This is a genomic window from Paenacidovorax caeni (genome assembly GCF_001298675.1).
GTDB classification, from domain to species: Bacteria; Pseudomonadota; Gammaproteobacteria; order Burkholderiales; family Burkholderiaceae_C; genus Paenacidovorax; species Paenacidovorax caeni.
In genome coordinates, this window is record NZ_CYIG01000018.1 from 1 (window position 1) to 53,470 (window position 53,470).

The 53,470-nt window shown below is 66.2% G+C and carries 58 protein-coding genes and 3 pseudogenes (1 of these 61 cut by a window edge); 12 read left to right on the forward strand and 49 right to left on the reverse strand.

All coding sequences use genetic code 11. The features are described 5' to 3' along the window. Positions 1–35 precede the first annotated feature (35 nt). From BN2503_RS09350 to BN2503_RS09355, 3 genes and pseudogenes are all read right to left on the reverse strand, one after another. Positions 36–578, reverse strand: a pseudogene (locus BN2503_RS09350) (IS256 family transposase); the annotation flags it as partial. A gap of 97 nt (positions 579–675) precedes the next feature. Beyond that, positions 676–1,209: pseudogene (locus BN2503_RS21435) on the reverse strand (tyrosine-type recombinase/integrase); the annotation flags it as partial. A gap of 470 nt (positions 1,210–1,679) precedes the next feature. Next, positions 1,680–2,903, reverse strand: coding sequence for a CaiB/BaiF CoA transferase family protein (locus tag BN2503_RS09355; protein ID WP_244893493.1), 1,224 nt, complete (start codon positions 2,901–2,903; stop codon positions 1,680–1,682). Positions 2,904–3,146: 243 nt separating this feature from the next. On the opposite strand from BN2503_RS09355, the gene BN2503_RS09360 reads away from it, so the two are divergent. Continuing rightward, a complete protein-coding gene (locus tag BN2503_RS09360) occupies positions 3,147–3,452 on the forward strand; it encodes a winged helix-turn-helix transcriptional regulator (protein WP_054256393.1) in 306 nt (101 codons plus the stop codon). Between the two features lie 125 nt (positions 3,453–3,577). Continuing rightward, positions 3,578–3,931: an FKBP-type peptidyl-prolyl cis-trans isomerase gene (locus BN2503_RS09365; RefSeq protein ID WP_054256394.1), complete on the forward strand. Its 354-nt coding sequence runs from the start codon at positions 3,578–3,580 to the stop codon at positions 3,929–3,931. A gap of 18 nt (positions 3,932–3,949) precedes the next feature. Here the strand turns inward: BN2503_RS09365 and BN2503_RS09370 are convergent, their stop codons facing one another. From BN2503_RS09370 to ppsA, 4 genes are all read right to left on the reverse strand, one after another. Continuing rightward, the gene (locus BN2503_RS09370; RefSeq protein ID WP_054256395.1) at positions 3,950–4,402 is read right to left on the reverse strand and encodes a hypothetical protein; all 453 of its coding nucleotides are present in this window, start codon (positions 4,400–4,402) and stop codon (positions 3,950–3,952) included. 94 nt (positions 4,403–4,496) lie between these two features. Beyond that, positions 4,497–6,587, reverse strand: coding sequence for a VC_2705 family sodium/solute symporter (locus tag BN2503_RS09375; protein ID WP_054256396.1), 2,091 nt, complete (start codon positions 6,585–6,587; stop codon positions 4,497–4,499). 24 nt (positions 6,588–6,611) lie between these two features. Continuing rightward, positions 6,612–6,938, reverse strand: a complete 327-nt coding sequence (locus BN2503_RS09380; protein WP_082366546.1) for a DUF4212 domain-containing protein — start codon at positions 6,936–6,938, stop codon at positions 6,612–6,614. Between the two features lie 5 nt (positions 6,939–6,943). Beyond that, a complete protein-coding gene (ppsA, locus tag BN2503_RS09385) occupies positions 6,944–9,337 on the reverse strand; it encodes a phosphoenolpyruvate synthase (protein WP_054256398.1) in 2,394 nt (797 codons plus the stop codon). 205 nt (positions 9,338–9,542) lie between these two features. On the opposite strand from ppsA, the gene ppsR reads away from it, so the two are divergent. Next, a complete protein-coding gene (gene ppsR / locus BN2503_RS09390; protein ID WP_054256399.1) occupies positions 9,543–10,358 on the forward strand; it encodes a posphoenolpyruvate synthetase regulatory kinase/phosphorylase PpsR in 816 nt (271 codons plus the stop codon). A 245-nt stretch (positions 10,359–10,603) separates the two neighbouring features. Here ppsR and BN2503_RS09395 read toward each other — a convergent pair whose 3' ends face one another. The 7 genes from BN2503_RS09395 to BN2503_RS09425 form a co-directional block, all read right to left on the reverse strand. After that, on the reverse strand, positions 10,604–10,999 hold the full coding sequence (locus BN2503_RS09395; protein ID WP_054256400.1) for a hypothetical protein: 396 nt from the start codon (positions 10,997–10,999) through the stop codon (positions 10,604–10,606). Positions 11,000–11,034: 35 nt separating this feature from the next. Next, on the reverse strand, positions 11,035–14,154 hold the full coding sequence (locus BN2503_RS09400; RefSeq protein WP_054256401.1) for an efflux RND transporter permease subunit: 3,120 nt from the start codon (positions 14,152–14,154) through the stop codon (positions 11,035–11,037). A 10-nt stretch (positions 14,155–14,164) separates the two neighbouring features. Next, complete coding sequence (locus BN2503_RS09405) at positions 14,165–15,277, reverse strand: efflux RND transporter periplasmic adaptor subunit (RefSeq protein ID WP_054256402.1); 1,113 nt, start codon at positions 15,275–15,277, stop codon at positions 14,165–14,167. Continuing rightward, positions 15,274–15,864, reverse strand: coding sequence for a hypothetical protein (locus tag BN2503_RS09410; RefSeq protein WP_233495038.1), 591 nt, complete (start codon positions 15,862–15,864; stop codon positions 15,274–15,276). The genes BN2503_RS09405 and BN2503_RS09410 overlap by 4 nt, the downstream gene beginning before the upstream one ends. 103 nt (positions 15,865–15,967) lie before the next feature. Beyond that, positions 15,968–17,173: a TolC family protein gene (locus BN2503_RS09415; protein ID WP_233495039.1), complete on the reverse strand. Its 1,206-nt coding sequence runs from the start codon at positions 17,171–17,173 to the stop codon at positions 15,968–15,970. A 219-nt stretch (positions 17,174–17,392) separates the two neighbouring features. Further along, complete coding sequence (locus tag BN2503_RS09420) at positions 17,393–17,764, reverse strand: hypothetical protein (protein WP_233495040.1); 372 nt, start codon at positions 17,762–17,764, stop codon at positions 17,393–17,395. A gap of 189 nt (positions 17,765–17,953) precedes the next feature. Further along, positions 17,954–18,829, reverse strand: coding sequence for a PPK2 family polyphosphate kinase (locus BN2503_RS09425; RefSeq protein WP_054256405.1), 876 nt, complete (start codon positions 18,827–18,829; stop codon positions 17,954–17,956). 777 nt (positions 18,830–19,606) lie between these two features. Between BN2503_RS09425 and BN2503_RS09435 the strand changes: the two genes are divergently transcribed. From BN2503_RS09435 to BN2503_RS09450, 4 genes are all read left to right on the forward strand, one after another. Beyond that, positions 19,607–19,987: a MerR family transcriptional regulator gene (locus BN2503_RS09435; protein WP_054256407.1), complete on the forward strand. Its 381-nt coding sequence runs from the start codon at positions 19,607–19,609 to the stop codon at positions 19,985–19,987. A 74-nt stretch (positions 19,988–20,061) separates the two neighbouring features. Then, a complete protein-coding gene (locus tag BN2503_RS09440; RefSeq protein WP_054256408.1) occupies positions 20,062–20,649 on the forward strand; it encodes an NAD(P)H-dependent oxidoreductase in 588 nt (195 codons plus the stop codon). Between the two features lie 142 nt (positions 20,650–20,791). Further along, entirely contained in the window at positions 20,792–21,685 is an 894-nt protein-coding gene (locus BN2503_RS09445) for a LysR family transcriptional regulator (RefSeq protein WP_054256409.1), read from the forward strand. Between the two features lie 94 nt (positions 21,686–21,779). Beyond that, positions 21,780–22,190, forward strand: a complete 411-nt coding sequence (locus BN2503_RS09450; protein WP_054256462.1) for a RidA family protein — start codon at positions 21,780–21,782, stop codon at positions 22,188–22,190. A 96-nt stretch (positions 22,191–22,286) separates the two neighbouring features. On the opposite strand, the gene BN2503_RS09455 is transcribed toward BN2503_RS09450, so the two are convergent. Continuing rightward, on the reverse strand, positions 22,287–23,621 hold the full coding sequence (locus BN2503_RS09455) for a ferredoxin reductase family protein (protein ID WP_054256410.1): 1,335 nt from the start codon (positions 23,619–23,621) through the stop codon (positions 22,287–22,289). 280 nt (positions 23,622–23,901) lie between these two features. After that, positions 23,902–24,720, reverse strand: a pseudogene (locus BN2503_RS09460) (LysR family transcriptional regulator); the annotation flags it as partial. 72 nt (positions 24,721–24,792) lie between these two features. Here BN2503_RS09460 and BN2503_RS09465 point away from each other — a divergent pair. After that, positions 24,793–25,278, forward strand: a complete 486-nt coding sequence (locus BN2503_RS09465; protein WP_233495041.1) for a PACE efflux transporter — start codon at positions 24,793–24,795, stop codon at positions 25,276–25,278. A gap of 120 nt (positions 25,279–25,398) precedes the next feature. On the opposite strand, the gene ahpF is transcribed toward BN2503_RS09465, so the two are convergent. Together ahpF and ahpC are read right to left on the reverse strand one after the other, a co-directional pair. Continuing rightward, positions 25,399–26,955 (reverse strand): alkyl hydroperoxide reductase subunit F, encoded by a 1,557-nt coding sequence (gene ahpF, locus BN2503_RS09470; RefSeq protein ID WP_054256411.1) that lies wholly within the window; start codon positions 26,953–26,955, stop codon positions 25,399–25,401. 117 nt (positions 26,956–27,072) lie between these two features. Further along, the gene (gene ahpC / locus BN2503_RS09475) at positions 27,073–27,648 is read right to left on the reverse strand and encodes an alkyl hydroperoxide reductase subunit C (protein WP_054256412.1); all 576 of its coding nucleotides are present in this window, start codon (positions 27,646–27,648) and stop codon (positions 27,073–27,075) included. Positions 27,649–27,903: 255 nt separating this feature from the next. Here ahpC and bfr point away from each other — a divergent pair, with 255 nt between their 5' ends. Beyond that, positions 27,904–28,383: a bacterioferritin gene (gene bfr / locus BN2503_RS09480; protein WP_054256464.1), complete on the forward strand. Its 480-nt coding sequence runs from the start codon at positions 27,904–27,906 to the stop codon at positions 28,381–28,383. Between the two features lie 149 nt (positions 28,384–28,532). Here bfr and BN2503_RS09485 read toward each other — a convergent pair whose 3' ends face one another. The 5 genes from BN2503_RS09485 to aroQ form a co-directional block, all read right to left on the reverse strand. Beyond that, positions 28,533–29,195 carry an alpha/beta hydrolase gene (locus tag BN2503_RS09485; RefSeq protein WP_054256413.1) on the reverse strand — a complete coding sequence of 221 codons (663 nt, stop codon included), beginning with the start codon at positions 29,193–29,195 and terminating at the stop codon, positions 28,533–28,535. 47 nt (positions 29,196–29,242) lie between these two features. Continuing rightward, positions 29,243–30,097 (reverse strand): DODA-type extradiol aromatic ring-opening family dioxygenase, encoded by an 855-nt coding sequence (locus BN2503_RS09490; protein ID WP_054256414.1) that lies wholly within the window; start codon positions 30,095–30,097, stop codon positions 29,243–29,245. 103 nt (positions 30,098–30,200) lie between these two features. Then, positions 30,201–30,614, reverse strand: a complete 414-nt coding sequence (arfB, locus tag BN2503_RS09495; protein WP_054256415.1) for an alternative ribosome rescue aminoacyl-tRNA hydrolase ArfB — start codon at positions 30,612–30,614, stop codon at positions 30,201–30,203. A 28-nt stretch (positions 30,615–30,642) separates the two neighbouring features. Next, positions 30,643–31,428: an alpha/beta fold hydrolase gene (locus BN2503_RS09500; protein WP_082366551.1), complete on the reverse strand. Its 786-nt coding sequence runs from the start codon at positions 31,426–31,428 to the stop codon at positions 30,643–30,645. Between the two features lie 56 nt (positions 31,429–31,484). Then, positions 31,485–31,985, reverse strand: a complete 501-nt coding sequence (gene aroQ / locus BN2503_RS09505) for a type II 3-dehydroquinate dehydratase (RefSeq protein WP_175537952.1) — start codon at positions 31,983–31,985, stop codon at positions 31,485–31,487. Positions 31,986–32,162: 177 nt separating this feature from the next. On the opposite strand from aroQ, the gene BN2503_RS09510 reads away from it, so the two are divergent. The 3 genes from BN2503_RS09510 to murI all read left to right on the forward strand — a co-directional run bounded on the left by BN2503_RS09510 (position 32,163) and on the right by murI (position 34,810). Continuing rightward, a complete protein-coding gene (locus tag BN2503_RS09510) occupies positions 32,163–33,053 on the forward strand; it encodes a hypothetical protein (RefSeq protein WP_054256418.1) in 891 nt (296 codons plus the stop codon). A 74-nt stretch (positions 33,054–33,127) separates the two neighbouring features. After that, on the forward strand, positions 33,128–33,796 hold the full coding sequence (locus BN2503_RS09515; RefSeq protein ID WP_054256419.1) for a DUF5610 domain-containing protein: 669 nt from the start codon (positions 33,128–33,130) through the stop codon (positions 33,794–33,796). A gap of 144 nt (positions 33,797–33,940) precedes the next feature. Continuing rightward, positions 33,941–34,810: a glutamate racemase gene (murI, locus tag BN2503_RS09520; RefSeq protein ID WP_054256420.1), complete on the forward strand. Its 870-nt coding sequence runs from the start codon at positions 33,941–33,943 to the stop codon at positions 34,808–34,810. Here the strand turns inward: murI and BN2503_RS09525 are convergent. The 26 genes from BN2503_RS09525 to BN2503_RS20690 all read right to left on the reverse strand — a co-directional run. Next, positions 34,807–35,364, reverse strand: coding sequence for a M48 metallopeptidase family protein (locus tag BN2503_RS09525; RefSeq protein WP_054256421.1), 558 nt, complete (start codon positions 35,362–35,364; stop codon positions 34,807–34,809). The two genes, murI and BN2503_RS09525, sit on opposite strands and share 4 nt — an antisense overlap. 11 nt (positions 35,365–35,375) lie before the next feature. Further along, entirely contained in the window at positions 35,376–36,008 is a 633-nt protein-coding gene (locus BN2503_RS09530) for a DUF6806 family protein (protein WP_054256422.1), read from the reverse strand. A gap of 207 nt (positions 36,009–36,215) precedes the next feature. Next, the gene (locus BN2503_RS09535; protein ID WP_054256423.1) at positions 36,216–36,503 is read right to left on the reverse strand and encodes a hypothetical protein; all 288 of its coding nucleotides are present in this window, start codon (positions 36,501–36,503) and stop codon (positions 36,216–36,218) included. Continuing rightward, entirely contained in the window at positions 36,500–36,847 is a 348-nt protein-coding gene (locus tag BN2503_RS09540; protein WP_054256424.1) for a hypothetical protein, read from the reverse strand. Before BN2503_RS09540 ends, BN2503_RS09535 begins: the two co-directional genes overlap by 4 nt. Continuing rightward, on the reverse strand, positions 36,847–37,305 hold the full coding sequence (locus BN2503_RS09545) for a D-Ala-D-Ala carboxypeptidase family metallohydrolase (protein WP_054256425.1): 459 nt from the start codon (positions 37,303–37,305) through the stop codon (positions 36,847–36,849). Before BN2503_RS09545 ends, BN2503_RS09540 begins: the two co-directional genes overlap by 1 nt. A 2-nt stretch (positions 37,306–37,307) precedes the next feature. Then, positions 37,308–37,637, reverse strand: coding sequence for a hypothetical protein (locus BN2503_RS09550; protein WP_054256426.1), 330 nt, complete (start codon positions 37,635–37,637; stop codon positions 37,308–37,310). After that, positions 37,634–38,038 carry a hypothetical protein gene (locus BN2503_RS09555; protein ID WP_054256427.1) on the reverse strand — a complete coding sequence of 135 codons (405 nt, stop codon included), beginning with the start codon at positions 38,036–38,038 and terminating at the stop codon, positions 37,634–37,636. Before BN2503_RS09555 ends, BN2503_RS09550 begins: the two co-directional genes overlap by 4 nt. Positions 38,039–38,110: 72 nt before the next feature. Then, positions 38,111–38,401 (reverse strand): hypothetical protein, encoded by a 291-nt coding sequence (locus BN2503_RS09560; protein ID WP_054256428.1) that lies wholly within the window; start codon positions 38,399–38,401, stop codon positions 38,111–38,113. Continuing rightward, entirely contained in the window at positions 38,398–38,859 is a 462-nt protein-coding gene (locus BN2503_RS09565) for a hypothetical protein (RefSeq protein ID WP_139235424.1), read from the reverse strand. Before BN2503_RS09565 ends, BN2503_RS09560 begins: the two co-directional genes overlap by 4 nt. Positions 38,860–39,173: 314 nt before the next feature. Beyond that, on the reverse strand, positions 39,174–39,869 hold the full coding sequence (locus BN2503_RS09570; protein ID WP_054256430.1) for a hypothetical protein: 696 nt from the start codon (positions 39,867–39,869) through the stop codon (positions 39,174–39,176). Then, positions 39,866–40,771 carry a hypothetical protein gene (locus tag BN2503_RS09575; protein ID WP_054256431.1) on the reverse strand — a complete coding sequence of 302 codons (906 nt, stop codon included), beginning with the start codon at positions 40,769–40,771 and terminating at the stop codon, positions 39,866–39,868. The genes BN2503_RS09570 and BN2503_RS09575 overlap by 4 nt, the downstream gene beginning before the upstream one ends. Before the next feature lie 16 nt (positions 40,772–40,787). Next, complete coding sequence (locus BN2503_RS09580) at positions 40,788–41,582, reverse strand: collagen-like domain-containing protein (RefSeq protein WP_082366548.1); 795 nt, start codon at positions 41,580–41,582, stop codon at positions 40,788–40,790. Next, complete coding sequence (locus BN2503_RS09585) at positions 41,579–45,940, reverse strand: hypothetical protein (protein WP_054256433.1); 4,362 nt, start codon at positions 45,938–45,940, stop codon at positions 41,579–41,581. The genes BN2503_RS09580 and BN2503_RS09585 overlap by 4 nt, the downstream gene beginning before the upstream one ends. 3 nt (positions 45,941–45,943) lie before the next feature. Beyond that, on the reverse strand, positions 45,944–46,270 hold the full coding sequence (locus BN2503_RS09590; RefSeq protein ID WP_054256434.1) for a DUF1799 domain-containing protein: 327 nt from the start codon (positions 46,268–46,270) through the stop codon (positions 45,944–45,946). 80 nt (positions 46,271–46,350) lie between these two features. Beyond that, positions 46,351–46,671, reverse strand: coding sequence for a hypothetical protein (locus BN2503_RS09595; protein ID WP_054256435.1), 321 nt, complete (start codon positions 46,669–46,671; stop codon positions 46,351–46,353). An 83-nt stretch (positions 46,672–46,754) separates the two neighbouring features. After that, entirely contained in the window at positions 46,755–47,684 is a 930-nt protein-coding gene (locus BN2503_RS09600) for a phage tail tube protein (RefSeq protein WP_054256436.1), read from the reverse strand. Beyond that, the gene (locus tag BN2503_RS09605; RefSeq protein ID WP_054256437.1) at positions 47,681–47,890 is read right to left on the reverse strand and encodes a hypothetical protein; all 210 of its coding nucleotides are present in this window, start codon (positions 47,888–47,890) and stop codon (positions 47,681–47,683) included. Before BN2503_RS09605 ends, BN2503_RS09600 begins: the two co-directional genes overlap by 4 nt. A 24-nt stretch (positions 47,891–47,914) precedes the next feature. Further along, positions 47,915–48,283 carry a hypothetical protein gene (locus BN2503_RS09610; RefSeq protein ID WP_054256438.1) on the reverse strand — a complete coding sequence of 123 codons (369 nt, stop codon included), beginning with the start codon at positions 48,281–48,283 and terminating at the stop codon, positions 47,915–47,917. Further along, positions 48,280–48,906, reverse strand: coding sequence for a hypothetical protein (locus BN2503_RS09615; RefSeq protein WP_054256439.1), 627 nt, complete (start codon positions 48,904–48,906; stop codon positions 48,280–48,282). The genes BN2503_RS09610 and BN2503_RS09615 overlap by 4 nt, the downstream gene beginning before the upstream one ends. Further along, entirely contained in the window at positions 48,899–49,240 is a 342-nt protein-coding gene (locus tag BN2503_RS09620) for a phage head closure protein (RefSeq protein WP_054256440.1), read from the reverse strand. The genes BN2503_RS09615 and BN2503_RS09620 overlap by 8 nt, the downstream gene beginning before the upstream one ends. Position 49,241: 1 nt before the next feature. After that, positions 49,242–49,589 (reverse strand): head-tail connector protein, encoded by a 348-nt coding sequence (locus BN2503_RS09625; RefSeq protein ID WP_054256441.1) that lies wholly within the window; start codon positions 49,587–49,589, stop codon positions 49,242–49,244. Next, on the reverse strand, positions 49,570–49,911 hold the full coding sequence (locus tag BN2503_RS09630; protein WP_054256442.1) for a hypothetical protein: 342 nt from the start codon (positions 49,909–49,911) through the stop codon (positions 49,570–49,572). The genes BN2503_RS09625 and BN2503_RS09630 overlap by 20 nt, the downstream gene beginning before the upstream one ends. 93 nt (positions 49,912–50,004) lie before the next feature. Further along, complete coding sequence (locus BN2503_RS09635; RefSeq protein WP_074930254.1) at positions 50,005–51,339, reverse strand: phage major capsid protein; 1,335 nt, start codon at positions 51,337–51,339, stop codon at positions 50,005–50,007. Positions 51,340–51,365: 26 nt separating this feature from the next. Then, complete coding sequence (locus tag BN2503_RS09640) at positions 51,366–52,040, reverse strand: HK97 family phage prohead protease (protein ID WP_054256443.1); 675 nt, start codon at positions 52,038–52,040, stop codon at positions 51,366–51,368. Continuing rightward, positions 52,037–53,365, reverse strand: coding sequence for a phage portal protein (locus BN2503_RS09645; protein WP_233495042.1), 1,329 nt, complete (start codon positions 53,363–53,365; stop codon positions 52,037–52,039). Before BN2503_RS09645 ends, BN2503_RS09640 begins: the two co-directional genes overlap by 4 nt. Next, positions 53,343–53,470 carry the 3' portion of a hypothetical protein gene (locus tag BN2503_RS20690; RefSeq protein WP_175537953.1) on the reverse strand. 49 nt of this gene lie beyond the right edge of the window, so the window shows 128 of its 177 coding nt (coding positions 50–177); its start codon lies beyond the right edge, outside the window — the gene reads right to left on this strand; the stop codon is at positions 53,343–53,345. Before BN2503_RS20690 ends, BN2503_RS09645 begins: the two co-directional genes overlap by 23 nt.

The following is a 53,470-nucleotide window of genomic DNA, read 5'->3' on the forward strand; positions in this document are numbered from 1 at the left end:
GGCGTGTCCGAATTTTTGTGTAAACGGGTCGGACTTCAATTGACGGAGATGCGGTCTCCGAACTGAATGGTAAAGCGGGTCAGCGCGGCCTTCCAATCGTGGATGGGCATGGTCCACTTCTGGCTGATGTTGCGCAGCGCCAGGTAGAACAGCTTGGTCAGCGCCTCGTCGCTGGGGAACAAGCCCCGGTTCTTGGTCAGCTTTCTCAAGCTCATGTTGACCGACTCGATGGCATTGGTGGTGTAGATGACCTTGCGGATTTCCGGCGGGTAGTCAAAGAACGGGATGAGCCGGCTCCAGTTCCTGCGCCAGGACTGGCCGATGGGCAGGTACTCGGCATCCCATCGGGCCTCGAACTCTGCGAGCATCAGTTCGGCCTCCTCGGCGGTGGTGGCCGTGTAGATGCGGCGCAGGTCGGCTGCCACTTCCTTGCGGCGCTTGCATGAGACGTAGTTCAGGCTGTGGCGCACCATGTGAACGATGCACAGTTGCACCACCGCCTTGGGGAACACCGCCTCGATGGCGTCCGGAAAGCCCTTGAGCCCATCGACACAGGCAATGAAGATGTCCTGCACGCCCTCCAGCGGCTCGCTTGGGGAAGATTTCGCTGAGGTAACCTGACCAGCGTGCCGCGTTGTCGCCAGTTCGATAGCCATGTGCGGTGGCCCACGCCAGAACCTTCTCGATGCGAGACCGAACCCGCTCGGCGGTTTCATTCTTGGTGCGCCAGATCGGTTCGATGACCTTCTTCACGTGTGCCACCTTGATGTTCTGTACCGCCAAGTCTCCGATAGTGGGGTAGGCGTAAGTTTCCAGCGTTGCCGACCACTGGGCGGTGTGCTTCGCGGACTTCCAGCCCGCCTCATGGCTGCGAATGAACTCTGCCGCGCACTCCTTGAAGGTTTTGTTCATGGCTTGCTCTGCCTTCTTGTGGTCACGCTCGGCCAGCGGGTCAATGCGGTCATCCAGCAACACGCGAATCTTGCGCGCCCGCTTGGTTGCTTCGTCGAAGGAGATTCGATGCACGGGGCCAAGGCCCATGACGCGGGTCTTGTTGTTCAGGGTGCAGCGATAACACCAGGACTTCACCCCCTTGGGCGTGACTTGCAACAGGAACTCAGCGCCGTTGATGCGGTAGAGCTTGCGGGACGTGCCACAGGCGGCCTGGTCGATTTGGTCTTGGATAGTTTTGGGGTTTCTGGCTTTCATGGGGGTCGATTGAACTCACAATTCGACTCACAGAAAACCTTGCCGCAATAGCGGAAGTGCCCGGCGGAAAGCGGTTGACTCAACGCGCTAACCCGTTGTCAGCATTAGGCTTTTGTCGGATGCTGGCGGCTACCGGGCTGCGACGCTTCTCGCGTCCACTCCGCCATAATTGACTTGCAAAAGTCCGTTGCCGAGAGTTTTAGCAACCGTCTTTAAAGCAACATAAAAAGCCGCAGCGATGAATCGTTGCGGCTTTTTTGTTTAGGTTCGCCCGAACGCCAGAGCGAGTTCGCCGAATCGCCCACCGGGCCGCCACGTCACGGCCGCTCTAGGCTGCGTACTACGCAAGAAGCAACCGTACCTGGCAGCATTCGCCCCAAAAATCATTGCACTGCCCAACCGGGGGATGGCTGAGCACGCGATGCTGTGCCTACTGCAGGAGATGCACTGCATCAACGTCGCGCCATGCTTTAAGCAACCGCCCCCGTCTCCCGCAACAACTGGATTTGGGCTGGGGTATAACCCAAGCCCTCCAGCAACTGCGCAGTGTGCTCGCCTTGCCGGGGCGGATCGAGGCGTACGCCCAGGCGTTGCCCGTCCATGCGCAAGGGGAACAGCGTGGTGCGCACTGTCTGCCCCGCCAGTTCACCGTCTGGCAGAGTGATGTCGACCAGGCCTCCGCTGGCGTTGAGGTGTGGATCGTCGTAGAGCTGCTCGGGCCGCATGATGCGTGCGTAAGGCAAGCCGTTGCATTCGAACAGCTCCGACAGCTCAGCCACCGTGCGTGAGGCCAGGCGCTGGCGCAGATCAGGCAGCATGGTGCCTCGGGCGCGCACGCGGTCGTTGTTGGTCGCAAGCTGCGGATCAGCCTTCAGATCAGCAAATCCCAGCGCATCGCAAAAGGTGTTCCACTGTGCGTCACTCACTGCGGCAAGGAAAATCTGCTCACCATCCTTGACGTTGAACACGTCGTACAGTCCCCACGAGGAAATGCGCTCAGGCATGGGCGCCGCAGGCTGGCCGGTGATGGCGTACTGCAACATGTGCTGGCCGACGAGGAAGACGTTGTTCTCAAACAAGGCAGAATCAATCTCCTGCCCACGCCCGGTAATGCCACGCTGCATCAACGCCGCCATGGCGCCAATCGCGCCGAACATGCCACCCATGATGTCGTTCACGCTCGCCCCCGCGCGCAGCGGATCGCCGGGGCGGCCGGTCATGTAGGCCAGACCGCCCATCATCTGCACCACTTCATCAAGCGCCGTACGGTGCTCGTAGGGACCAGGCAAGAAACCCGTATGGTTGACATAAATGAGGCGGGGGTTGTCCTGGCAAAGCGCGGCATAGTCCAGCCCGAACTTGGCCAACGCGCCGGGCTTGAAGTTTTGCAGCACCACATCGGCAGACAGTGCCAATTTGCGCGCTGCCGCCTGTCCCTCGGTGTGGCGCAGGTCGATGGTGATGCTTTTCTTGTTGCGGTTGAACAGCGGGAAGAACCCTGCCCCCGCCCCGAGCAAGTGGCGCGTGCGATCGCCCTCGATGGGCTCAACCTTGATGACCTCCGCCCCCAGGTCGGCCAGCACCATACCGCAGGTGGGCCCCATCACCATGTGGGAAAACTCTACGACGCGCAGGCCCGCCAGCGGCAAGGGCGAGGAGTCGGCGGTTGATGCAGCAGCTTGCATGGATGGCATGGGCACAGAGGTTGACAACGGGCGCGAGCATACGCGCACGGCCCACCCAGACGCCCTGCCGCAGCGTGGCGGGGCCGCAACACTTGTTACACAGCCCCCTCATTTTTCCTAGGCAGCGCATGTGCACAGAGGCTTTGGAGCTATTAAACTTGTAGCACAACGGATTCCGGGCTATAGTCCGGCCATCCTGGCAGGCTTGGCCTGCCTGACTGCTCAACTACAACTGCGCAAGGAGAAGCGTCCATGAGCTCCAAGGAAAACGCCGCCATCAACCAGCTGTTCGAAAAGCTCGAATGCCGCTATGCGCTGCGTGTGCTGTGGGCCCTGCGTGACGGCCACCCCCAGACCTTCCGCCTGCTGCAAGACAGCGTGGGCGGGATCACGCCCAACACGCTCAACACCCGTATCAAGGAGCTGCGCGAGGCCGGTCTGGTGGACCATGGCAGCGAGGGCTACACCGTCACACCCACCGGACAGGATCTGCTCAAGCGCCTGTCCGATCTGCAGGCTTTTGCCACCCGCTGGGCCGGTGGTCGCACCAAGAAGTAAGCAGCAAACGCCAATTCTCTACCTCGAGCCCGCGCCCCTGCGCGGGTTTTGGCTTTTTTGGCCACCAGGGCTTATGGCGCCTGCGCTAGCAGCTCTTTTAACAATAGCACCAGAAAGGAATTCCCATGGCATTCACCACCACCACTTCCGGCCTGCAGTACGAAGACACGGTCGTCGGCAACGGCGCCGAGGCCACGCGCGGCGCCCAAGTGCGCGTGCACTACACGGGCTGGCTCTACAACAACGGCCAGCAAGGCGCCAAGTTTGACTCCAGCCGCGACCGCAATGATCCGTTCGTATTCCCTCTGGGTGCCGGCATGGTGATCAAAGGCTGGGACGAAGGCGTGCAAGGCATGAAGGTGGGCGGTCAACGCACGCTGATCATTCCCGCAGAGCTGGGTTACGGCGCCCGTGGCGCTGGCGGCGTGATCCCGCCGAACGCCACGCTCAAGTTCGACGTGGAACTGCTGGGCGTCTGACCGACCCGATTTTTCTGGCTAAGCGAACAGCGCCCGCTTGAGGCGCTCGTACTTGGCCTCACCCACGGCCTCGCGAATCTTGGGCGCCAGGGCCACCAGATCGTCAAAACCGGAGGAGCCCTCCACCGCGAGGTTCAAGCGAAAACCCTTGAGCCCCAGGGCACCCGTCAGTTCGGTGGCAATCGGGTAGGCATCCTGGTAGCGCTCCTTGGGCGAACGCTCAGCAGCGGGGGCCTGCACATCACTGGCCACTTCGGCCGCCGCTGGGCCTGTCGCGGGTGCCAGCAAGCCTTGCTCCACCATGGCCTGCACGTCGTCGCGCGTAATGCCCATGACCGCCGTGGCGGCCAACACCTCGTCAATGCTGCGCTGGCCATCGAACAGGAGGAAGGCCGAGCGCTGGCGTTGCGTCAGACTGTGACTGCGCTCTTTGAAAGCCTGCTGCCCCTGGGCGGTTTTGACGAGTTGCATGGTGTCCCTGACAGCGCGAAGGCGCTGCTTTGCTGGTACACAGCATGGCACAAACCTGCCCCACAGGGGTATCGGGGTTTATCCATACGCATGCTTACATCTCCAACCGAATGGCCGGCTGGGGTGGCGGCGGGCGGGTGATGCGACTCACCAGCAGTGCCGCCAGGAACCCTGCGGGCACGCCGAAGACCCCTGCGGAAATCGGCTGAATGCCAAACCACAACCCACGGGCCAGCATCCACGGTGGCAAGGCGGTGCGCAACGCCGGCACATGCGAGAGGATGTAATACAGCGCCACCGCCAAGCCCACCAGCATCCCAGCCACCGCTCCTTTGCGCGTGGTGCCACGCCAAAAGATACCCAGCACCATCACAGGCACAAACGCCGAAGCCGCCAGGGAGAACGAAGCCGACACCAGCGGCAGAATGTCCGAAGGCTTGAGCGCCGCCACGAACGCCGCAGCCAAAGCCACAGCCAGCAAAGCGAATTTGGTCAGAATCACGCGCTGCTCGGGCGAGGTGTGGCGCGTCTTTTCCTGGAAGTACAGGTCGCGCACCAGAGCATTGCTGATGGTGAGCAGCAAGCCATCGGCCGTAGACAATGCCGCCGCCAGCCCGCCCGCTGCCACCAGTCCGGAGATCACGTACGGCAGGCCGCCCAATTCCGGCGTGGCCAGCATGATGAGGTCAGCGCCCAGGCGGATCTCGCCGAACTGCACGATACCGTCGCCATTTACGTCCTCCACCGAGAGCAGCGCCGCATCTACACGCGCCCACTGGGCGATCCAGTTGGGCAACTGATCGAAGTGGCTCCCCACAAGGTTGTGCATGACCTCGTACTTCACCAGCACCGCCAGCGCGGGCGCGCTCACGTACAACAAGGCGATGAAGAACAAGGACCAAGCGACCGACGCACGCGCACCTGCCACCGAAGGCGCCGTGTAGTAGCGCGTGAGCAGGTGGGGCAGCCCTGCAGTGCCCACCATCAGGCAAAACATGAGGGCCAGGAAGTTGCGCCGCGTGTCCTGAAAGTCCTCGCGCTCCTTGGGTGTGCCGTCCGGATCGCCAACGAAGGCCTGGCTGTGGCGCGGCAGCCCACCCAGCAGACGGGCACGCTCGTAGTTCTCCACCATTTCGCGCGTCCAGCGCTCGCGCGCCTGGGCTTCATCGCGCGGCATGGAGGCCAGCTCGCGGCTGGCCGCAACAATCAAGCCCACATCGGCATTGCTGGCACGCAGCTGGTGGATGCGCTCGCGCGCCGCCTCGCGCTCGCGTGCCAGTGCCGCGCCAACGTCGAGCAGCCGACGTTCGTACTCCATGCCACGTTGCAGGTAGGCGCGCACCACCTGGTGCTCGGTCTCGGACAGCAACAGTTGCTCTTCCATCCGCTCGATCTGGCTGACCTGCTTGCCATAGACCAGTGTTGCCAATGGCGTGCCAAGCTGCTGGTAGGCCAGCCACGACACCGGGATCAGGAACGCCAGCAGCATCACCACATACTGCGCTACCTGCGTCCAGGTGATGGCGCGCATGCCACCGAGGAAGGAGCACAGCAGCACACCGCCCAGGCCGAGCATGATGCCGATCTCGAACTGCACCCCCGTGAGGCGCGAAGCGATCAGCCCCACACCATAAATTTGCGCCACCACATAGGTGAACGAACACAGCACGGCCGCCAAGGCTGCGATCACGCGCGGCCAGCGCCCGCCAAAACGCACCTGGAAAAAATCAGGAATGGTGTACAGATTCATCGCCCGCAGGTGCGGCGCGATGAGCATGGCCACGAGCACGAAGCCCCCGGTCCAGCCCAGTACGTACGCCAGGCCACCAGGCTGGCCTGGCGTACCCGAAAAGCCCTGCAGGTACAGCGCGCCGCCGAGACTGATGAACGAGGCCGCACTCATCCAGTCGGCAGCGGCGGCCATGCCGTTGTACATGGGCGGTATACGCCGCCCGGCCACGTAGTACTCCTCGGCATCCGTGGTACGGCCATACACGCCAATGCCAGCGCAGACCATCACCATGATGAAAAGGAAAATCGGCCCGATCCAGTGGCGCGACAAGCCACGCTGCTCGGCCCAGGCCATCAGCGCCAGAAAGCCTAAGACACCCAGAACGTACAGGCCCAGGATGCGGTGCAGGCGCCAGAGATAGGCGCGCTCCGAGGCTGGCCCCTTGTCAGCCATGGTTCTTCTTGGCTGCCATGGCTCTCAGCCGCCGCCTGCGCGCACGGATGCCGCCTGGGCCGCTTCCTGCCGCTCGAAGCGGCTCATGGCCACGCAGTACGCGACAACGATGACCATGAAGAACAGTACAGCCCCCTGAGCGGCCATCCAGTACCCCAGCGGCCAGCCCGCGACGAGCATCTGCAAGTCTCGTGCGAAGAAGCAGGCCACGAAAGTCACCAACGCCCAGGCCAGCAGCAGCCCCGCCTTGAGCCAGAGGTGGCGCGCATCGTGCAGATCGGGCGCGAAAGGCGCACCCGGCGGCATGCGGCTCGTCTGGACTCCTGGGGGGGCGGCCGTTGGCAGGGGCATAGGGGTCAGCCCGCGGCGAGCTGCTGCCAGGTGGCGATCACGCTGTCGGGGTTCAGCGAGATCGAGGCAATGCCCTCATTGGCCAGCCACTGTGCGAAGTCCGGATGGTCGCTAGGGCCCTGGCCGCAAATGCCCACGTACTTGCCCTGGGCCTTGCACGCCGCGATAGCGCGGCTGAGCAGGGCCTGCACGGCAGGGTCGCGCTCGTCGAAGTCGGCCGCCAGCAGTTCCAGGCCGGAGTCGCGATCCAGGCCCAGGGTGAGCTGGGTCAGGTCGTTCGAGCCGATGGAGAAGCCGTCGAAATACTCCAGGAAACGCTCGGCCAGAATGGCGTTGCTCGGTACCTCGCACATCATGATGACCTTGAGCTCGTTCTCGCCACGCTTCAGGCCATGCGCCGCCAGCAGCTTGGTCACCTTATCAGCCTGGGGCAGCGTGCGCACGAAGGGCACCATCACCTGCACATTGGTCAGGCCCATGTCGTTGCGCACGCGCTTGAGCGCCTCGCACTCCATGGCGAAGGCCTCGCCAAAGTCCGCGCTGATATAGCGCGCCGCGCCACGGAAGCCCAGCATCGGGTTTTCTTCTTCGGGCTCGTAGCGGCTGCCGCCGATGAGCTTGCGGTACTCATTGCTCTTGAAGTCCGACAGGCGCACGATCACCGGCTTGGGCCAGAACGCGGCGGCGATGGTTGCCACGCCCTCGGCCACCTTGTCCACGTAGAAAGCACGCGGCGAGGCATGGCCACGCGCCACGGACTCGACGGCTTTCTTCAGGTCGGCATCAACGTTCGGGTAGTCGAGGATGGCCTTGGGGTGCACACCGATGTTGTTGTTGATGATGAACTCCAGGCGGGCCAGACCCACGCCCTGGTTCGGCAGCTGGGCAAAGTCGAAAGCCAGCTGGGGGTTGCCCACGTTCATCATGATCTTGACGTCGATGGCCGGCATTTCGCCCCGCTGCACCTCGGTCACCTCGGTTTCCAGCAGGCCGTCGTAGATCTTGCCGGTATCACCCTCGGCGCAGCTGACGGTGACGAGCGTGCCGTCCTTGAGCTGCTCGGTGGCATCGCCACAGCCCACCACGGCCGGAATACCCAGCTCGCGCGCGATGATGGCCGCGTGGCAAGTGCGCCCACCGCGGTTGGTCACGATGGCACTGGCTCGCTTCATCACCGGCTCCCAATTGGGGTCGGTCATGTCGGTCACGAGCACGTCGCCGGGCTGCACCTTGTCCATCTCGCTAATGTTGTGCACCAAGCGCACAGGACCCGTGCCAATCTTCTGACCAATGGCGCGGCCCTCGGCCAACACAGTGCCGTGGCCCTTGAGCTTGAAGCGCTGCTCGGCCTGGCCCTTGGCCTGGCTCTTCACGGTCTCGGGGCGGGCCTGGAGGATGTAGAGCTGGCCGTCGGTCCCGTCCTTGCCCCACTCGATGTCCATGGGGCGGCCATAGTGCTGTTCAATCACCAGGGCGTAATGGGCCAGTTGCTCGACTTCGGCGTCGGTCAGCGAATAGCGGTTGCGCAGCTCGGTCGCCACCTCGATGGTCTTGACCAGCTTACCGGTGGCCTGCTTTTCCTCGGGCGAGGAGAACACCATCTGAATCAGCTTGCTGCCCAGGTTGCGGCGGATCACGGCACGCTTGGAGGCCTTGAGCATGGGCTTGTGCACGTAGAACTCATCGGGGTTCACGGCGCCCTGCACCACGGTCTCGCCCAGACCGTAGCTGCTGGTGATGAAGACCACGTCCTCGAAACCGGATTCAGTGTCGATGGTGAACATCACGCCAGCCGCACCCAGGTCAGAGCGCACCATGCGCTGCACGCCGGCCGAGAGCGCCACCACGTCATGGGCGAAGCCCTTGTGCACACGATAGCTGATGGCACGGTCGTTGTAGAGCGACGCGAACACTTCCTTCATCTTGTGCAGCACGTCGTCGATGCCCACGACGTTCAGGAAGGTTTCCTGCTGGCCGGCAAACGAGGCATCAGGCAGATCTTCCGCCGTGGCCGACGAGCGCACAGCGAAGCTGGCCTTGTCGTTACCCGCCACCAGCGTGGCAAAGGCGTCGCGCACGGCCTTTTCGAGGTCAGCCGGAAACGGCTGGTTCTCCACCCAACCACGGATCTCGGCGCCCGCCTCGGCCAGCGCACGCACGTCCTCGGTGTCCAGGGAAGCCAGGCGCTGGCTGATGCGGTCGGCCAGGCCCTCGTACTTGAGGAATTCGCGGAACGCATGCGCCGTGGTGGCGAAGCCCGTGGGCACACGCACGCCTTCGGGCAGTTGGGAGATCATCTCGCCGAGGGAGGCGTTTTTACCGCCAACGACCTCGACGTCGCTCATTCTCAGGTTCTCAAACGGTACGACCAGGGCGGTCGCCTCGAAGCGTGCAGACATGGGAAAGCTCCAGAAGTTAAAAAACCGGCCTCGCGTCCGCCCGTGTGCTGGGGCGGGTACACGCGCATGCGCAGGGCCAAGCTTTGCTGTTCTGGTTGTCGGCGGCCGCTGAGCATGGTGGGAATTTGGGAATAATGGGCGCCATTCTATGCCGCAGCCCCCGGGGCTTGCTGGCGGTCTTTTATCCCCCGTCCTCTTCCCGCCCATGCGCACCGTCTTTTTCATCTCCGATGGCACAGGCATCACTGCCGAGACATTTGGCAAAGCCATCCTGGCCCAGTTCGAACTGAAATCGCGCCACGTGCGCCTGCCTTTCGTGGACACCGTGGACAAGGCCCACCAGGCTGTGCGCCAAATCAACCACACCGCGGAACTGGAGGGCCGCAAGCCCATCGTGTTCACCACGCTGGTCAACATGGAGGTGCTGCAGGTCATCCATAGTGGCTGCAAAGGCATGCTGCTGGACATGTTCGGCACCTTCGTGCATCCGCTGGAGCAGGAGTTGGGCATCAAGTCGCACCACCGCGTGGGGCGCTTTTCCGACGTGACCCGCTCTAAGGAATACCTGGACCGCATCGAGGCCATCAACTTCAGCCTGGATCACGACGATGGCCAGAGCCACCGCGACCTGGCCGGTGCGGACGTGATCCTGATCGGCGTCTCGCGCAGCGGCAAGACGCCCACCAGCCTGTACCTGGCGATGCAATGCGGCCTGAAAGTGGCCAACTACCCGTTGATTCCCGAGGACTTCGAGCGCCGCCAGTTGCCCCCGGCCCTTGTGCCCTATCGCGCCAAGATTTTCGGTCTGACCATCCAGCCCGAGCGGCTGAGCGAAATCCGCAACGAACGCCGCCCCAACTCGCGCTACGCCAGCTTGCAGAACTGCCGCCACGAAGTCAGCGAAGCCGAGGCCATGATGCGCCGCGCAGGCATTCGCTGGCTATCCACCACCACCAAGAGCATCGAAGAAATCGCCACCACCATCCTGCAGGAAGTGCGACCTGAGCGGCTGGTGTATTAAAGCCCCCCTGACCCGCGCTCGCCACGCTGCGCGTCACGGGTAGGGGGACACCCCAGCGCAGCCGCGCGGCCGGCTGAGGCCCTTGCGCAGCGTCTGCTGGCCTGGGCTGCCCCCTTTTCACAGGCTGCGAACGGTGGGTCGCCAAGGGGTACTCATTGCAGGGAAAAACGGCCGTAGCGCTTATGCAGCAAGCGCTGGAAGCTATCGTTTTTGATGACGATGGGCGAACCCGCGACTTTCCGGCCTCACTTCAGCACGAAGCGCACATTCGCCGCCTTGCGGCCCGGCAGCGTCACCAGCGCCACCACCTTGGCGCCTGGCGCCACCTTGAACGCGCCCTGGGCCTCCAGCGTGCCCGCGCCGGCGGGGGCCAGCGTGGCTTCGGTTTTCTCGCTGCCGTTCAGCAGCGTGAGTTTGGCGCTGGCGCCCTCGGTCTTGGCGGGCTGGCCATGGTCGCTCAGGTACAGGGTGATGCGCCCGGGCTGGGCCACCAGTTCGTACTCCATGTCCGCCGCCTGGGCCAGCACGCCGCCGTGCTGCGGCGCAGTGGCGTGGCTGTCGCCATGGGCATAGGCCGGCAGGGCAGTGCCCAGGGCAAGTGCGAGGGCCGCCAGGGCGGCGCGTGTGGGAGCGAAGTTCATGGGAAAAGTCCTTTCATGTGAAACAAGGCCGACGGTCAGAAGGCCTCGACGCTGTCGTGGTTCAACAGCCGCTCGGCGTCGCGGCGGCCAAAGAGCCAGAACAGGGCCGGGGTGAGGAAGGTGTCAAGCAAGGTGGCGCTGATGAGGCCCGAGAAGATCACCACCGCCACCGGGTGCAGGATCTCGGTGCCGGGGCGCTCGGCTTCGAACAGCAGCGGCGCCAGTGCAAAGGCCGTGACCAGCGCGGTCATGAGCACCGGGCTGAGCCGCTCCAGCGAGCCGCGCACGATCATGGCGTGGTCGAAGCCCTCGCCCTCGGTGCGCATCAGGTTCAGGTAGTGGCTCACTTTCAAGATGCCGTTGCGCACCGAAATGCCCGCCAGCGTGATAAAGCCAATCAGCGCCGCCACCGACAGCGGCTGCCCCGACACCCACAGACCCAGCACCGCGCCCACCAGCGCCAACGGGATGTTGCCCATGATGAGCAGCGACAGCCGCACCGACTGGTAGCGCGTGTACAGCACCGCGAACATCAGCGCCAGCGACACGATGGACAGCAGCCCCACCAGGCGGCTGGCCTCCTCCTGCGCCTGGAACTGTCCCCCCAGGGTGACGAAGTAGCCCTCGGGCAGCGGCGTTTGCGCCACCACCTGGCGGATGTCGGCCACCACCTCCGACAGTGCCCGGCCCTGCGCATTGGCCGACAGCACGATGCGCCGGCGGCCATCATCGCGGCTGATCTGGTTCGGGCCGTCGCCCTCCTCGATGCGCGCCAGACGCGCCAGCGGCACGCGGCCCCGGGGCGTGTCCAGCAGCAGCTGCTGCAACCCTTCGAGCGAACGCGCACCGTCGGGCAAGCGCACCACCAGGGCAAAGCGGCGCCCGCCCTCCACCACCTGGCCGACCTTCTCGCCCTCCACCAGGGTTTGCAGTGTGGCCAGCACCTGGGCGGCGCTCACGCCGTACTGCGCGGCCGCGTCGTAGTCCACGCGCACCGTCACCTGCGGCGCCAGCACCTGTTTTTCCACCTCCAGGTCGGCCAGACCCGGCACACCTGCCAGGCGGGCGCGCAGGGCCTCGGCCTGGCCACGCAAGGTGTCCAGATCCTCGCCAAACAGCTTGATGGCAATTTGCGAGCGCACGCCCGAGAGCATGTGGTCGATGCGGTGCGAGATGGGCTGCCCCATCGAGACCGCCGCCGGCAGCGGTGCCAGGCGGGCGCGGATGTCGGCCTGCACCTCGGCCATGCTGCGGCGCATCTGTGCGGCGGGCAGCAGGCCCACGTCGAGCTCGCTCACGTGCACACCTTCGGCGTGCTCGTCCAGCTCGGCACGGCCACTGCGCCGTCCCACGTGCGTGACCTCTGGCACGGCACGCACCAGGCGCTCGGCCTGGCGCGCCACGGCGGTGGACTCGGCCAACGTCACGCCCGGGTTCAGGCGCAGCCCCACCAGCAGCGTGCCTTCGTTGAATGGCGGCAGGAACGTAGTGGGAAACAGCGGCACCGCCGCCCCTGCCAGCACCACGGCCGCCGCACCGGCGGCCACGGCCGCGCGCGGGTGGTGCAGTACCGCCTGCAAGGCACGGCGGTAGCGCACCTTGAGCCAGGCCAGCAGGCGTGTATCCCCATGGTCCAAGTGCTTCATGCGCGGCAGCAGGTACAGCGCCAGCACCGGCGTGACGGTGACCGACACCAGCAGCGACGCCAGCGTGGAGACAATGAAGGCCACGCCCAGCGGCACAAACAGCCGCCCCTCGATGCCCGGCAGCGCGAACAGCGGCAGGAACACCAGCACGATGATGGCCGTGGCGTAGACGATGCCCGAGCGCACCTCCAGCGACGCCAGCTTCACCACCTCCAGCGGGTGCAGCCGCGCGCCCGACGTTCGGCTGCGGTCCAGTTTGAGGCGGCGCAACACGTTTTCCACATCCACCACGGCGTCGTCCACCAGGCCACCGATGGCAATCGCCAGCCCGCCCAGAGTCATGGTGTTGATCGACAGCCCAAAGTAGCGGAACACCAGCGCCGTCAGGAAGATGGACACCGGAATGGCTGTGAGTGCAATCACCGTGGGCCGCAGCGTGCCCAGAAACACGAACAGCACCAGCGCCACGAACACCGAGGCACCGATGAGCTTGCCCTGCAGCGTGTGCACCGAGGCCTCGATGAAGCTCGCCTGGCGGAACGTGACGCGCGGCGCCTGCATGCCGGCGGGCAGGGTCTTGGCCAGGTCGGCCAGCGCGGCCTCAATGCGCCCGGTCAGGGCAATGGTGTCGGCCGTGGGCTGCTTCTGGATGCCCAGGATCACCGCGGGCCCGCCCTCGAAGCCTGCATCGCCGCGCTTGGTGGCGGCAGCGAACGTCACCTCGGCCACCTGGCGCAGCAGCACGCTCTGGCCGCCGCGCGCGCCCACGGCCAGGTTCTGCAGGTCTTCCAGCCGGGCGGTGCGGCCCAGGTGGCGGATCAGCACCTCGCGCCCGTTGCGCTCCAGAAAGCCGCCCGAGGTGTTGGCCGAAAACCCTTTGAGTGCCGCCGTGAGCTGCTCGGGCGTCACGCCCAGCTGCGCCATGCGCACGGTGTCGGGCTGCACCTGGAACTGGCGCACCTCGCCGCCAATCGGGATGACCTGCGCCACCCCGGCAATCGACAGCAGACGCGGGCGCAGCACCCAGTCGGCGTACTCGCGCACGGCCATGGGGGTGGTGCGCGCCTCGTCAATCGGAATGGCCACCATCATGATCTCGCCCATGATGGAGCTGACCGGACCCATGCGCGGCGCGGCGCCGGGCGGCAGGCCCTCTTCCATCGACGACAGGCGCTCCGACACCATTTGGCGCGCGCGGAACAGGTCCACGCTCCAGTCGAAGGTGACGTAGATGAACGACAGCCCCGCGCTCGATGTGGAGCGCACGCTCTCCACGCCGGGCAGGCCGTTCATGCTGGTTTCCAGCGGGAAGGTGATGAGCTGCTCCACCTCCTCCGCCGCCATGCCCCCGGCCTCGGTCATCACCGTGACGGTGGGCTTGTTGAGGTCGGGAAACACATCCACCGGCGTGCGCGACAGCGTGTACGCGCCGTAGGCCATCAGCACCGCCGCGGCCATCAGCACCAGCAGCCGGTGCGCCAGGCTTTTTTCTAGCAACCACTTGAACATGCGCGGCTCCTCAACGGACCTGGTTGACCAGCGAGGCGGCCTCGGTCACCACGCGCTCGCCCGCGCGCAGCCCCGAGGTCACCGCCACCCGCTCGCCGTCCAGCGGCACATGGCGCACCACACGTGGCTCAAAGCGCTCGGGCGCCGTTTTGACCCAGACGATGCTCTGGTTCGCCGCGTTGCGCTGCAGCGCGGCCACCGGCACCGCCATGCCCGCGACCTTGGTGCGCGTTTGCGCCACCACGCGCACCGGCTGGCCCAGGGCCAGGGGCGCCAGGACTTGCGCCTCGGCCGTGAACGACAGGGGCAGTGCCTGCTCGCGCAGGCTGCGGGCCGCCCCGACAAAGCGCAGGGGCAGCGCCTGCCCGCCCAGCGCCAGGTAGGCGCTGGCGATGTCCTGCGCCTGCGCCGGGTCGTAGGCCAGGGCCTCGATGCGCAGGTGGCGCGGGTCCACCACCTCAAACACCAGCTCGCGCGCATCCACCACCTGCCCCGCCACGGCGTTGGCCGAGGCAATGACCCCGCTGGCCGGCGCCACCAGGGCATCGCGCTGCTGCAGCCCGGCACCCACAGCGGCCAGGCGCTGGGTCAGGCTTTGCAGTTCGGCCTCGGCGGCCTCGATGTCCTTGCGTGCCACGGTGTCGGCCAGCGCCTGCAGGCGGGCCACGCGCTGGCGCGCCAGCCCCTGCGCTGCGCGCAGCTCGGCCTGCTGTGCCCGCTGGTTGGAGCGCTCAATGGCCCCCGCCGTGGGCACCACGTAAGCCAGCACCTCGCCCTTGCGTACTGCCTGCCCCAGCACCGGCAAACCGCGTGGCCCGGCCTCCAGCCGCCCGGCCAGGGTGGCTTGCACCTTGCCGCCCGCATTGGGGTCCATGGCCACGGTGCCGGCCAGCTCAAACGCCTGCGGGTGCTCTCCCGCCTGCACGGCCAGGGTACGCACGCCCAGCTGGTGCTGGGCAGGCTTGGGCAAGAACACGCTGCCATCGGGCAGGCGGCGCGGGCCGTCGCCGCTCACTGCGGCGGGGGCGTTGTCGTGGCCTTCATGGGCAGTGGTCGCCAGGGGCAGGCCAACGGCCAAGGCGGCCAGCAGCCAGGCGGCAATGGGGTGGTTGCGGCGCGTCATACGGCACCTCCCACGCGGGCGGTGGCCTGGGGGGCCGCACGGCGGCCACGCCACGCCCACAGGGCCGCACCCAGCGCCGCCAGGGCTCCGGCGGCACCGGCCAGCCAGCGCATACGGCCGCCGGTGCCTGGCGACGGTGCCGCGGTCGGTGCGTGCCAGTCCAGCGCGCCCGCCAGCAGGTCGCTGTCATCGCCCGCGACCACGGTGGCCGTCACGGGCAGGCTGCCTTCGGTCAGGGGCGCAGCCAGTTCGGCGCGGTATTCGCCGTCGCCCACGGGGGTGACAGCCAGGCGCTGGCCGGCCAGTTCCAGCTCCAGCTGCGCGCCGGGCACGGGGCGGTTGTCGTCGGCCCGGTCGAGGTACAGGGCCAGGGTGTGGCCGTTAACCACGCCCACCAGCTCAAACAGCTCGGAATCGAGGGTGAAGCGCGGCGCCGCCTGGGCAGGCGCGGCGGCGGGGGCGTTGTCATGCCCGTCATGGGCCTGGGCAGGCAGTGGGGCCTGGCCCAGCAGCAGGGCCAGGAGCGGTGCCAGCAAAGGGGCCAAGAGAGCGGCTGGTAAAGCAGCCAGGGCGTTTTGGTGTTGCATGGTGGTCCTCTGCAATCTCACAAAATGAACTACGGTTTTGATAGCTGCCAGCGCTTTCTACACAAGGGCTGGAGCCCGTTTTTATTGAAATATGGCGCTGTGCTCACTGCGGCAGTAGGCCCAGCGCCTGGCGCAGCGCCGAGAGCGCGGCCGCCGCTTCGATGCGTGCGCGGGCCAGCTGGCGCTCGGCCTGGGCGGCGTCCTGCTCCACGCGCAAGCGCGTGGGCCAGTCGGCCTCGCCCAGGGCAAAGGCCTTGGCCACGAAGCCGCGCGTGGCACGCGCCAGCTCGGCATGGCGGGCCATGGCCTCGTGCTGCGCCGTGGCAGCACGCGCGCGCGCCTGGGCGGCCTGGATGTCGGCCGCCAGGCGCTCGCGTTCGCGCTCGGCGCGGGTTTCCAGCTCCAGCGCCTGGGCCAGCGCCGCCGCCTCGCGTGCCTGTGCGCGCACACCCGCACCCAGCGGCAGGCGCACACCCAGCGTGATGGACTGCTGGTAGCGTTCGTCCGCCGTGCCACGCTCGCGCGCCGCCGAGAGCGACAGCTCCGGATTGGCGCGCCCCTGCACCGCCACCAGCTCCGCCTGGCGCCGCGCCACGCGGGCCTGCTGCAGCCAGTCGGCCAGGGCCGGATGTGCCTCGGGCACGGGCAGCGGCTGCGCCAGCGAAGGCGCCGGGCTGGGCTCGGGGCGGGCCGCTGCATCAGGCGGTGGGGGCACGGGTGCGCCCACCAGGGCCTGCAGCACGAGCTGCGCGGCATCGCTGGCACCCTGGGTTTCGGCCAGCAGCGCCTGGGCCTGGGCCACGCCCGCCTCGGCCTGGAAGTGCTCGGCGCGTGCCATGTCGCCCGCCTGGTAGCGGCGCGCCACGTCGGCGGCCAGGGCCTGGGCGCTGGCCAGCTGGCTTTGCGCCTGCGCCAGGTCGCTGCGGGCACGCTGCCAGCCCCACCAGGCATCGCGAACGCGTGCGGCCAGTTCCAGCTGGGCGGCCTGGGTACGGCTTTGGGCCGCTGCAAGGGCGGCATCGCCCAGGGCGGCTTTACGGGCACGCTCGCCGGGCAGCCACAGCGGCAGCGCCACGCCCACGGTGGCCTCGCGTGCGCCCTGGCGGCTACCGATACGGTCGGTCTTGGCCTGCAGCTCCAGCGCGGCGGGCTCGGGCGTCCAGGCGTCGGCGCTGTCGCGCTCGGCCTGTGCGGCCTGCTGGCGCAGTTGCAGGGCCTGGGCCTCGGGCTGGCGTTGCCACGCCTGGGCAAACAGCGCGGGCAGGTCGGGCGCTGCAGACACGGCAGGTGCCAGAGCCGTCTGCGCCACGGCGGCCGGTGCGCCTGCTGTCAGTGCCCAGGCGCACGCCCAGGCCAAGCCCCCGGTAAGGGGCCGGAAAAATAATGTGCGGTGATAAAGCATCCGATGTTTCTCCGATGGCGAAGCCATGGGGTGAAAACCGGCAAGACAGGGTGCGCCGCGCCGCCAGGGCGCACAGGCGTCACACGCGAAAAGAAGGGGGCTGCCCTGCCCCGCTGGCCTTGCCGCTCAGGCCAGGACGCGCCAGTTGGGGCGCTCGGGGCGGTGCGGGCTGGGGGACTGCAGCAGCGGCAGGACGAAAGGCGCGGGGCGGGTACCCGCAAGGCGCAGCGGCGGCGCTACGGCGTCCATGTGCAAGGCATTGCCCATGCCGTGGCAGGCATGGCAGTCCATGTCGGCTCCGGCCTTGGCAGCACTGGCGCCCGCGCCATCGGCATGGCCCTCGTGGCCCTCGTGGTGCGCGTGCACATGGTGGCCAAAATGCGCCACCGCAGGCACCGCCTCATGCGTGCAATAGCTTGCCGCCACCGCCCAGACGGACTGGAGCGGCAGGAAAGCCAGGAGCAGGAGGACGAACAGGCGACGCATGGCGAGCAGCATTCTATGCCCAGGGGCCAGGTGCGTGCCGCTCGCCCCTGCCAGCCACGGCCAGCCACGGCCACCAGAGTCACGACCAGGGCAACGGCTCAGGGCCTGGCCTGACTCGTCCAGAAACCAGCATAAAAACTCGCTCTAACGCTTGCCAGAAAAGCGCTGGCAGCTATTAAAAAAGGAGTTTCACACCGGCACTCACACCACGGTCAAATGCTCCAGCGTCGGATCGCCCGGGGGGTAGCGCAAATCCAGGCGCTCCAGCACGGCCTTCAGCAGCGTGGCGATCATGAGGTTGCGGTGGGTCTTGGAATCGGCGGGCACGATCGTCCACGGCGCCCAGGGCGTGTGCGTGGCCGCCAGCAACCGCTCGTAGGCGCGCTGGTAACCGTCCCACTGCGCGCGGGCGGCCAGGTCGCTTTGGTCGAACTTCCAATGCTTGGCGGGGTCATCCAGGCGCTCTTGCAGGCGCTGGCGCTGCTCTTCCTTGCTGATGTGCAGCATGAACTTGAGCACCACCGTACCGGTCTCGCTCAGCAAGCGCTCGAAATCGTTGATATGCGCCAGGCGCTGCTGGTGCTGCGCCGGTGTGATCCAGCCGTTGACCACGGGCACCAGCACGTCTTCGTACTGGCTGCGGTTGAACACCGTGATCTCGCCCGCTGGCGGCACCTGCTGGTGAATGCGCCAGAGATAGTCGCGCGCACGTTCAGGCTCGGTTGGCGCCTTCCAGCCCACGGTGTGTACGCCCAGGGCGCTCATGCGGCCGAACACACCGCGAATCGTGCCGTCCTTGCCCGCGGTGTCGGTGCCCTGCAGCAGCACCAGCAGCTTGTAGCGCTTGTCGGCGTAGAACAGGTTCTGCAGCGCGTCCAGCGCCACAGCCAGCGCCTCCACGGCAGCCTTGTCCTCCGCCTTGTTGCCCAGGGAAAAGGGCTTGGCACCGGCGTCGAAGCGGCGCAGCGACACCGGCTGGCCCGGCACCGGCTGCCAGGCCTTCCAGCGTTCGGCCAGGGTCCGGTCGCGCAGGTCAAAGTACACAGGGGCGGTTGCCGTGGCGGGCGTAGCGGACATGGCGGCTCCAAATTCAAAGCGGAGGGTTGGGCGCACGCGGCGCGGTTGCATGGATTGTCACCCCGGGCTATGCGTCAGGCGGCCAGACACCCGGTTGATGCGCAGGGTGCGCACCTTGCCAGGCACAGCGCCCGCCGCGCATTGCAGGGGCTGCAAGCCACGGGCAACCGAATGGAAATGGTGGAAGAAATCGAGCTGGTGAATGACGGCTTGCGCCCCAGAGCAGACTTCGACCTGCCTGGACTCGCTGCCGGGAAGATGTCGATGTCACCCAACGGGTAAGCTGAGTGGAGAGCACCGGTGTGGCCCTTGGACCGCCGGATAGATGATCTCAACTCCAGGAGGCTCGCCAAGTGCCATACTGGTGCGAATCAGCTCCAGCGATTCAGGACGAGCAAGAGCATCGCTACTTCAGAAATCTCATGGAGAGACTTCACCGTACCCGTACATTGCTGAACAAGGGGCGTGTCCGAATTTTTGTGTAAACGGTTCGGACTTCAATTGACGGAGATGCGGTCTCCGAACTGAATGGTACAAGATACGCTCTAATCCACGTAGGGCTAACTGTCGGTTCAACGCGAACGGTTAACCTGGGCGTTGAATGTCTGCTTCTCGATCCCACCAGCGGCGGCTCATGGCCGCTTGCACTCATGACTGGCATTCCAGTCCCGCGAAAAAGCCATCACACGTTTCACCGACTTCAAGCACTCATGCCTCGTCAACGATCCGTCATTTCAGCAACGACCAATCCTCCTTTGCGGCCCATGAAAGCCACTGATGCGTATCGGTGAGCTGGCGGCACTTACAGGATGCACGCCAAAGGCGCTGCGCTTGTACGAAACACGCGGTTTGCTGGGCTCCGTGGCACGGCAAGGCAGCTACCGCCACTATGGCCCCGAGGATGTGCAGCGCGTGCAATGGATCCGCCAGGCGTTGGCGCTGGGATTTCGCTTGGCTGAGCTGCAACCGCTGCGCACCATGGACACACCGGAAGGTGCCGCAGCCGTCTTGGCCCTGCTCCAGACGCGGCGCCAGGCCATCGCAAAGGAGATGGCCCGGCTACAGGCCGCTGACGCCGCGCTGGCAGCATTGGTCGCGGAGCTTGGCACCTGCAATGGTGAGAACACATGCCGCACGCTAGAGCAGATCACCGCCTGACGTAGCACTTGACCTTGCCCCACAGGGCAATGTGATGCTGGTGGCTTGTTCACTCCGTTCGCCGCTTCTCCAGCATGTCTCGCCGCATTCTCATCATTCTCGGACAACCTTCTTCCAACAGCCTGTGCGCTGCCTTGGCGCGCACCTATGCCGATGCTGCGCGCCAGTCTGGTGCCGAGGTACGCCTGTTGGAGCTGGGGAAAATGGCCTTCGATCCCATCCTGCACAACGGATATGCGCACATTCAGCCACTGGAACCCGACCTGCTGGACGCACAGGCAAGCATTACCTGGGCGCAGCACCTCGTGTGGGTCTATCCCATCTGGTGGGGCGGTCTGCCGGCGTTGCTCAAGGGTTTTCTGGACCGCATCTTCCTGCCGGGCTTTGCCTTCAAATACCGCCCCAACTCCGCGCTGTGGGACCGCCTGTTGACGGGTCGCAGCGCAGAACTGCTGGTGACGATGGACTCCCCGCCCTGGTACTACCGCTGGGTGCAGCGCCAGCCTGGTCACCGGCAAATGAAGCAGGCCATCTTGGAATTCAGTGGCATCCGGCCCGTGCGCGTGCACAGCTTTGGCCCCGTCATCAAGTCCAGCGAGGCCACGCGCGCGGAGTGGCTCCAGCGCGCCAGCGCACTGGGTTATCGTGCAGGCACTCGCTGAAGCGCTTGCTTCTGCGTCCACCCCATCCCTCAGCGCATCGGCTCAAGCCCCCAACAGCCTTGCCCCGCCGCAATGGCCTTTGGGGCGCGGCGGGCACCTCTGCGCATGCCATTCGGCGCTACCGCCGCAGTTTGGGCCGTTCATGATCGAGAAACTTGAATTCAACCACCTTCGCATGCTCAGCGCCCTGTATGAACAGGGGTCGGTTTCCGCAGCGGCCGAGGCGCTCGACGTCTCCCAGCAAGCCGTGAGCTTGCAGCTCAAGCGCGTCCGGGAGATTCTTGGCGACCTTCTGTTTGCGCGAACCAGCCACGGCATGGTGCCGACCGCCTATGGCCAGCTGATACAGCCGCATGTGCGGCAGTTGCTGGCGCTGATCCACGCGCTGCCGCTGCCGACATCGCTGCGGCTAGAGGACATCGAGCGCACCGTGAGCATTTCCGCCACGGACTATGCGCAACGCATCATCGTTGGCGACCTGGTTCGGGCGCTACGCCGCGCAGCCCCCAAAGTGAACGTGAAAATCTCGAACATCGAGAGCGCCACCTTGGTCCGTCGGATGCAGGAGGGCGAGATCGATGTGGCCCTCACATCGAACGGCTACGTGCCCGAAGGCCTGCTGTCGCTCCCGCTGTGGACGGAAAGGTATGTGTGCGTCGCAGGCAGGCCCCTGACCGACGGGCCTGGCGTGCTGGACTTGGCGTCGCTGGTGGAGCACGATTTCCTGGTTGTCTCTCCGGGCGTGCCGAGCTTCGACGGCTCGGCTGGCAGCTGGTTTGAGCAGCAGGGGCTGCGGCGTCGGGTCGTGGCGTCAGTGCCCTCGTTCTTCATGGCGATGGAGTACCTGCGCCAGTCCGACATGGTGGCCCTCATCCCCTCTCGGCTGCTGCCTGGCGCGGGGCTGTTCGAGGTGCCGCTGGCGAAGTATCCGCCGGGCTTCCAGGTGGTCGCGGCCTACCGTCCTTGCGCTATGTCTGACCCCCTGCAGGCGTGGGTGCTCGACTGCGTACGGGCCCACTGCGCAGCCGCAAGTTAGCCCCCGTTGTACACGCTACAAGCGTGCCGCCATGGTGCGCTGCGTGCGCCGTTTTTAAGCTGTCGAGGATCGCAACCTCTACATGGAATGGCATATGAGCACACAACGGGTCAATCCCGCGCACCTCTACGACGGTGCGCCCATCGGCATGTCGCAGGCCACGGTGGACCCGGCATCCGGGTTCGTTTTTGTCTCGGGCCAGGTTGATTGGGATGGCAACGCGCGCGTCCGGCACGCCACGCTGGAAGACCAGGCTGAAGGGGCCATCCAGCACCTGGCCTCTGTGCTGAACGAGGCGGGTGCCTCGCTGGAAGACGTGCTGCAGCTTCGGGTGTATGTCCGCGGCGAGCTGGCCGACGCCATGGCGCAGGTGGCGCCTTCACTTGCCCGCCACTTCGGTGCTGTCCGTCCGGCCTTGACCGGCATCGGCGTGGCATCCCTGGCCTCGCGCGACACGCTCATTGAGGTTGAAGCCTTGGCCAAATTGCGCCGACACCCAGGATGATTCGCACGAAATCGGCGCACTGGGCTGGCCCGGCGAGGCCATGGCGCTCCTCTCGCGGGCAATTGGAGAACCTGCATAGCCCCCCCGCAGCGGCCACTAGCGCATTTGAAACAGCTCCTGGTGGAACGCGTCCTCGGGCAGCCCCTGGGCCACCAGGTCGGCGCGCAGCGCCTGGCCAAAGCCCGCCGGGCCGCAGAACCACACGCTGGCTTCGCGCCAGCCCGGCACCTCGGCGCGCAGGCGCTCGCCCGACAGGCGGCCATCGCGCTCGCTCACCAGCACATGCAGGCGTATGCCTGCGGCCTGGGCGTCGGCACGCAGCTTGTCCAGCGCCTTGGGGTCTTCCACGGCCGTGGGGTGGTACAGGTCGATATCGCGCGGGCCACGGCCTTCGCGCGCCAGGTGCTTCATGCGGGCGATGAAAGGCGTGATGCCGATGCCGGCGCCGATCCAGATCTGCCGCTGCTGCGCCCCTCCGAAGGTGAAGCAGCCGTAGGGCCCCTCGACCACCACGGGCGCGCCCACCCGCAGCTTCTGCGGCAGCTCGGCCGTGTGGTCGCCCAGCGCCTTGGTGACGAAGGAGATGTGCCGCTGCGCCGGGTCCCACGCCGACGCAATGGTGTACGGGTGCGCCCCCTCGGCACGGCTCGACGTGACGAAGGCGAACTGCCCTGGCTGGTGGCCACGCCAGCCCTCATCCAGGCGCAGGGTGGTCTCCAGGATATTCAACGCCGGGAACGCTTCCATGGCCTCGATCGTGCCTTTGGCCTTGCGGCGCGCGCCCACGCGGCCCAGCAACACCAGCATGGCCGACACCGTGCCGGCGGCCGTGAGCACGGCCATCACCCAGCCCACGGGCTGGGCCCAGTAGGCGAACTTCACCAGCACCACGGTGTGGAAGGCCAGCACCAGGTAGGCCACAGCCAGCAGCGTGTGCGTCTTGGCGAACAGGCGGTACGGAAAGCGCTTGATCAACGCCAGCAGAATCAACACCACGGCGGCGTAAAAGGCCCATTCGCCGACACCTTCGGCCGTGCCGCGCCAGCTGCGCAACAGGCCCTCCAGCCCGGTCAGCTCAGGGGGCGTGCCACCGCCGCGTTGCGGCTTGGTGAGCCAGCCCCAGCCCACGGCCCATTTGGTGCCCTTGGCCCACAGCCAGTGCACGATGCCCAGCACCAGCGCGCCAATGCCGAGCCACTTGTGCAGGCGGTACATCTTGTCCAAGCCGTCGAGGTGCGGCTCCAGCCACACCGGGCGCGCCGCCAGCACCATGGCGACCGACATCATGGCCATCGCCAGCACGCCGCTGTACTGCACCCACACAGTGCGCAAGGCAAAGTAGCCACCCGCCGGCCACAGCGTGTCGGCCAGCAGGTACAGGCCGCTCAACCCCAAGACCAAGCCCCAGAAAACCCAGGCAACGCGCTTCATTGTGGAACCTCCAATCGTCCGTCTTGCACTGGGTTCAGTTTATTCAGTGCGCCTGAAGAGGCGCTGAATTCATGTGAAAGCAGGTCAACGGGCTTGATCTTGGTCACTCAACGGCGCGCTTACCACCTGCTGCTGCCATGTGCCAGACCTCTTGCACGGGCGGCTTTCAGCCCCTTCACCCGATGCGCCGTGCCCACCACGGCCTGCCCACACGCTACTGCCCCGTCATCAACTGCACAAAGCGGCGCGCGCCCAGCCCCAGCGGGCGCTCCTTGGATCACACCACATCCACCCACAACGAGACGCCGTTGCTCAGGTTGGCGAAGTGCATTTCGGCCAGGGTACCGGCCTGGATGCGGGGCTCGGCCAGGGCGCGAGGCTGCCAGCCCCAGCCCAGGCCAGCCTCGATCAGCCCGAGCGCAGCCAGGTGGTTGTCGGTGCGCCAGTGGTGGCGGGCAAAGACGAAGCGTGGGTCGGTCTGCGTGCCGTCGCGGCTGGCAACGACGATCTGGCGCGTGGTGGTGAGATGCTCCTCGCCCAGCAGCGGCGCGGAGGTTTGCGCCAGCAGCGGGTGGTGCGGTGCGATGACGGCAATCAGCACTTCGCTGCCCACTTCCTCAAAACCTTCGCGGCCGTCGATGCTGGGGCGCTCGAACACCAGCGCCAGCTGCGCGCGCCCGGCGTGCAGCATGGCCACGGCGTCGGCCTGCGGGGCGGCCAGCACTTCCACCTGCAAAAGCGGGTATTCGAGTGCCAGGGTAGCCAGTGCGGCAGTCCAGGGTGCGCCGAGCAGCTCCGGGGCAATGGCCACGGTCAGTCGCTCTTCCAGCCCCTGGGTGAGCGCCAGCGCCTGGGTGTTGAGCTGGTGCAGTTGCCATGCCAGTTGGCGCGCCTGCGGCTCCAGTGCGCGTGCGGCGGCGGTAGGCCGGGGTTCGCGGCTGCGGCGGTCGAACAGTTGCACATCCAGCTCGGCCTCCAGGTGCGCAATGGTCATGCTCACGGCCGAGGGCACGCGCTGCAAGGCCCGCGCCGCCGCCGAGAACGAACCGTGGTCGAGCACGGCAAGAAACACCTGCACGCTATCGGAAGTGAAGGCCATGGCGGCGATTTATCAACTTTTCTGAAACAAGCTGAATTTATATATCAGTCGAATGCACATAAAGTGCGCCCCATGACTGTCAAGACCGTTGCCTCCGCGCCCATTTCTGCCCCTGCCCCGCTGTGGTTCTACCTGCGCGGGCGCCGCCGCCGCGTCATCTACGTGGCGCTGTACGAACTCATCGCCATCGCCGCTGCCACCGCCGGGCTGGCCCTGGTGGCGGGGCAGAGCGCAGGCCACTCGGGGGTGGTGGCCGTGGCGGCCTCGGCCATCGCCATCGTCTGGAACATCGTCTTCAACTGGGCTTTCGAGCGCTGGGAGGCGCGCCAGAGCGTGAAGGGGCGCAGCGTGCGCCGCCGTATCGCGCACGCCATCGGCTTCGAAGGGGGGCTGGTGTTCATCCTGGTGCCGCTGTTTGCCTGGTGGTTCCAGGTGACGCTGTGGCAGGCGCTGGTCATGGACCTGGGGCTTGTGGTCTTCTTCCTCTGCTACACCTTCGTCTTCAACTGGGTGTTCGACACGGTGTTTGGCCTGCCGCTATCGGCACAGCAGGGCTGACGAGCAGGTTTACCGCTTCATTTTCAATAGCTGCTAGCGCTTGCCAGGTCTTTGTTTGCGCATAAAAACAAATGCAAAACAAAGACTGGTGCGCGCTAGCAGCTATGGTTTTTGACGACCTCAGTGGCGGATGATGTGGTCAAACGCCGAGAGCGCTGCCGTGGCGCCCGCGCCTGCGGCGATGATGATCTGCTTGTACGGCACCGTGGTGCAGTCGCCGGCAGCGAACACGCCCGGCACGCTGGTTTGGCCCTTGGCGTCGATGACGATTTCGCCGAACTTTGAAAGCTCGACCGTGCCCTTGAGCCAGTCGGTGTTGGGCAACAGGCCAATCTGCACGAAGATGCCTTCCAGCGCGATCTGCTTGACTTCGCCGCTCTCGCGGTCCTTGTAAGCCAGACCGTTGACCTTGCTGCCGTCGCCCAGCACCTCGGTGGTTTGGGCGTTCAGCACCACATCCACGTTGGGCAGGGTCGCCAGCTTCTTCTGCAGCACAGCATCGGCCTTGAGCTGGGGCATGAACTCGAACACGGTGACATGGGCAACCACGCCAGCCAGGTCGATGGCGGCCTCGATGCCGGAGTTACCGCCGCCAATCACGGCGACGCGCTTGCCCTTGTACAGCGGGCCGTCGCAATGCGGGCAGTAGGCCACGCCCTTGGTGCGGTACTGCTCTTCGCCGGGCACGTTCATGTTGCGCCAGCGCGCACCCGTGGAGAGGATGACGCTCTTGGCCTTGAGCACGGCGCCGTTGTCCATTTCCACTTCAATCAGGCCGCCCGCCGTGGCTGCGGGCTTGAGCGCCTTGGCGCGCTGCAGGTTCATCACGTCCACCTCGTACTCGCGCACATGGCGCTCCAGCGCGGCGGCGAACTGCGGGCCTTCGGTGCGGGGGATGGAGATGTAGTTCTCAATGTCCAGCGTGTCGTTCACCTGGCCACCAAAACGCTCGGCCGCCACACCGGTGCGGATGCCCTTGCGTGCGGCGTACACCGCCGCGGCCGCGCCGGCCGGGCCGCCGCCGATGACCAGCACGTCGAACGCGTCCTTGGCCGAGAGCTTGGCGGCCTCACGCGCAGCGGCGCCGGTGTCGAGCTTGGCGACGATCTCGGCCAGTTCCATGCGACCCGCGCCAAACACTTGGCCATTGAGGTAGACCATGGGCACGGCCATGATCTCGCGCTCGGTCACTTCCTGCTGGAAAGCGCCGCCTTCAATCACGGTGGTCTTGACCTTGGGGTTGAGCACGGCCATGAGCGACAGCGCCTGCACCACGTCAGGGCAGTTGTGGCAGGTCAGGCTCATGTAGACCTCGAAGTTGAAGTCGCCGTCGAGCGCTTGCACCTGCTCGATCAGGTCCTGCTCCACCTTCGGCGGGTGGCCGCCGGTCCACAGCAGCGCCAGCACCAGCGAGGCGAACTCGTGCCCCAGGGGCAGGCCGGCAAAGCGCAGCGACTGCTGGCTGCCCACGCGCTGCAGGGAGAACGAGGGCTTGCGCGCGTCCTGGCCGTCCAGGCGCAAGGCAATCTTGTCGCTGCGCAGGCCCTGGATGGTGGTCAGCAGCTCGCGCATCTGCGTCGCCGTTTCGCTGTCGTCCAGCGATGCCACCAGCTCGAACGGTTGCGTCACGCGCCCCAGGTAGGTGGCGAGTTGGGATTTGAGTTGGTCGTCGAGCATGGCGGTCCTTTGCAGTCTTGAAATCGAGCGGGTATGAAAAAGCAAAAAGCCGGACGGCAAGGCCCGAGGGCTTTGCGTCTGTCCGGCTCAGAGGATGGGAAGCGAGAGAGCCGAGGCTTAGATCTTGCCCACCAGGTCCAGCGAAGGCGTCAGGGTCTTGGCGCCTTCCTTCCACTTGGCGGGGCACACCTGGTCAGGATGCGCTGCCGTGAACTGGGCTGCCTTGAGCTTGCGCAGGGTTTCCGACACGTCACGGGCAATTTCGTTGGAATGGATTTCCAGGGTCTTGATCACGCCATCGGGGTTGATCACGAAGGTGCCGCGCAGTGCCAGGCCTTCTTCAGGGATGTGCACGCCGAAGGCGTTGGTCAGTTGGTGCGTCGGGTCGCCGACCAGGGGGAACTTGGCCTTGCCCACGGCGTCGGAGGTTTCGTGCCACACCTTGTGCGAGAAGTGCGTGTCGGTCGTGACGATGTACACCTCGGCGCCAGCCTTCTGGAACTCGGCGTAGTGCTCGGCGGCGTCTTCGATCTCGGTGGGGCAGTTGAAGGTGAAGGCAGCCGGCATGAAGATCAGCACGGACCACTTGCCCTTCAGGCTCTGCTCGGTCACTTCGATGAACTCACCCTTGCCGTTGCGGTTCACGAAAGCGGTGGTCTTGAACGGTTGCACTTGCGTATTGATCAGGGACATTGCAGTTTCCTTTCGGTTGGAGTCGAGTGATGACAGGGATGAAGTCTATCCCCATCACAACAATCAATCCAATCAATCTATTCGATGATACCAATTGCTATCGACTATCAAAATTCCCCCAACAGATACGAATACGTGTCAGGTTGACTATCAGCCCCACCAGCAAAGCAGGGCCTTGCACGCCACCGCCTTGCCCTGCCCTGGATGTGCCATGACAATCCCGCCATTCACACCACCGACACCAGGAGCCCCACGATGCAAGGCGATGCAAAGGCAATCACCCACCTGCAAGCCCAGCTCAAGAACGAGCTGACGGCCATCAACCAGTACTTCGTGCACTACCGCATGCTCAAGCACTGGGGCTTCGACAAGCTGGCCAAGAAGGAATACCAGGAATCCATCGGCGAGATGAAGCACGCCGACGCGCTGATGGACCGCATCTTCATGCTCGACGGCCTGCCTAATCTGCAGGATCTGGGCAAGCTGCAGATCGGCGAGGATGTGCCCGAGATCCTGGCCTGTGACCTGCGTGCCGAGCAAGGCGCGCAAGCCACCCTCAAGGAAGGCATTGCCCACTGCGAAGCGGTGCGCGACTACGTCTCGCGCGACCTGCTGCAGGAAATCCTCGAGGACACGGAGGAGCACATCGACTTCCTCGAAACCCAGATCGACCTGCTGGAAAAGGTCGGCCTGCAGAACTACCTCCAGTCGCAGATGGGCGAAGCCGGCGACTGAGCGCCCCACGCGCACATGTTTTCTGCGGGCCACGGCCCGCTTTTTTGCGCCCGCGCAGGCTGCCTGCCCCGGGTTCCCTGCCGCCTGCAGCAGCTTGACCGCGTGGCCTCGCACGGCCCGCCCGCCCAGGTGGGTGCGAAGCGACAGCCTTACACGGCGCCGTACAGCCCCTGCAGCCAAGCCACCGTGTGGGCCAGTTCGGCCGGGCGGATTTCATGGGCGCTGGCGAACTCCTCGTACGCCAAGTGCAGCGGCAGCGCTTGCACCTGGCGGCGGATGGACTGCGCCGCAGCCAGGGGGATCACGTTGTCGTGCGTGCCATGGCTGACCCACAGGTGCTTGCCATGGAAGGCATCGGGTGCGGCAATGAGGGGCACGATCTGCGGCAGCAACCGGCTGTGCCACACCACGGCGGCGCGCATCAGCTCGGGGCGCGAGAGCAGCAGCGAAAGCGCCATGATGCCGCCCTGGCTGAAGCCGCCCACCACCACATGCTCAGGTGCAACGCCCAATTGGCTGGCAGCCGAGGGCAAGGCCTGCGCCAGCAAGGCGCGGCTTTGCGCCTCCTGCGCTTCGTTGATGGTGCGTTCCCCGTTGGGCTCGATGGAGAAATCAAACCATGCGAATGCGCCCGGCCCCATGCGGAACGGCGCGCGCAGGCTGAGCATGTGGAACGCCTCGGGAATCTGCGGCGCCAGGCCATACAGGTCGTGCTCGTTGCTGCCCACGCCGTGCATCAGCACGAGCAGCCAGGGATGGCGCACCGCCGGATTTGCGGGACGGTGCTGGAAGGTGAATGGCAAGTCCAGCATGGTGGAGGCTCCTGGTAAAGCGGCGGCGGCGGCGCCGGCACGCCACGTCAAACGGCAGCGTCAAGCGTGAAGCTGTCCATGGCAAGCATGCCATACATCACCTCGCGGCTCAGGTAGTCGGCCTGCCAGGCCTCGCCTGCCGCGCCCAAAGCGAAGAACAGCGGCAGGAAATGCTCCTCCGTCGGGTGGGCACGCTGTGCATGCGGGGCCTGGCGACGGTAGTCCAGTAGCGCGGGCAGGTCCTGCCGCTGGATGGCGTCTTCCACCCAGCGGCTGAATGCTTGCACATACGGCGCAGGCGCTTGCTCGCCGCCGCCGAACTCGTACAGGTTGTGCGTCATGCTGCCCGAACCCGCTACCAGCACCCCCTGGGCGCGCAATCCCCGCAACGCAGCGCCCATGGCATAGGCCTGCGCTGGCCCGGCGGCAACGGGCAACGCCACCTGCACCACAGGCACATCGGCCGCAGGAAAAAGGTGCATGAGCGGCACCCACGCGCCATGGTCGAATGGGCGTTGCGCGTTGCCCCGCGCCTCCAGCCCCGCCGCGCGCAGCTCGGCTAGCACCTCCCCGGCCAATGCGGGCGCGCCAGGTGCCGGGTAGCGCAAAGCGTACAGCGCAGGCGGGAAGCCGCCAAAGTCATGCCAGGTCGCTGGCGCGGAACCTTCCATAACCTCGATGGAAGGTGCCATCCAGTGCGGCGACAGGATGACCACGCCACGCAGGTCCGGAAAGCGCGCACGCAGCGCCTGCCCCCAGTGGGTGAGTGCAGGCCCCGTCTCCCCGGCCTCGATGGCAAACAGCGGCGCCCCATGCGAGACAAACAGCGCCGGCAGTGGTGGCGATGCAGAGGTGGCGGACGCAGTGGCAGCGGGAACGGTAACGGGCAAGACGGCAGACATGGCGAAACTCCTTGGAGCCATGACTGTAGGCCTCCATCCGCCCCGCACCAAGCCACCGCGGCGGGATTGAGCATTGCGCAAAACGCAGCAATCACACGCTTTTTTAGTCCGATTCGACCTGCCCACGCAACACTTTCACGGCACCACGCAAGCGTTTGCTCTCGCGCCGTCGCTGTTGTGACGCCAGGGTGGGCCGCGTGGCACGGCGCGCGCGCGGCGGTGTGGCCACGCTGTTGACCAGGGCCAGCAGGCGGGCCCAGGCATCGGCCCGGTTCAGCTCCTGGGTGCGGTACTGCTGGGCCTTGATGATGAGCACGCCGTCTTGGGTAATGCGCCCATCGCGCAGGGCCAGCAAGCGCTGCTGCACCGCCAGTGGCAGCGACGACGCCGTAATGTCGAAGCGCAGGTGCACAGCGCTCGACACCTTGTTCACGTTCTGTCCGCCGGCGCCCTGAGCGCGCATGGCGGTGATTTGCACCTCATGCGCCAGCACCTGCAAGGGAGGCTGTGAACCCATGTCTGGCTCCTCTCAGGCCGTATTTACGTCAGCGCAACGCCTCGCGCAGCGCTGCATGGAAAGCACCGGGCTGCTCATACTGCACCCAATGGCCACAGCCCGGCACCAGCGCCATGCCCACAAACGGCGCACCCGTGGCACGAAAAGCCCCCTCCAGCGCGCTGATCCAACGCTTGTACAGCGCATCGCTGGCGCCGTAGATGGCATGCACCGGACAGCGCACCTGCGGCAGCGAACGCGCCAGGATGTCGGTGTGCGCCAGGCGCCGACGCGGCAGGCGGTCACGCGCCACGTTGTGGATGTGCAGTGCCAGCGTGGCATCGTCGATGTGGGCAGGGTCTGACAGCATGAGCGCCGCCAGGTTGTAGCGGTGCGCCTGCAGCTGCTCTTCCTGCGTGGACAGGTGGCGCCAGCCCTTGAGCGTGAACTGGCGCTCGGGCACCACGCCCATGGCCGGCGCGCCCACCAGCACCAGGCGCTGCACCGCCTCGGGGTATGCAGCCGCCAGCAGGCCAGCTACCATGCCGCCGAACGAAAAACCCACCAAATCGCACGGCTGGGCGCCCAGCAGGGACTGCAGCCCGGCATGCAGAGGAGCGACCATGGCGTCGGCATCGTGCCCGCCAGGCGGCGGGGCCGAATCGCCAAACCCCGGCAAATCAGGCACCCACAGCTCGCGGCCCTCGGCCAGCAGCGTGTCGATATTGCGCAGCCAGTGCGTCCAGCTACCGCTTCCGCCATGCAACAGCACCAGCGGCGCCACGCCAGCGCGCGGCACGCCCCAGGCGTGCCAGACGATTTCGCCCGTCGCCATGGGCGTCGTGAGGCGCCGCGCCTGCGCCTGCAGACGCGCCACGTCCGCAGGCAGCGTTACCACTGGGCAATGGCGTCGATCGCCAGGCCATAGCCAGCCACACCCAAGCCGCAGATCACGGCGCGGGCGACGGCAGAGATATAGGAATGGTGGCGAAAGGCCTCGCGTGCATGCACGTTGCTGATGTGCAGTTCAATCAACGGCACGCCCGTGCCCTTGATGGCGTCGAGCAGCGCCACGCTGGTGTGCGTGTAGGCACCGGCGTTAAGCACCACGCCCGCCAGCTCACCCTGGGCATGCAGGCGGCCGGCCTCATGCAGCCAGTCGACCAAATCGCCCTCGTGGTTGCTCTGGCGAAACTGCAGCACCAGCCCGTGGCGCGCACAGGCCTGCAGGCACAGGGCCTCGACGTCGGCCAGCGTGTGCGCCCCGTACACAGCGGGCTCGCGCGTGCCCAGCAGGTTCAGGTTAGGGCCGTTGAGAACAGAAACATTTTTCACGAGAGAGCGCTCCGGGCATGCACAAAACCTCGAAATTATGCGATGCCTGGGTTCCATGCGCAGAGGTCGGTGGCCCGCCACACGCCATTGGCACAGCGCCATGCGGTCCTTTCACGGAGCGAGCCAATACGCTACAGACCATCCCATCTAAAATTGGGCATGGGCACGCGCTGCCCGCTTCTTTCTCCATAGCACCAAGGCCCGCAGGGGCCTTTTCGCTTTTTCACGCCCCCCATGACCACGACCACCCCGCCCGACATCACCGTTCTGCCCGAACTGCTGGCCTACATCGACCCCCTGACCCCTGAAGAAAATGAAGCACTCGAGCGCAGCATCCTGGCAGAAGGCTGTCGCGACGCGCTGGTGCTGTGGGGCAACATCCTGGTGGACGGGCACAACCGCTATCGCATCTGCACCCAGCACGGCCTGCCCTTCCAGACGGTACAAAACACGCGCTTTCATAACATGGAGGACGTGCACCTGTGGATGATCGACCAGCACCTGGGACGGCGCAGCGTGTCAGAGTTCCAGCGCGGTGTGCTGGCACTGCGCAAGCGCGAGATCATCGCCAGCCGCCGCGCGGCGGCGGCCGCTGCCGTGGTGGCCGCGCGCGCGGAGGCCTCCCAGGCGCCCGACGCCCAGGCCCCCTGGGAAGGTGACACCGACCCCGTGGTGGCCCAGGCGCTGGCCAGCGTGCCCAAGGTGCCCGACGATGCGCTGGACACGCGCGAAGCCCTGGCGCGCGCCGCACGCCTCACGGCCAGCCAGGTGAAGATGATCGAGACCATCCACCAGAACGCCGCGCCCGAGGTGGTGGCCGCCGTGAAGTCGGGCGAGCTGTCACTCAACGCCGCAGCCGTTGTGGCTACGCTACCTGTGGAGGAACAGAAAACCGTGGCCGCCGGAGGTGCGCAGGAACTCAAACAGGCCGCCCGCCGCGTGCGTGACGCCAAAAAGAAACCCAAGAGCGAGGCCTCGCCCAGTGCCACGGCACCGGACGAAAGCACCGCGCCGCCCGCCTCGGCCGAGGAGCTGCGCCAGCGCGTGACCGAACTGGAAGCCGAGAACGAGCGCCTACGCCAGCAGGTCAAGGCGCTGCAAGATCTGCTGGCCGAGCAGGGCTGAACGGCACCACCTCAAGATCGCGAGAAAAGTGCCGATAAAACGACACAAATCCACCGATTAAGAGGAGTCAAGCCATGGTATCTGCACCCACACTGAACGCCACGCAACCCGCCCAAGCCCAGGCCGGTAACGCAGCTGCGGCGCAGGCCACGCCCCTGGATGAAGCGCGCAAAGCCACCGCCAACACGCCGGAGGGGCAGCGCACCCAGCTCAACACGCAGATCCTGCAGGCTTCGATGGACGTATCCATCAAGGCGGGCGACGACTCCATGGCCTTGCTCTACCGCACGGCCATTGACCGCATCAACGAACTGCTCGCGCCCGAGTTCGGACCTGACGCGCTGCAGGCAGCCCTGCAGCAGGACAACAGCGCCGAGGCCACTGCCGGGCGCATCTTGGCGGCGGCCACAGGCTTTTTCGACGCCTACGCCGCGCGCTACCCCGACAAGGACGCCGAGACCGTGCTGCGCGACTTTGTCGATCTGGTGCGCGGTGGCTTCGAGAAGGGCTATGGCGAGGCGAGCGACATCCTCAAGGGGCTGGGCGTGCTCGACGAAGGCAGCGACGTGGCAGCGGGCATTCAGAAGACCTTCGACTTGGTGCAAAAGGGCTTTGACGATTTCCTGGCCACCAAGCTGGCCGCGCTCCAGCCCAAGGATGAAACACAAGCCCCTGCGGAGGATGCGAGTGCCACCCTGCCCCCGCAGGCCGCCCCCCAAGCGGCTGCAGCCACGGCATCGTGACCAGGCTTTAAGCCGGTTTTGATGAAAATGGCTCCCAGCGCCCACTCAGCAAGCGCTAGAAGCTATTAAAAGAAGAGCATGCGCAGGGCTGGTGGAGGTTCCCTACAATCCCCATCACCCCTCTTCTTGCCCAGCCTCCAAGCCATGCCGTCAGCTTCCTCCCCCATTGGTGTGTTCGATAGTGGCGTGGGCGGGCTGAGCGTGCTGCAAGCGCTGCGTGCCGAGCTGCCGCAAGAGCGCTTCGTCTACCTGGCAGACAACGGCTACGCCCCTTACGGTGAGCGCGGCGACGCTTTCGTGGCGGCGCGCACCCAGGCCATCACCGCCTACCTGCGCAACGTGCACGGCATCAAAGCCCTGGTGGTGGCCTGCAACACCGCCACGGCTGCCGCCATCGATCAGGTACGCGCCGAGCACCCCACCCTGCCACTCGTGGGCGTGGAGCCTGCGCTAAAGCCCGCCGTAGCTGCCACCCGGACGGGCCATATTGGCGTCATCGGCACCCGTGGCACGCTCTCCAGCGCACGGTTCGCGCGCCTGCAGGCTTCGCTGCCCGGGTCGGTGCAGTGGGTCGTGCAGCCGTGCGACGGACTGGCCTACGCGATCGAACGCGCGGCCCTGGGCGGAGACGCGAACAGTGCCAGCGCCGAGGTGCAGGCGCTGTGCGCACGCTACCTCCAGGCCATGGGCCCGTTTGGCAACGCCAACGGCTGCATCGACACCCTGGTACTGGGCTGCACACACTACATCTTCGCGCAAGAGGTACTGCGCACCCTGGTAGGCCCTGGCGTCCAGCTGATCGAAACCGGCCAACCCGTGGCACGCCAGACTCGGCGCCTGCTGCAAGGCGCCGGCTTGCTGGCAAGCCAGGACCCATCGCTGACCAGCGATGCGGCGCTGCACCTGCTGACCACGGGCGACCTGGCGCTGCTGCGCACTGCTGCCGCACGCTGGCTGCAGCTACCCGCAAACTGCTGCAGTGCCGCAGAAGTGCCCGCGCCCGCTCACGCCTAAGTGCTGGCGGCACCCCACAACGGCTCGCCCTGGTGCTCCAGGTGCGTCAGGTACAGGCGTACGTCAAACTCAACTTGGTGGTAGTCGGGCGCCATGTGCTCGCACAGCTGGTAAAACGCTTTGTTGTGCTCACGCTCGCGCAAATGGGCCAATTCATGGACCACGATCATGCGCAAGAACGCCTCGGGTACCTGCTTGAAAAGCGCGGCGATGCGAATCTCGTGGCGCGCGGCCAGGCGCCCTCCTTGGACCTGGCTGCGGCTGGTGTGCAGTCCCAGCGCATGGCGCACGATATGGATCTTGCTGTCAAACAACACCTTGTTGACCGCATCGGCATTGCGCAGGTGCCGGGCCCGCAGTCCAGCGGCATATTGGTAGAGCGCCTTGTCGGTGCGCACAGCATGGGCCTGGGGGTACTTTTGCAGTAGCCAGGCGCCGGTTCCTTGGCGTGCCAGCAAGGCCTGCACCTGCCGCTGCAGAGTCAGGGGATAGGCTTGCAGGTAAGGCAGCGGTGCGCCCACCGCCGCGCCCGCCTGCGCTACGCGGCCCGTCATGGCCGCCGCACTCAGTGCAAGTGCCGTGGCCGGCGGCCACCGCTGCCACCGCCATGGCCCGGCGCGCCACCGCCGCCGCGCGGCGGCTTGCCGATCTCGAGCGAACTGACGAGCGCATCGAAGCGCTGGCTGAACAGCCGATCGATCTCGGCCACGACGCCACCCAGTTCGGAGCCGTCGAAATGGCGCTCCATCAGGTTGACCACGTCTTGGACCAAAAGGTCGCGCTGTACTTGCATGATCGCCGCAGGCGTTGGCCCGACGAAGAGCATCAGGAAGTCGTCGCGCGATTCGGCGTCTTCCGGCGCTTCGTCCTCGTCGAACTCCACGTCATAGAAGGTCACTTCGATGGCTGCGCCCGCTTCAGCCAGCTCATTGAGACTCATGCACATCTCATCCAGCGACTGGCGAAAGTCCTCGTCGCCCACGACGGTCCAGCACATGCGCAGCAGATTGGCCTTGCCGTCGTATTCGATCCCGGGCTCTTCCTCATAAGCGCTGGCCGCGCCATCGGCCAAGGAACGCGCACCCGCGTATTTCCACAGTGGCTTAAGCGCTTCTTGCAGCTGCTCGAAGCGCGTGCCCGGACGCAGCGGCACTTGGCCGTGCACATGGATTTCAAAGGGAGCGTTGTAACTTGACATGTTCGAATCTGGATGGTGCCCCGAGCCGGGGTCGGAAACCCGCATGAAATGGAGCTTTTCCGGAAAAATTGGGGGCAAGTTGCGGGGATTTTTTATCCCGCGATGGCATCGATTCTCGCACGCACTGCAGGAAGGCGCCCCCACACACCTACGTACTGCTTGCCACAGTGTTACCCACCTTGCTTTGTTGGAAATTCCGCCAGGCGCTCACGGCGCCGTGCAAGCCACCAGCGCAGCACGCAGCTGCAGCTCGTAGCCCTCGCGCCGGTCGATCTCGGCCAGGGCGGACTGCAGCAGCGTCCACGGCGCAACGCCTGGCGCCAGGGCTTCGGTGGGCATGGCCGGGCGGTCTGGCACGGGCTCGGTGCAGGCTACCGGGACGGGCACATGCACACGCGTGTACACGGGGGCGCCAGCGCAGCCCGCGCCCAGCAGGGCGATGGCAAGCAGCGGCACAAGCCGCAGGCGCGCATGTGTTTTGATGGCCACGGTCATTGCGCCCTCCCCTGCAGCCACTTGTCGCCCAGGGCCTGCATGCTGGCGCACGTGTCGGCCGGGTTGCTGGGGGCCTGGCGCAGGGTGTGGTCGGCCCTGGCGGCGAGGTCTTGGGCGGCGCTGGCTGCTGCCCGGCGCGCGGGCGCTGCGGCCTGGGCGCGCTTGTTGGCCTGCTCGCGCAGATCCTCGACGGCGTCGCTGCACGCGGATGCATCGCTGAGCGCCTGGTCGCGTTGCAGTCGCGCGGCCGTGGCCGCGTCGCGCTGGCCCAGCCAGCTCCAGCCCAGCGCGGCGTTGGCCGCGAGGCTGGCCACCAGGGCGTAGGTCAAGGTTCGCGCTGCCATTACGTCCCCTGAATGCCCAGCACCGTGCCTTTGTCGGTGATGGTGATGACGCGGTTGGACTGCGACGCGGGCACGCGTGTGCTGACGTGCACCCAGGCCTTTTTGCCGATGCGCTCGTAGATGAGCTGGCCGATGCCAAGCACCGAGACCTTGGGCGCCAGCGCGCGGGCAATCTGCAGGGGCGTGCCGTAGCCGGGTGCCACGATGTCGGCGGCCTGGCCGGTGGTGTGGTCGCTGGACGTGACGCCGCCCACGGCCGCGTTGAGCGCGCGGCAGCGGTAGCCGCTGGTGACGGTGACGGGCACGCCGCCCAGGGTGGCGCGGATGCGCTCCAGCACCTCGGCGGTGGCGCGCAGGCGGGCAACGGCCTCGGGCGTGGGCGTGTTGTCGATGCCCAGCTCGCGGGCCTTGGCGCTGGCCACCAGTTCGGCCAGGGTGAAGTGTTCGGTGAGTTGCATGGCTATCCCTCTTTGACGCGGGTGCGGACGATGAGAACGACAAAGCCCAGGGCCAGGCACACGTCCTGCACGGTGGGGCCTTGCAGCGGCATGAGCAGCGCGAGCAGCTCTGTGGTGCTGGGGGGCATGGGCAGGTAGCGCCACAGGGGGGCCACCAGGGCACCCGCGCCGCCAAGGGCGAGCAGCAGCCAGGCCAGGGCCTTGAGCCACTCGGTGACGCGCTCGCGCAGGCCCAGGCCGGGGCGGCACGGCGCGGTGCGCTCCAGCTTGTTGAGAGCCTCGGCCAGTACGACCAGGCCCGCGAGCACGTGGATGGTTTGCAGCGTGGTCATGGCATGCCCTCCCCTGTTTGCGGTACGCCGGAGACGCGGCGGATGGCGGCCATGAGCACCTGCTGGGCGCCGCCGCCCACGGCGAATGCGCCACCCAGCAGCAGCGACTCGGGCACCGAGGCCAGAAGCAGCGCCAGGGGCGTGAGGTAGCCCGCCGTGAGGCTGGATGCAAAGGCAACGGCCATGCGCCGCAGCGTAGTGCGCACCAGCTGCTGCCAGGTGTCGCCCGTGGCGGGCACGCTGTTGAGCAGGATGATGGCCACGAGCGAGCCCGCGAAGCCTGCGATGAGCAGGTCAGCCCGCAGGCCCAGTGGCACGCCAAAGGCCGAGAGCGCCGTGGTGGCCGTGGCGCCCACGGCGAGCGTGGCCACGCCTGCGGCGGTGGATGTGGGCTCAGGCATTGGCCCCCCCTTCAGAACAAAAAAAAACCCGCTGGTCGGGCGGGCTGGTGGAGGAGTGCGGGGGCGGCATGGCTATGTGCCCCGGGATTTGTCGCAATGCCCGGGGTCGAGCGCATCGAGCAGCCTGCACAGCAGGCACCCCCAGCGGCGGCCGCCGTCGCGTGCGCGGGCGGCGCGGCTGGAGATGGTTTCGTCCTCATGTCCGTTGGCGGCCACGTTGACCAGTTGGTCAAAGCCCACAGCGATGCGCCAGGCCTTGCCGGGGTTGGCCAGGATCGACCACAGGTAGCGCGCCAGCGCCACCAGCGGCGCCAGGGCCAGCACGGGCAGCAGCGCGAGCAGCGCCAGGCGGGAGCCGGTCATGGCCGCTCGCCCTCTTGCACGGGCGCGGTGATGATGGCCTGCACGTCCACCTCGTGGCCCGCTTGCTGCAGCAGTGCGATGCCTGCGGGCAGATCCGGGCTGTCGAGGTCGATGTACTTGCGCACGCTCGCATCCTTGACCACGGCCGCCACGGTGGGCGTGGCATCGGCCAGGATGCCCCACTTCGCCGGGCCAAAGCGGTCAAAAAATGCACCCACGCTGATGTGGCGCGGCGCTGCGGCAGGCGCAACCGGCGCATGGACGAATACCGGCTGGCCTGCTGCAGCGCTCGCCTCGCGGTCATAGCGCTGGCCGAGCAGCTCCTCGCGCAGGCTGTCGACCTCCACCAACTGAGGGCCGTCGATACGCGAGGGGGATTGCGCAACGGCAATTACCGTATCTGCCACGTCCAGATGCGCGTAATAGATTACAGGGGATTTTTCTTGGATCGTTTGCATTTTTATTTCTTCGGAGTTGATCACGATGGGTAATATTCCGTAAGCTCCCAGGAAATGACTGTTGGATATGTTGGTGATCCGCTAGTTTTAAAAAATATTGAACTACCTCCATTGGTTAAAGAGATGTATCCGATGGGAGCGGGATTGCTATTGATACTACCCTCCACCCCGCCAAGCAATCGCAATTCAGTGAAATTCGGGTCTACGGGCGTTATTGGCAGCGTGGTTCCGCCGGTTGTGGTAATTGATGCAATACCCCGCTGTATCGCCTTAATACCGCCAACACCGAGTATTTGAGATGCAAGTGGCATGGTTTATATCCATCCTTTTCCATTGCCAGAGTTTCCAGAATTGACCAGTTGAAATTTCAGGCGCGGCACGTTGAGCCGCATTGGCCCGGACTGGCCGCGAATCTTTCCATCTCCAGGATCGACAATCGCCTCCGAGGACATGGACAAGTCCGTGATTAATACGGTGTCGCGCAGGCCCCCAGGAAACGGCAGAAAGAGCGTGGCTGGCGCAAGGAATACGTAATGCATACCCGGCCTGGCCACGGTATCCGCCGTCACGAAAACAATAGGGGGGGACAGTGCTGCACCGATCAGCCACCAGAATTCCTGCGCCAAATCGTCAGCCGGATCAACACCGCTATTCACATTCCTGGCCCGGTACACCTGCCCATTACTCGGAGACCAGACCACGGCGCCACTGCCGTAAAACATGGGGTGCGGTTGCCACATTTGCGCCCCCACGGCTTGGGCGGCCGTCGAGGCGAGAATGGCCGTTTGCGCTTCGATGGCTGCTGCGGCACTGGCTGCCTCATTCGCACTGGTAGCGCTATCACGCGCATCAAGGGCGTTTTGATAAGTCGCCTCGGAAATCGCATTCACCTGCTCGCGGTGCGGCGTGAGCGCCGCGACGTGCGCGTCGGCGTGCGCGTCGAATTCAGGGTCTCCGATGTACGGCGCAACAGGCAGTGGCGCAATCGGCACGGGGACAATAATCGTCATAGGCTCTCCAGTTCAATATCTCCAGTGGCCTCATGCACGTTGGAGGGGTCGAGCGGCATGCGCCGGTAAATGCCGAACACGGACAAGGGCTCGGCGTAGCCGTCCGAGGTGTCGCCATCGAGTGCGGCCCACAGCGCGGGCACGGCGTCGAGCTGCTGGCGCACGCGCAGGTACTTCACGGCGTTGTCCTTGGGCATCACGACGCGCACGCGCAGGGTGGGCGCGCTCTTGATGGGGTCCAGCGTGATGCCGCCCCAGCGGTCGCGGTCCATGTTCGAGAAGTTGAGCGCGTCGTTGCGCGGCGTCCAGGCCGCATGGCCCAGCCAGGTGCTCATGCCCACGGCGGCCTGTTCCACGCGCACCGGGCCACCGGCGCGCGTGAGCGTGACGGTGATCTGCGCGCCGGAGTACGGCGGCAGGTCGTGCAGCACCACCGAGGGTTCGGTGTACTGGCCGCCGAAGTAGTAGTCCGACCACGTGCGCGAGCGCCGCGCGATCAGGCTTTTTTCCACGCGCCGCACCTCGGCGCCGTTGACCGTGATGACGACGGTGACGTGGTGCGCATCGACGCCGCGCAGGAAGAACGCATTGAAGCGCCGCATGGGCGCCAACGTGAAGGTGAGCGGCGAGGCCGTTACGCTGGCCGCGTTGCTCAGGTGGCGGAACATTTCCCAGCGGTTGGTGTGGCCCAGCAACTGCCAGTACTGCGGGTACACCGAGGGCGGCTGCTGCGTGGGCGCCAGGCACTTGTAGCGCAGTTGCGTTTCGGGCACGGCGAGGATCTCGCCCTCGGCCCATACGCGTGCTTCCCAGGGCTTTTCGCCGGTGCTGGCGTCAACCTCGGGGATGCTGCACGCCAGCAGGTGCGCAGGCGCCAGGGCGTGGGGTGGGATAACGATCACGACTCTTCCTCCTTTCTCAAGCCAGGTTCCACCAAATGTTGGAGCCGTCCTTCCAAGCGACCTGCAGCGCGAAGCCCGGAAGGGGCCTGTTGCAAACGAGGTCGCTGTCAAACATGCCCTTGGGGCCGCAGATCCAGGTGCCCGTCTCCTGCCGCGCGACGGTGAAGGTCCCGGAGCTGGGCCACGTCATGTTCAGGTTCAGGAACTCGATGCGGTCGCCCAGTTGCACGTCGGCGCGCTTGGGCAGGTACATCACGATTGCGCCGCCGCCCGTCCACACGCTGTACGTCGCGCCGAGCTGCAGCACGCCGCCATGGGTCTCGCGCAGGTAACGCGCCCGTGCCAGGTCGCGCGCGAAGGCCACCGAGGGCGTGCCCGATGTGCCGGGCACGCCCTGGGCGCCCTGGGGCCCGGCAGGACCTTGCGGCCCCGCAGGGCCTGCAGGGCCCTGGATGCCCTGCGCGCCCGTGTCACCTTTCGCGCCTGCGGGGCCTTGTGCGCCCTGCGGCCCGGTCGGGCCTGCCGGGCCCTGGGCGCCGGTTGCGCCGGTCTCCCCCTTGGCGCCTTGCGGCCCCTGGATGCCCTGGGCGCCGGTGTCGCCCTTGGCGCCCGCAGGGCCCTGGATGCCTTGTGCCCCTGGCGCGCCCGCGTCGCCCTTGGGGCCAGCCACCCCCTGGGGGCCTTGCGGGCCCGCAGGCCCAGCGAACGCACTGGCGGGAGCGCAGTAGTCCCGATCCGGGCGGATTACCAGAATCAAATCCGTGGGCAGGATCGGGCCGGGCAGTGGTCGCAAATCCAAGAACGTCGTCATACACGCAGCTCCAAAGTCTTCGAGGCGTTCGCGTTCTGCATTGCCTGCCCCCCACGCGTCACGCGCATGAGCACGTCGGCGGTGTCGCGCGTGTGCTGACCGATGTCGCCAAGGCGGGAGCCCTGGCTTTCCACGGCCAGCGCCAGGCGCTCGACGGCGCGGGCCATCTCTGCGCTTGACCCGCCGCCCGCAAGCTGCGAGAGCATGTCGCGCGTCTGGCCTGCGCTGTAGATGCGGGCTGCGCCCGTTACCTCCAGCTCGGGGCCTTCTTCGCCCACCAGGCGCAGGCCGCCCGCGTGGGTGCCGCCGCGCGCGAAGGCCGGGATGCCGTGCTCCTCGAACAGGGCCCGCATGTCCTCCTCGCCGACGCCATAAGCGTCCGCGATGTCCTTGGTCGTCCAGTCAAAGTAGAGGCTCGCGTTGTACGCCTTGAGGAGGTCTTCGGTGCTCTGCGGGTCGTAGCCACGAAACTGCGACCGAATCGCCTCGGACTTTGTGGGCGGGACGTATATCCCACCGCCCCCTCCCCCGTCGCCGGGGCCAGATCCGCCGATGGCAAACCCGCCGCCGCCACTGCTGCCACCACTGCCCGGCTTCTTGGCTTCTTCTTCCTTCCTTTTTTCTTCGAGGATGGCTTCGCGCAAGGCGTCGATGGCAGTCGTCACGCTCTCCACGGCCTTGGTGGTGCCGCGTATGGCGTCGATCTCCACGCGGGCGGCGGTCAGCAGGTCGTCGAGGTAGCGCAATTGCTCCTCGGCCGCCGCCAGGGTCTGCTCATCGGTGGTGAGCTGATCTTTGGCGGATTCGCCCAGGGTTTCGAGCTGCAGCGCCAGCTTGAGCTGGGCCTCCTCCCACGCCAGGCGTGAGGAGTAGGACTCCTGGCCCATGCCGCCGCGCATGGTGTCGATGGCGCGCGACAGCTCGGCCTGGTCGGGCAAGTAGCCGCTGTTGCCTGCGGCGCCCACGGCGTCGTCAATGAAGCGCTTGGCCTGGGCCACGGCCATGGCGGCCGTGGTGTCCACCTGGCCGCGCAGCTCGCGCACGTGGCCCTGGGTCAGCTCGACGATGGCGCGCTCTTGCGCCACGCGCTCCTGCGCCGCTGTGACGCGGGCCTGGATGGCGGTGCGCTCGGCTGCCACTGCGCGCTCCAGCGCCTGCAGTGCGGCGTCGGTGGCGGCGCGGCGGGCGTTGGCGTCGGCCTTGGCGGCCTCGGTGGCGGCTTCGCTGGCATTGGTGATGCTGGCGAACGCACCCGAGAGCTGCAGCAGCATGGCACGGGCGCGCTGCCCGGCCTCGGTGCTCGTGTCCTGGGCTTCGACCAGGGCGCGCCACTGGGCGCGGGCGTCGCTGGCATCGATGTCGGGCAGCAGCAGGTCGAGCTGGCCCAGGGCCTCGGAGAGCTGGCGCTGCACGGTGGCGCGCTGTTCCTCGGGCGAGTAGAAGTTCTGGTAGTACGTCGCTGCGTTTGCCACCAGGGCGTCGATGCCGCCGCTAAAGTCCATGAGCGCGGCGCGTGCGTCGTCGGTCATGGTGGCAAACCAGTCGAACTGCTGACCCAGGAGGTCGAACGCGTTGTTGATGGCGCCGATCTGCTGCACGGTGGCCGCGAGCTGCTCCATGGTCACCGAGTCGCCCAGGCCGGTGAGCATTTTTTCTGCCCAGCCGGGAATGTCCATGTCCAGCAGGGCCTGGCGTGTGTCCTTCGCAATGGCCGAGAGGTAGAGCTTCCAGCCCTCCTCTCCGTCAGCGAAGATGCCGGGCGCCCACTTGCTGGTGCGGTCGTCTTCCCAGTCGCGCACCTTCTCGCCTGCGCGCGTGATGCGCAGCGAGCCAAAGCCCGGATCGTCGGAGCTGTCGTCGCTGTACGCGGTCATGACGTTGTAGCCGCCGTCCTGGCCGAAGGCCCTGGCCAGGCCGTTGAGCGTGTCGCCAACGCCCTTGGCCACGGCGTCAACGCCCGCCTGGGCCTGTGCGCTGTACGTGCCTGCGGTGCCGGAGCGCCGGAACACGTCGTTGCCCCCGGTGAGGGTGGTGCCGTCGTATTCAGCCGCCGCGCCCCAGTGGGGGGTGCCGCTGCGGTCAAGGCTGCTGTACAGCGAGTACAGCGCGACCAGGCCAAGTGCGATGGGCGCCAGGGCACCGCCAATCATGCCCATTCCTGGCAGCACACCAGCGCCGCCCGCTGCGATGAGCGAGCCGCCAGCACTCAGGGCGCCGCCCAGGGTAGTAGCGCCCGTGAGCCAGCCCATGCCGCCCGCGAACGCGCCGCCGATGGCGCCCACGCCGCTGAGGATGCCGCCCGCGCTGCCCATGGTGGAGAGCGCACCGCCCCCCGCACTGGCGGCCGCTGCGGTGCCTGCGCCGAAGACCGAGGCGCCGATGCTGATGATCCAGCGCTTGATGGTCATTTGGTACAGCAGGTCGAGCACGGCGGCCTTGAGCGTTTGGCCCAGGCGCTTGAAAGTGCCCGCGCCGTCCTCGAAGACGTTGACGAACACGTCGTGCGCGGTCTGGTCGATGCTCTGCCACATGGACTGCCAGGCGGTGAACTCTTCTTCGCGCGCCTGCTTCTTGCCCAGCAGTTCGTTGCGGCGCTTGAGGCCGTCGATCTCCTGCGCCAGCGCGATTTGCTCGCGGCTCATGGTGCCGGTGATGGCGTCGCGCCGCTCCAGCTCGGCCAGGGTGGCTTCCTTGGTGAGGATGATGGCTTCGTTGCGGGCGCGCAGGACGTCGGCCTGCTGCGCCTGCGTGAGGCCGATCAGCTCGATCTCGCGCTCTAGCTCCTCGTTGGACTGCAGGACGGCGGCGGCGGATTGCTCCATACCCTGCACGACCTTGACGCGCTCGACGCGCAGGGCCTCCAGTGCCTGCTTTTCTTCGGCCATGCGCTTGACGGCCTTTTCCTGCTCCAGCATGGACTTGAGGCGCTCGCCGATCAGGGCGGACTCGGCCTCGGTCACTTTGACCTTGCCGCTGCGCAGCTGCTCCAGCACGTCGATGGCGGCTTTTTCGCCCTCGGTGAGCTTCTCTTCGGCCGCCAGCTCCAGGGCAAGGTGTGCGGCACGCTTGTCGATGCTCTCGATCAGGGCATCAACGGGGTTCTTGGCGGCGGCGGCTGCCTTGCCTGCTTTTTCGACGACGTTGGTGAAACCGTCGAGGCTCTTCTTTTCTTCGCCGAAGTAGGCCTCTTTCAGCGACTTCATGGCCGCCCGCTGGATTGATTCGTCATAACCCGCATAGGCCGCAAGTGTTTGCTGCACCTGCGCGGCATAGGAGCGCAAGGATTCATCCTTCGCCTTCGATACTTCCTCCAGGCGAGCACGAAAACGCTGTCCGTTGCTCTCCGAAGTCCACATCTGGTCAAGGTCAGACACCAGCTCTGCACGGATCTGAGCCACCGCCTGCATGTCGCCGCTTGACCATGCAGACATGGCGGCAGCGGTCGCCCCCAGGAATTTGCCAACGGTCTGGAACGTGCGCACCACCCCTGCGCCAACGTCCATCACATAGCTGAGGCCCTCAATGGCGCTGCTGGTCCACTCGCGGATAGAGCCGTCAGCGACCAGCTTGCGCACCTCATCCCGGATTCCGCCCGTGCCGTTGGTCACGTCAAGCAATGCCTGTGCGGCATCATCAAGCGCTGGCACCATGCCAGTGACCAGCTCTTTTTTCCAGGCATCGCCCGTGGTGGACAAGCGCACAAGGTTGTCATCGAGGTTGGCGGCGGCTGCAGCCTGCCCCTCCGTCACCTTGGCCTGCAGCTCCCCCACAGAGGCCAGATCATTAAAGAACGGCAGCGCGTTGGCCCCCTCCTTGCCCAGCAGCGCAATGGCCACGGCGCTCTTGCCTGCGCCGTCCTCGAAGTCGGCCAGCTTGCGGGCAATCTCCTGGAACTGCTCGGCAGGCGACTGGCGGCGAAACGCCTCCATGTCGATGCCCAGGGCCTGCAGCGCCTTGGACGCGCCCTTGCTTTCCTCGGTGGCACCGGCCAGGTTGCTGGAGAGCTTTTGCATCATGGCGCCGAGCTGGTCGGCGCCCACGTCGTTGTACTTGCCCACCGCCAGCAAGGCACTGAGCGCCTCGACGGTTTCGCCGGTCTGCATGCGCAGATCGTCCAGGCGGGCGCCGGTTTCGATCACCCCGGCCAGCAGGTTTTTGAATGCGCTGACGGCAAAGCCAGCAGCTAGGCCACCCGCGATGGCGCCCACTGTGGTGGCGACTTTCTGCTGCAGGCCGTCAAAGGTGTCTTGCACCTTCTTGGCTGTAGCCAGGGCGGCCTGTTCGGTCTTGCTGAGGCCGCTGGTGTACTCGGCGTACTCCAGGCCCAGCTTGACGATGAGAGAACCCAGTGCGGACATCGGTTACTCCCCTTCTTTTTGCCGCTGCTCTGCGTCGTAGGCGAGCACGGCTTTTTCCATGGTTTCAATGCCTGCCAGCACCTGGCGGCGCTGGCGTGGGATGCGGATGCGTTCGCGTAGCCAGGACAGCACGCTGGCGTAGTTCAGGCCGGTGCGCTGGCCTGCCAGCCCGGCGTACTGCCACTGGGTGCGCAGGGCCAGGAAGGCGGCGACGGTGCGCTCGTTGTCGGCGTGGACGGGAAAGCGGTCGCCCGCCTGGGGTTTGGCGGCGCGCGCAATCTGCTCGGCCACGCGGTCGATGTCGGCCTGCGGCGCGCCGTAGGCCTGCATGGCTTGCAGGATGCTTTCGTCGGGGGCGAAGCGGCCGAGATCCTCGGCGCGCTCACCGGCCCACCAGCGCGCCGCCGCGATCAGTTTTTTTCCTTGGCGCCTACGTTGTGCTTCCAGTAGACGGCCATGGCGTCGCGCACGGCGCCGGAGAGCTGCAGGAAGGCCTCGAAGTTCTGCGGGGTGAACTCGACGGGCTTGCGCTCTTCATCGACCATTTCCCAGCCGGTGAGGACTTCGCGCAGCAAATCGACGTTGGAGAGTTCCAGCAGGCGCTTGCGGTCGGCTTCGTAGGTGCGGCGGAAGATGCCGACGAACGACTCTTCGCGCCAGCCGCCCGACTGGGTGGCGACGTTGACTGTGACCTTGGCCTTGAAGGTTTCGGTGGGGGCGAGGATGAACATGGAAAAACTCCGGTACGGGTGAAGCAAGAAACAAAAAGGCCCACCGCTGGGGGTGGGCCTTGGGGCGCGCAAGGGGTGCGCGGTTAGCGAACGATGATGCGCAGCTCGTCGTCGCCCTGGTCGGGGTTGATGTCAAACGGCATGGCCACCATGGCGATGCCCTGGTCGTCCTGCAGGGTGAAGGGGTTGCACTGGATCTTGGGTGCAGACAGCTCGATGATGTTGCCCACGTCCACGCCGTGCACCAGGCTCATGGCGCCAGTGGTGCCCTCGCGCACGACCTCGGCCCAGTTCTTGGTGGCGATGCTGGGCAGCTCCATGGTGACGTTGCCGGTGGGCTGGCGGTCAGGGCTGCGCGCACCGGCGCAGTTGATGAGTTCGCGCCAGGCCAGGGTGTTGCCCCAGGCGATGCTGAACGCCGACGTGCAGGCCGTGACGCCATGGAAGGTGAAGGTGGGCGTGTTGACCTTGCCCACGGGCTTGGGCTGCATGAAGGCGCTGTAGTCCACGCCCGGGGGCAGCTGCGTGTCGGTGGGCGTGGAGTAGGCACCCAGGAACTCGAACTGCATCACGGGGATGGCCTTGGCGTTGAGCGTGAAGGTGACGTTGCCCTTGCAGCCGGTGAGCTTGAACAGGATGCCGTCGAGGTAACCGTACAGGGTCAGGGTGGGCTCGCCCCCGCTGACGGGTTCGTAGACAACATCGACGCCTGCGGTGATGGTCTCGGCGAAGCCGCAGGCCTGCAGCAGCGGCCCCCAGGGAGGGGCGGTGCCTGCCGCGCCGCTGCCTGCGAATTCGACCTCGCAGGTAAGTTTGCGGTGCACTCCAACGGCCAGCTTGCCGCTGTTGCCCTTGTAGGGGCGGATGAGGTCGCGCGCGACCTGCTCGGCCGTGATGGGCTCGGGCGCGAGGGCGCGGCACAGGATGGCGTTGGCGCCTGCGGTGGGGAGGGCGTCGGTGCCGCTGGTGCCTTCGATCTTGGCGAGCAGCAGCATTTTCTTCATGGACTTCATGGCGTGGGCTCCTTGGGATCGGTGTCAGGGGTGGCGCGGCGGCGTTCGCCGGTGACGGGGTCGCGCACGTAGGAGCCGCCCAGGCCGGTGTGCTTATCGCGCGGGCGCGGGGCGGTGGGCTCGTGGTGCGGCGGCTTCTTGCTGGCGGGGGCGGTTTGTGCAGGCGTGTGCACACCGCCCGCCTTTTCAGGGGGGGTCTTGGGCATGGTGGCCTTTCGGGGGTTGAGAAGTTAGTAGCGCGGGGTGCGCAGACGCACGCTGAGAAAGCGGGCGTACAGCTCGGGGTCGGGCTCGTAGTCGGCATCGCCTGCGGCCTCTTCCCACTGGTAGGCGGGCAAGGCCTCCAGCGCGGCACGCAGCGGGCCGCCGCCAGCCAGGGGCAGCAGCGCGTCGAGTTCGTCCAGGTCACGGGCGACGACGACGACATTGACGTCGTGCTGGGTGTAGCCGCCGCCCATGCACCACTGCGCCTCGGGCTCGCTGTCCACGTCGAACACGACGGCGGGGTAGACGGGCGCGGGGGGTAGCTCGATAGCCCAGGAGTTGGGCAGCACTGCGCAGAGCGCGGTGCTCAGGGTCTGGTGGATCGTGTCGCTCATGCCTTGCCTGCCTTTTCCAGGTCTTGCTGCAGCTTGGACTCCATGGCCTTGAGGGCTTCGCCCCTGCCCTGCTCCAGCGCGGGGGCGATGAAGGGCTTGGCCGCGACCGACCCCGAGGCCCGCGCTTGGCGGGCACGCAGCGAGTCCGCCGAGCGCTTGCGCTTATAGGTGATGAGCTTGCCGCTGCGCCCCTTGCGGGTGTATGTCAGTTCTTGCTGTCCTGTTTCGCCAGTGGCCCGGCCCACGACCTTGTGGCCCAGCTCCACCCACCGCCAGTAATACGGGTCGTCCTCGTAGCGCTTGACGATGCGCCCTTTCTTGCTGACGGCCAGGTGGGCGCCTGACTTCTTGGCCTTGGCCGTGAGGTTGCGGCCGTGGCGCACACCCAGGTGGTACTGCTCGGTACCTGCGGGGGCGCTGGTCTCGCGCTTGATGGCGATGTTTTTGATCATCGCCCCGGTGCGCCGCGAGCCGTTGGCCAGGGCAATCACCTTGGCCTTGCCCTTGAGCACGCCACCGGCTGCCACCAGCATGCGCCGACTGGTGCGCTTGCGCATGTCGTCGCGTACACGCTCGAAGCCAGCGCGCATGTCGCCGATGCCGAGGATTTCGGTTTTAGCCATCGTTGAGCCCCGTGTCGCAGGTGAGGATGAGGAATTCACGCCGCGCCATGAAGTCGTTGACGTGCACGATGTTGTAGATGGCGCCGCCATAGAGCACACGCATCTGCGCCGTGATGCCAGGGCGCCAGCGGAGGGTGAACTCCGCGCGCGCCTGGGCGACCTCGCCGCCTGCTGAGGATGAAGCCCGGCGTTCGTTGCCGCTGAGATTGCGCACGGCTGCGGGCACATCGGTTGCCGCGTCCGTCCAGGTTTTGGACTGGCCGCCAGACCTGCCCCTCGCCACAACGGGGGCCTGCAGGGTGATGCGTTGCGTGAGCTTGCCTGCCTGCAGCATGTCAAACCCCCATGCCCTTGCGATACGGCGCGAGCAGTGCCCGCGAGCCTATCGGTATGTCGGTGGCGATGGCGCCGGTGATCACGTCTTCGCGGTTGGCGTAGAGGTGCCCGAGGATGAGCAGCATGGCGGAGCGCACCAGGTCATTGACCACCATAGGCGGGGTGTCGCCCGCGGCGCCTGCAGCCACTGCATCGTCCAGCTCCTGCTGGGTTTCGTAGATGCGGCGCCCAGCGTATTCCTGGGCCAGCAGCTCGGCAGCGTTGACTTTGAGCTGCAGATCGGCATCGTCGGGGACTCCCTGCGCGCGCAGGTGTTCGCGCGCAGCGTCAAGCGACAGCAGCGGCATCGCCAGGGCCTGCGGGAGGCGTTGCGGGGTCGGCGGCAGGGTCGGGCTCGGCAGGTGCACTGAGGTCAACTGCGCCTTGCGTGCCCACGTCCGGAGCCTTGCCCTCCTTGTTCTCGGGCTCTGCCGCCTTCTTGTTGGCAGGCGCGCGCGTCGCGCGCTGGGTGCGCTGGGCGGGTGGCTGGGCCTGCTCCGCCGTGGCTTCGCGCACCAGGCCGTGGGCCGCCAGTGCCGTGAATGTGGGCGGGGAGAAATCGGCCTCGTCGCCGCGCTGCAGCTTGAGCGCGCCGTGCACGAATGCCGTGAGTGCGATGGCTTTGACCATATTCGGATTCCTTGAATGGTGAAAGAGCAGCGCCCCACGCTGCCGAGGGCAATGTGGGGCGCTGGCCGGTGCGTTACCTACAGGAGTGCGCTATCAGGGTGCAGGGGTAAGGTCGCCCTTCACGAAGGCCTCAGGACGGTACAGAGCCATGGCCAGGCGCTCTTCGCCGCGGATGGTGATCATGTTCTTCACAAAGTCGTCTTCGTTCTGCGTGGCCACCACCACGTTGGCGTCTTCGCGGTCGAACACCTGGGCACCGAGCTGGAAGGCGCCCACCAGGAATTCGTCCACCGTCTGCGCCGGGGTGGTGACCACCGGACGGCCCCACAGGCCGGGCTGCGCCAGGCTCTGCGGGTTGGCGAAGATGTAGGCACCGGTGGTGTCCTTCAGCAGTTCGATAGCGGCCCAGTCGGACGGGTGCAGAACGATGCCGGTGCTGGGGTATTCAGCCAGCTCGGCCTGCAGCAGCGCCAGGCGCAGGATGTCGATGCGCGTGGCGTTAGCCACTGCAATGGGAGCCACGTAGGCGCTGGCGCCCGTGCGGATGCCCAGCAGGTTGTTGCCCACGCCGGAGCCGTTGAGCAGTTGCGCCTCTTCGGCCAGTTCCAGGCCGTAACGCAGGCGGCCGTCGATCTGGCTTTGCAGTTGGGCGAAGTCGTCCAGGATCTGCTTGGTGGCCTTGATGAAGTGCGCGATGGTGACGACGGTGGCGTTCTTCAGGTCGTAGGTGATGTTGGACTCGGGCTTCTTGACGTTCTCGGCCACCGTGGCGGCGTTGTTGGTGAAGCCGGACTCCTGCAGGTACTGGACCACCGGGCTTTCGGTACGGCCGGGGGTGATGAGGTCGCGCACCGTCATGCGGCGCATGGGAGGGGTCTGCACGCCGGGCAGGCGGTTGGGGGCAATGCCGTCGCCCGCGCTGGCCGGGTCGCTGGTGATGGCCTTGACGCGGAAGGCGAAGGCATCGCGCGAGGTCTTCATGCCGCCGGCAGCGTGCCAGGACTTGAAGCCTTCGGAGTCGATGAACTGCGCGCCGATGGATTTGGCGCCCTCATCCTCATCACCGCCGCGGCGGTCGAGCTTTTGCTCTGCTTCCTGCAGGCGGGCCTGCAGCTCGCCTTGCTTGACCAGCAGTTCATCCACCTTGCCCTTGGTTTCGGCAGAAAGTTCGCCGGCCTTCTTGGCCTCGGCCAGGGCCTTTTCGCCAATTTGCTTCACATCGTCGCCGATGCGCTTGAGCTCGCGGGTGATGGCTTCAGGGTCAACGTTTTTGACTTCGCCCGCCAGGGCCAGCATGGACAGGCCGGCGAAGATGTCCTGGTGCGTGGCGATGAAGCCGGGCACATCAATGCCGGCGGCTTGTGCGCCGATGGAGACGACAGCCATGGCGCACACAGCAATCGAGAGGAAGAAGCGAGAGGTTTTCATGGGGTACTTTCAATAGTGGATGGGGATCAGAAGCGCATGCCTTGGAGGGCCTGCAGGAGGTCGGGCGCCTGCGCCGGGCCGGACTCGCTCCGATCCAGCAGGTGCTTGTAGCCACGGCCTGCAATGGCGGCAGCTTGGCTTTTCGAGAACCCTGCCTCGCGCAGGAATGACTCGAACTCGGGGAGCGTGAGCGCGTCGCCGCGTGCAATGCGCGACTTGACGGACTCGACGCGGGCGGCATCGTTGGCCGGGAAGGTGACCAGGCTGGTCTCTTCGAGCTGCAGCTTGGTGAGGGTGCGGATGCGCTCCTTCTCGTCGTAGCTGTCGGCCTGGACGTAGTAGCCGATGGACAGGCCCGTGACGGCGCCGGCCTTCATGAGGGCGTGCGCCTCGCGGGCCTGCACCACGTCGTCCACCAGCAGGCGGCCTTCGAGGTACAGGCCGGTGGCGTCTTCCTTGGCCACCTCATAAACACCCAAAGGCTTATCGCTCTGGTGCTGCCACAGCACAGGGAGCTTGCGGCCCTTGGCACTGCGCGCGGCCAGACTGGCTGCGAAGGCCCCGGGAGCCACGATCTCGCGGTAGCTGTCCACCACACCGAACACGCTGCCATAGCCAGAAAAAAAGCCGTCCTTCTCGACGGCTTTGACCTCGAAATCGAAGTCACGGTACTTGAGCGCGAGTGCGCTTTTGCGGTTCATGGTTTCGGGTCCTTCTCGTCGTTGATGCCGAGCCAGTTGCGCAGGGCGTCCTGGGCGGCGGCACCGCCCGCGTTGACGCCCAGGGCGTCGATGGGCAGCAGGTTGGATTGCACGGTCAGCACGTTGGCATTGCCCCCCATGAGCGGCAGGTTCTCAAGGCGGCGCGCGTCGTCGCGGGTCATGACGCCGTTCTGCACCATCTGGCTGTAGAACGCTGCACGTGCCGCGCTGTCGCCGCGTAGCAGTCCTTCGAGCGACCATTCGGCGCTGTGCGTGAGCCGCTCCACCGGAGACAGCAGGTTGCGGCGGATGGACTGCTCGATGCGCACGCACCAAGGGCGCAGCACGAAAGTGATGAAGCCGATCATTTGCTGCTCGATGCCGGTGCCCCAACTGGTGGACTTCTCGCTGTGGCCCACCATGAAGGGCGGCACGCGGAACCAGCGGCATACCTCCTCGACGTTGAAGCCGCGGGTGGCGAGCAGTTCGGCGTCCTGCGGGTTCATGTTGAGCTGTTGAAAGCCCATACCCATTTCCAGCACCATGACGCCGCCCGTGTCACTGACCTTCTTGACGTGCTGCCGGATGTCTTCACGCTGATCTGGCTTGAGCACCGAGGCGCCGGTGGTCACCAGGCCGCTGGATTTCATGCCGCCTGTGAAGGTGTGAGCGCTGGCCTTGTCGGCCGCGATGGCTCCGCCGAACACGTTTGCGCCCATGCGGATGGGCGAGACGCCCATCTGGCCATCCAGCGTGAAGGCTGGGATGTGCCACATGGCCGTCTCAGCGATCACGCGCACGCGGCCGGTGATCGGGTCGTCGTACTTCCATTCCCTGGCCCCGGTTTTGAGGCGCCGGCAGGAGATGCGCTCGGGGTTGAGGAAATCGATGCTAGTAATGATGCCGCCGGACAATCGTTTTTCCGCGTAGGCATTCCCCCAAAGCAGCAGGCTGGAAAGCATGGCCTGCCAGAAGTCCACCGCCGACATGTCGGCGTTGGGCTGGCTGCGCAGCAGTGTGTAGAGGTGGTGACTGCTGGCTGGCTCTTTGGAGCCATCGGGCCGCGTGCGGTAAAGCCCCATGGGCAGCGTGGACAGCGTTTCGGCAATCAGCCGCACGCAGGCCCAGGCTGCACTGACCTGGAGAGCAGTGCGGGTGTTGACAGTCTGCCCCGACCAGTTGGAGCCAGCCAGCCAGGCGGACCAGAAGTCGCCGTCTGTCAGTGAGATGGTCTTGCCTATCCATTCGCCGACGGCGGCTTTGAGGCTGCGGCCCGATGGCGCGGCGCCGAGCGCGAGCACATCAAGTAGGTTTTTGCTGCGCACGTTGCAGTCCTCTCAGGATGATGGCCGCCAGCACAAGCAACGGCACGGAGCCAGCGATCAAGGCCCAGCCCAGGCCCGCAAGCAGGTAGACGCCGGCGATGCACA

Excerpts from the sequence above, each read along its gene's own strand:
- BN2503_RS09355 (WP_244893493.1), bottom strand. The coding sequence starts at position 2,903 with ATGCCATCCATGCAAGCTGCTGCATCAACCGCCGACTCCTCGCCCTTG.
- BN2503_RS09360 (WP_054256393.1), top strand. The coding sequence starts at position 3,147 with ATGAGCTCCAAGGAAAACGCCGCCATCAACCAGCTGTTCGAAAAGCTC.
- BN2503_RS09365 (WP_054256394.1), top strand. The coding sequence starts at position 3,578 with ATGGCATTCACCACCACCACTTCCGGCCTGCAGTACGAAGACACGGTC.
- BN2503_RS09370 (WP_054256395.1), bottom strand. The coding sequence starts at position 4,402 with ATGCAACTCGTCAAAACCGCCCAGGGGCAGCAGGCTTTCAAAGAGCGC.
- BN2503_RS09375 (WP_054256396.1), bottom strand. The coding sequence starts at position 6,587 with ATGGCTGACAAGGGGCCAGCCTCGGAGCGCGCCTATCTCTGGCGCCTG.
- BN2503_RS09380 (WP_082366546.1), bottom strand. The coding sequence starts at position 6,938 with ATGCCCCTGCCAACGGCCGCCCCCCCAGGAGTCCAGACGAGCCGCATG.
- ppsA (WP_054256398.1), bottom strand. The coding sequence starts at position 9,337 with ATGTCTGCACGCTTCGAGGCGACCGCCCTGGTCGTACCGTTTGAGAAC.
- ppsR (WP_054256399.1), top strand. The coding sequence starts at position 9,543 with ATGCGCACCGTCTTTTTCATCTCCGATGGCACAGGCATCACTGCCGAG.
- BN2503_RS09395 (WP_054256400.1), bottom strand. The coding sequence starts at position 10,999 with ATGAACTTCGCTCCCACACGCGCCGCCCTGGCGGCCCTCGCACTTGCC.
- BN2503_RS09400 (WP_054256401.1), bottom strand. The coding sequence starts at position 14,154 with ATGTTCAAGTGGTTGCTAGAAAAAAGCCTGGCGCACCGGCTGCTGGTG.
- BN2503_RS09405 (WP_054256402.1), bottom strand. The coding sequence starts at position 15,277 with ATGACGCGCCGCAACCACCCCATTGCCGCCTGGCTGCTGGCCGCCTTG.
- BN2503_RS09410 (WP_233495038.1), bottom strand. The coding sequence starts at position 15,864 with ATGCAACACCAAAACGCCCTGGCTGCTTTACCAGCCGCTCTCTTGGCC.
- BN2503_RS09420 (WP_233495040.1), bottom strand. The coding sequence starts at position 17,764 with ATGCTGCTCGCCATGCGTCGCCTGTTCGTCCTCCTGCTCCTGGCTTTC.
- BN2503_RS09425 (WP_054256405.1), bottom strand. The coding sequence starts at position 18,829 with ATGTCCGCTACGCCCGCCACGGCAACCGCCCCTGTGTACTTTGACCTG.
- BN2503_RS09435 (WP_054256407.1), top strand. The coding sequence starts at position 19,607 with ATGCGTATCGGTGAGCTGGCGGCACTTACAGGATGCACGCCAAAGGCG.
- BN2503_RS09440 (WP_054256408.1), top strand. The coding sequence starts at position 20,062 with ATGTCTCGCCGCATTCTCATCATTCTCGGACAACCTTCTTCCAACAGC.
- BN2503_RS09445 (WP_054256409.1), top strand. The coding sequence starts at position 20,792 with ATGATCGAGAAACTTGAATTCAACCACCTTCGCATGCTCAGCGCCCTG.
- BN2503_RS09450 (WP_054256462.1), top strand. The coding sequence starts at position 21,780 with ATGAGCACACAACGGGTCAATCCCGCGCACCTCTACGACGGTGCGCCC.
- BN2503_RS09455 (WP_054256410.1), bottom strand. The coding sequence starts at position 23,621 with ATGAAGCGCGTTGCCTGGGTTTTCTGGGGCTTGGTCTTGGGGTTGAGC.
- BN2503_RS09465 (WP_233495041.1), top strand. The coding sequence starts at position 24,793 with ATGACTGTCAAGACCGTTGCCTCCGCGCCCATTTCTGCCCCTGCCCCG.
- ahpF (WP_054256411.1), bottom strand. The coding sequence starts at position 26,955 with ATGCTCGACGACCAACTCAAATCCCAACTCGCCACCTACCTGGGGCGC.
- ahpC (WP_054256412.1), bottom strand. The coding sequence starts at position 27,648 with ATGTCCCTGATCAATACGCAAGTGCAACCGTTCAAGACCACCGCTTTC.
- bfr (WP_054256464.1), top strand. The coding sequence starts at position 27,904 with ATGCAAGGCGATGCAAAGGCAATCACCCACCTGCAAGCCCAGCTCAAG.
- BN2503_RS09485 (WP_054256413.1), bottom strand. The coding sequence starts at position 29,195 with ATGCTGGACTTGCCATTCACCTTCCAGCACCGTCCCGCAAATCCGGCG.
- BN2503_RS09490 (WP_054256414.1), bottom strand. The coding sequence starts at position 30,097 with ATGTCTGCCGTCTTGCCCGTTACCGTTCCCGCTGCCACTGCGTCCGCC.
- arfB (WP_054256415.1), bottom strand. The coding sequence starts at position 30,614 with ATGGGTTCACAGCCTCCCTTGCAGGTGCTGGCGCATGAGGTGCAAATC.
- BN2503_RS09500 (WP_082366551.1), bottom strand. The coding sequence starts at position 31,428 with ATGGCGACGGGCGAAATCGTCTGGCACGCCTGGGGCGTGCCGCGCGCT.
- aroQ (WP_175537952.1), bottom strand. The coding sequence starts at position 31,985 with ATGGAACCCAGGCATCGCATAATTTCGAGGTTTTGTGCATGCCCGGAG.
- BN2503_RS09510 (WP_054256418.1), top strand. The coding sequence starts at position 32,163 with ATGACCACGACCACCCCGCCCGACATCACCGTTCTGCCCGAACTGCTG.
- BN2503_RS09515 (WP_054256419.1), top strand. The coding sequence starts at position 33,128 with ATGGTATCTGCACCCACACTGAACGCCACGCAACCCGCCCAAGCCCAG.
- murI (WP_054256420.1), top strand. The coding sequence starts at position 33,941 with ATGCCGTCAGCTTCCTCCCCCATTGGTGTGTTCGATAGTGGCGTGGGC.
- BN2503_RS09525 (WP_054256421.1), bottom strand. The coding sequence starts at position 35,364 with ATGACGGGCCGCGTAGCGCAGGCGGGCGCGGCGGTGGGCGCACCGCTG.
- BN2503_RS09530 (WP_054256422.1), bottom strand. The coding sequence starts at position 36,008 with ATGTCAAGTTACAACGCTCCCTTTGAAATCCATGTGCACGGCCAAGTG.
- BN2503_RS09535 (WP_054256423.1), bottom strand. The coding sequence starts at position 36,503 with ATGACCGTGGCCATCAAAACACATGCGCGCCTGCGGCTTGTGCCGCTG.
- BN2503_RS09540 (WP_054256424.1), bottom strand. The coding sequence starts at position 36,847 with ATGGCAGCGCGAACCTTGACCTACGCCCTGGTGGCCAGCCTCGCGGCC.
- BN2503_RS09545 (WP_054256425.1), bottom strand. The coding sequence starts at position 37,305 with ATGCAACTCACCGAACACTTCACCCTGGCCGAACTGGTGGCCAGCGCC.
- BN2503_RS09550 (WP_054256426.1), bottom strand. The coding sequence starts at position 37,637 with ATGACCACGCTGCAAACCATCCACGTGCTCGCGGGCCTGGTCGTACTG.
- BN2503_RS09555 (WP_054256427.1), bottom strand. The coding sequence starts at position 38,038 with ATGCCTGAGCCCACATCCACCGCCGCAGGCGTGGCCACGCTCGCCGTG.
- BN2503_RS09560 (WP_054256428.1), bottom strand. The coding sequence starts at position 38,401 with ATGACCGGCTCCCGCCTGGCGCTGCTCGCGCTGCTGCCCGTGCTGGCC.
- BN2503_RS09565 (WP_139235424.1), bottom strand. The coding sequence starts at position 38,859 with ATGCAAACGATCCAAGAAAAATCCCCTGTAATCTATTACGCGCATCTG.
- BN2503_RS09570 (WP_054256430.1), bottom strand. The coding sequence starts at position 39,869 with ATGACGATTATTGTCCCCGTGCCGATTGCGCCACTGCCTGTTGCGCCG.
- BN2503_RS09580 (WP_082366548.1), bottom strand. The coding sequence starts at position 41,582 with ATGACGACGTTCTTGGATTTGCGACCACTGCCCGGCCCGATCCTGCCC.
- BN2503_RS09585 (WP_054256433.1), bottom strand. The coding sequence starts at position 45,940 with ATGTCCGCACTGGGTTCTCTCATCGTCAAGCTGGGCCTGGAGTACGCC.
- BN2503_RS09590 (WP_054256434.1), bottom strand. The coding sequence starts at position 46,270 with ATGCAGGCCTACGGCGCGCCGCAGGCCGACATCGACCGCGTGGCCGAG.
- BN2503_RS09595 (WP_054256435.1), bottom strand. The coding sequence starts at position 46,671 with ATGTTCATCCTCGCCCCCACCGAAACCTTCAAGGCCAAGGTCACAGTC.
- BN2503_RS09600 (WP_054256436.1), bottom strand. The coding sequence starts at position 47,684 with ATGAAGTCCATGAAGAAAATGCTGCTGCTCGCCAAGATCGAAGGCACC.
- BN2503_RS09605 (WP_054256437.1), bottom strand. The coding sequence starts at position 47,890 with ATGCCCAAGACCCCCCCTGAAAAGGCGGGCGGTGTGCACACGCCTGCA.
- BN2503_RS09610 (WP_054256438.1), bottom strand. The coding sequence starts at position 48,283 with ATGAGCGACACGATCCACCAGACCCTGAGCACCGCGCTCTGCGCAGTG.
- BN2503_RS09615 (WP_054256439.1), bottom strand. The coding sequence starts at position 48,906 with ATGGCTAAAACCGAAATCCTCGGCATCGGCGACATGCGCGCTGGCTTC.
- BN2503_RS09620 (WP_054256440.1), bottom strand. The coding sequence starts at position 49,240 with ATGCTGCAGGCAGGCAAGCTCACGCAACGCATCACCCTGCAGGCCCCC.
- BN2503_RS09625 (WP_054256441.1), bottom strand. The coding sequence starts at position 49,589 with ATGCCGCTGCTGTCGCTTGACGCTGCGCGCGAACACCTGCGCGCGCAG.
- BN2503_RS09630 (WP_054256442.1), bottom strand. The coding sequence starts at position 49,911 with ATGGTCAAAGCCATCGCACTCACGGCATTCGTGCACGGCGCGCTCAAG.
- BN2503_RS09635 (WP_074930254.1), bottom strand. The coding sequence starts at position 51,339 with ATGAAAACCTCTCGCTTCTTCCTCTCGATTGCTGTGTGCGCCATGGCT.
- BN2503_RS09640 (WP_054256443.1), bottom strand. The coding sequence starts at position 52,040 with ATGAACCGCAAAAGCGCACTCGCGCTCAAGTACCGTGACTTCGATTTC.